Here is a 55,815-nt window from a genome sequence, read left to right on the forward strand (position 1 = left end):
GTATGCTCGCCCACCCACTGCATGAGGCCCGCCGGTGGGAACCGAAACGCCTGCGCTACCGGCTGTTCACGATCCCGGCGACCCTCGCCCGCCATGGCCGCCGCATCACCCTGCACCTCTCGAGCCGGGCGCGCTGGGCCGGCACCATGCTCGCCGCCATCATCGCGCTCCGCGCCCTGCCCGCGCCCGGCGGCTGACGCCGTCGATCCCGCTGACCACCACGAGCCGAGGACCGGAGACCCGCCCCCGCAGCGCCACGCGGCCCGTCGTCGTACCCTCATGCCAGAATCAGCGACACAACCCCGACAACGACGCCGAGCAGCCCCGATCAACAGCCCGATGAAAAATCGAGGCTAGCAACCTCGCGGGTCGAGGCATCCGCCGTCTGTGGCCGCCGCGCGGTTTCAGGCGAGGCCGTGGCTGTGGGCGTAGACGACCGCGGCGACGCGGTCGCGCACGCCGAGCTTCTGCAGCACGTTCGACACGTGCGTCTTCACCGTCGCCTCGCCGATGTAGAGACGTGCGGCGATCTCGGCGTTGCTCATGGCCTGCGCGACCAGGCGCAGCACCTCCATCTCGCGCTCGGTGAGGTCGGGCGCCCCTCGCGGGTCGGTGCGGGATGGCTGGGCGGGGGGCGCGGCGTGCGCGCGGCGACGTACCTGGTCGGGATGGTCAGCACCCGAACTGCGAAACTCCTCCAGATCTGCGGCTGCAGGCCCCGATCCGGGCTGACCCGGCGTCGATGGGCCCGAATCGAAGGAGTTCTGCAGGCCGGGCGCGGCGAAGCGCGCGATCACGCGGCGCGTGACCTCGGGGGCGAGCAGCGCCTCGCCGGCGGCGGCGACGCGCACGGCCGACACGAGCTCCTCGGGGCCGGCGTTCTTCAGCAGGAACCCGGATGCCCCGGCCGACAGCGCCTCGAAGAGGTAGTCGTCGCGGTCGAAGGTCGTCACGATCACGACCGCCGCGGCGACGGACGGGTCGGCGACGATGCGCCGGGTCGCCTCGATGCCGTCCAGATCGGGCATCTGCACGTCCATGCACACGACGTCGGGGTGCAGAGCGGATGCCGCAGCCACCGCCTCCGCACCGGTCGCCGCCTCGCCCACCACCTCGATCCCCGCCGCCTCGAGGATCATGCGGAATCCCGCCCGCATCACGGCGTGGTCGTCGACCAGCAGCACGCGGATCCCACCCGCCCCTCCCGCCCTCACGGGGCCGGCTCCGCGGCGGAACCGCCACCCGCCGCGGCGCCCACGGTTCCGCCGGGGAGGGCGCGTCGCCCGAGCCCGCCACCCGCCGCGACCGTGGCAAGCGGAACCCTCATCCGCACGAGGAACCCGCCGCGCGCCCGCGGACCGATCTCGATGGTGCCGCCCGAGGCCGCGGCGCGCTCGCGCATGCCGACGATCCCCAGTCCCGGCCGCCCGGGCACCCCCGCGCGCCCCGTGTTGGCGATCTCGAGCTCGACCGCGTCGGGGGCGTAGCGCAGGCGCACGTCGGCGGCGGCATCCGGTCCGCCGTGGCGGCGCGCGTTCGTAAGGGCCTCCTGCGCGACGCGGTACAGGTTGACCTGCACGACGTCGGGAAGGCCGACCGGTTCGCCGACCACGGTGAGGGTCGTGGGCAGCCCGTTCTCGGCGGCATGGGCGGCCAGCTGCGGCAGGGCCGCGAGCCGCACGGTGGAGGCGCCGTCGGTGTCGGCGTCGGAGGTGCGCAGGGTGCCGAGCAGCTGGTGCAGCTCGTCGAGGGCGGTGCGGGCGGATGCCTCGACTCCGACGAGCGCGGTGCGCGCGGCATCCGGATCCCGATCCAGCACCGCCCGCGCAGCCCCCGCCTGCACGCCCATCGCCGACACGTGGTGGGCGACGACGTCGTGCAGTTCACGGGCGATGCGCACCCGGTCGAGGGCGACCGCCTGCGCGGCGGTGACCTCGCGTTCGCGCTCGAGCTCGGCGGTGCGCTGGTGCAGGGCCGCGCGTTCGAGCGCCGACGCGTGCGCGCGATCGCCCATGTAGAACGCTCCGCCGAAGAACGCGATGTTCACCAGCAGCTGCGTGAGCATGAACGCGACGAACGGCGAGAACACCCCGACCCGCGAGAGCCCTTCGTCGGTAGGCGCCGTCGCCGCCTGGAACATCGCGATCAGCAGCCACGCGAACATACCGAGGGTGATGAGCGCCCGCGCGAGGTTCGCCCTGCGCCGGTCGTCGATCCACGCGCCCACGGTGTAGAGCGCGATGAACAGGGCGATGTTGCCCACGTAGAACTCGGGGATGCGTGCCGACCCGCCGACGAAGAACGTCAGCGCCACCACGCACGCCACGATCGACGGGTAGCGGCGGCGCACGGCCAGCGGTGCGGTCAGGCCCAGCGCGTACAGCAGCGCCCACTGGATGCCGGGGGCGTCGTCGCCGTAGATGCCGGTCACTTCGCCGAGGCCGGCGCTGAGCACCGCGCCGACGAACAGCGCCGCCGCCAGCCACACGTCGGTGCGCAGCTCTCGCACCGTCACGGGGATGCGGCTGGTGGAAGCCGCGAGCGTCTCAGGCATCCCTCCACGCTACGGCCGACGCGGCGGCGGGGCATCCCCCGCCAGACGGATGCCTTCGGAACACTCTGTACTTGCTATTGACAAGCATGCTTGCTTTTTGCAAGCATGAGCGAAGAAGTCACCGACAAGGCAAGGAGCAAGGCAATGACGCACATCTTCGTCAACGTCCCCACGACCGACCTCGAGCGCTCCAAGGCGTTCTACACGTCGCTCGGCGCGGGCATCAACCCCCTCTTCACCGACGAGAACGCCGCGTGCATCGTGTGGGACGAGAACGTCTTCATGATGGTGCTCACCAAGGAGTACTTCCAGACGTTCACCGACAAGCAGATCGCCGACCCCAAGACCACGGCCCAGGTGCAGATCGCGCTCAGCCGCGAGTCGCGCGAGGCCGTCGACCAGATCGCCGAGGCCGCGCTCGCCAACGGCGGCGCCGAGCCGCGCCCCGCGCAGGACCTCGGCTTCATGTACAGCCGCGACATCGACGACCCCGACGGCAACAGCCTGGGGTTCATCTTCATGGAGCAGCAGGCGGCCGAGCAGGGCCCCGAGGCGTTCCTCGCGGAGCAGGGGCAGCAGGCGTAGGTGGCGTCCCGCACGTACGGGCAGTACTGCGGGGTCACGACCGCCGTCGAGCTGATCGGCGAGCGCTGGGCGCTGCTCATCGTCCGCGATCTGCTCGTCGGTCCCCGCCGCTACACCGACCTCAAGCAGGGACTGCTCCGGATCCCCACGAACATCCTCTCCACGCGGCTCAAAGAGCTGCAGGAGGGCGGTGTCGTGCGCCGCGTGCCCATGATGAACTGCGGCCTCGTGTACGAGCTGACCCCCTACGGGCGCGAGCTCGAACCGGTCGTGCTCGCGCTCGGGCGGTGGGGATTCGCGTCGATGGGCGACCCGTCCCCCGACGACGTCGTGACCGCGGACTCGCTCACGGTCGCGCTGCGAACGGCTTTCCGAGCGGATGCCTCGGCCGCCCTCCCCGCGGCGGACTACGAACTGCACGTCGGCGACGTCGCGCTGCGCGTGCAGGTCGACGGCGCTTCGCTGCGGGTTACGCAGCTCGCCCCGCCGGCACCGCCGGTCGGGGGCCGTCGGCCGGACGGCGAGGCGGACCTCGTGTTCGCGTCGGGTCCGGGCATCCGTCGCGTGATCTCGGGCGAACTGACGCCCGCCGAGGCGATCGACGCGGGCGTGCTCGAGGTCGTGCGGGGTGAGGCGTCGCTGCTGGAGCGCTTCGCGGCGACGTTCCACATCGACCCCGGGAGCCTCGCGGCGGCGTAGTGCTGCGCCGAGCGAAGGAGGATGCCGCGAGGGCAGGAGCGATCGGCGGGAGGCCTCCTTGTTTCGGTGCATGCTCCTGATCTGGAGACGGATGCCCCGTGAGGGGGAGCCGCAGGGCGCGGCGGTGCGCGAGCGAAGGAGGTTGCCGCGAGAGCAGGAGCGATCGGCGGGAAGGCTCCTTGTCTCGGTGCATCCTCCTGATCTGGAGACGGATGCCACGCGAGGGGGCGGCCGCAGCGCGGCGGCGTCGTGCGACCCCGGGCGGTGTGGCGGTGCGCCGAGCGAAGGAGAATGCAGCGAGAACAGGCGCGATCGGTGCGAGGCCTCCTTGTCTCGGTGCATCCTCCTGTTCTGGAGACGGATGCCACGCGAGGGGAGACCGCAGCGCGCGGCGCCGTTCCACATCGAACCCCGGGAGGCTCGCGGCGGCGTAGCGGTGCGCCGAGCGAAGGACGATGCCGCGAGAGCAGGAGCGATCGGCGGGAGGACTCCTTGTTTCGGTGCATGCTCCTGATCTGGAGACGGATGCCCCGCGAGGGGAGGCCGCAGCGCGCGGCGGTGCGCCGAGCGAAGGAGAATGCAGCGAGAACAGGCGCGATCGGCGGGAAGGCTCCTTGTCTCGGTGCATCCTCCTGTTCTGGAGACGGATGCCACGTGAGGGGGAGCCGCAGGGCGCGGCGGCGGCGTGCGGCCCGCGGCGGCGTAGCGGGGCACCGAGCGAAGGAGGATGCCGCGAGGGCAGGAGGGATCGGCGGGAAGGCTCCTTGTTTCGGTGCATGCTCCTGATCTGGAGACGGATGCCACGCAAGGGGAGGCAGCGGCGTGTGAGGCGGGTCGCGGCATCCGCTCGGCGATAGCGTGCGCGTGTGAGCGAGCCGGGGGAGCGCGGGGATCCAGGGGCGACCCCTTCGTCTTTCGATGCGTCGCGCAGCACCCCCGGGCCTGTGGAGGCTGAGTCCGGCGCGCCAGTGCCGGCGCCCGTCGCGGCCGGCGCGCCCGAGCCCGGCGTGGCCGGGAAGCCTGAGCCGGTCGCGGCCGTACCGGCGCCCGCCGGGACGCCTCAGCCCGTCGCGGCCGGCACCCCCGTCCCGGCGCCCGGGGCGGGTAAGCCCGGGGCGGTCGCCGAGGCCCCCGCCCCGTCGCCCGCCCACGCGGACTCCGGCGCGCAGGAGCCCCCCGTCGGGGTGATCATGGTCGGCATGGCGTTGGTCGCCTGGTGGCCGGCGTTCACGCTCGGCGCGTGGGGCGAGGTGTTCTGGGACGACCTGATGGCGCTGTGGGCGGCATCGGTCGCGGCCTTCGTGTTCGTGCTGGTCGAGAAGCGCCGCCCGCTGTGGCGCAAGTTCGCGAGCGCGTTCGTGCTGCTGCTGCCATCGGTGTGGGTTGCGCTGAGCTTCATCGTGCGCACGCACCGAGAAGACGACCTCGCGGCGGTGATCGTCGATCTGAGCGCGTTCGCGGCGGTGATCCTCGGCATCCCGTTCACGCTGGTCGTGCTGGTGCGGGTCATCTGGCCGGACTTCCGATCAGAGACGACCCGCCGCCGCCGCTGGCTCATCGTGAGCGTGGTCGCAGGCGTCGTCGCGATCTCGTTCACGCTCGGCCTGAACCAGTCGCGGTTTCTCAACTGCGAGGACTTCACGCTGAGCGGCAACTCGCTCCCGCCCGACTGCACTCCGCTCGACGCCCCCGCGCCGGATTGACCTCGAGCCCACCGGCGGCGCGGATCGAGCCCCGTGGCGCCCGCGAGCGGCTACGCGCTCACCGCCCGGCCGGAGCGGCGTGCAGCAGCAGCGCGTAGCGGATGGCGAAGAGGCGGGCGGCGACGCGGTCCGCCGCCGACAGCTCGACCTGTTCGATCGGCACGAGCTCGGGCCTCACCCGGTGCTCGCGGCCGTCGACCACGACCGTCGCGGCGCCGGCGGCGCGCACGTTGCGCACCCACTGCGCACCCGGGCCGTACGGCAGCATGACGAAGAATCCGTCATCGACGGCCGTGGCCCCCACGGGGGTCTCGTACGGCTGCCCGCTGCGGCGACCCGTGTGGCGGACGACCGCCCACGGCGAACCGGGCGTCCCCGCCGTGCGGAGTGCCTGCGGGTTCGCGAAGTCGCGCTGGATGACGCGCGCGATCCGCAGCACCGTCGGGTTCTTCCGCCGCACGCCCAGCACGAACGCGCCCACCGCGCAGAGCAGTGTGCCGGCGACGATCCCGGCGACGAGCAGAGCCACGCGGCTGCGAGTCACGCGCCCAGCCTCACGCAATCCCCTCGGCGCGGCAAGAGGACGGATGCCCGGCCCGTCGGCGCGGGCCCGCCCCCGCCACGCGGCCGGGTCAGAAGATCATCGGGCGATCGTCGTCGTCGGGGCCGCCGAGGTCGAGGTCGACGACCACCGGAACGTGGTCGCTCGGGGCTTCGCCCTTGCGCTCGTTGCGGTGGATCTCGGCGCCCGCCACCGCGTCGGCGAACGCGTGCGAGCCGAGGATGAAGTCGATGCGCATGCCCTCGTTGCGAGGGAAGCGCAGCTGCTTGTAGTCCCAGTACGTGAACCCGGTCGGCGCGAGCGGGCGCACCACATCGGTGAGGCCGGCGGCCTCGAGCGCCGCGAACGCCTCGCGCTCGGGCGGCGAGACGTGGGTCGAGAACCCGGGGACCACCGTCGGGTCGCCGTTGTCGGCATCCGTCGGCGCGATGTTGAAGTCGCCGACGAGCGCCAGGGCGAGATCGGGGTTCTCATCGAGCGTGTCGCGCGTGTACGCGGTGAGCGCGGCGAGCCAGTCGAGCTTGTAGTAGTAGTGGGGATCCTGGAGTGTGCGGCCGTTGGGCACGTAGAGGCTCCACACCTCGACCCCGCCGATGGTCGCGCCCAGCGCGCGGGCCTCTTGCGGGGCATCCGGACCGTTGTGGCCCTTCGCGAAGCCCGGCATCGCGGGGAAGGCGGTGCGCACGTTCTCGATCGGCTCGCGGCTCGCGATCGCGACGCCGTTCCACTGCGAGAAGCCGTACGCCTCGACGTGGAAGCCGGCATCTTCGAACCGCTCGAACGGGAACTGCTCGGTCTTGCACTTGATCTCTTGCATCGCGAGCACATCGATGTGCTCGCGCACCGCGAACTCGACGATGCGGTCGACGCGGGCGCGGACCGAGTTGACGTTCCACGTGGCAAGGCGCATGGGCTCCAGCCTATTGCGGGCCGCCGACATCACCCGCGCGGCCACGGGCCGCGTCGCCGCAGCTAGCCTGGAGCCGACCCCGGAAGGAGCCCGATGAGTGTCGTCGTCGTCGGATCGGCGAACCTGGACCACGTCAGCCGGGTCGAACGCATCCCCGCTCCGGGCGAGACCGTGCTGTCGACGTCCTTCGCGCTGCATCCCGGCGGCAAGGGCGCCAACCAGGCGACCGCCGCCGCGCGAGCGGGCGCCGAGACGACGTTCATCGTGGCCCTCGGCGACGATGAGAACGGTCGCCGGCTCGCCGAGGGACTGCGCTCCGACGGCGTCGCCCTCCTCGCGCGAGTGTGCGACGAGGCGACCGGCTCGGCCATGATCTCGGTGTCGGGCGACGGCGAGAACGCCATCGTCGTCAACCCCGGCGCCAACGCGACCCTGCGCGAGCTCGACGAGCGCGAGCGCGCCGCGGTGCGCGCGGCCGACGTGCTGCTCGTCCAGCTCGAGGTGCCGCTCGAGACGGTCGCGGCGGCGCTGCGCGAGGCCCGCGGCGCCGGCACGGTGACGGTGCTCAACGCCGCGCCGGCCGCAGACCTCCCGCCCGGTCTACTCTCCGACGTCGACGTCCTGGTCGTGAACGAGCACGAGGCGGCGCTGATGGCGGCGGCGGCACGCGAGGACGGTGGCGGGGGCCGGGCCGAGGGCGAAGTCGAGCCGGATGCCGCGACCCTCGCCGCCCGCGTCGCCACGGTGCTGGTGACCTGCGGCGCCGACGGGGTGCTCGTCGCCCGTCGCGGCGAGCCGATCGTGCGGATCCCCGCGCATCCGGCGGTCGTCGTCGACACCACCGGCGCCGGCGACGCGTTCTGCGGGGCGCTGGTCGCCGCGCTCGCCCAGGCGGGCGACGGCTGGCCGGATGCCCTCGAGTCCGCGGTCCGCTTCGCCGCGGTCGCCGCCGCGCTTGCCGTCGGCCGCGCGGGGGCGGCGGCGTCGATCCCGTGCCGCGATGAGATCGAGGCGGAGGCCGCGGGACGGGCGGCATCCACCGTCCTAGACTCGGACGCATGACCGTCTCGTCCACGCCTGAGATCGAAGCCGACCGCCAGTACCTGATCGCGCTGATCGAAGACGAAGCGGTGTTCCACGGCGACTTCACGCTCTCGAGCGGCAAGCAGGCGACCTACTACGTCGACATGCGCAAGCTCACCCTCGACCACCGTGCGGCGCCCGCGATCGGCCGGATCATGCTCGACCTCATCAAGGACGTCGACGGCATCGTCGCCGTCGGCGGCCTCACCCTCGGCGCCGACCCGATCGCGAACGCCGTCATGCACGAGTCGGCGCGCACCCACACGCCGCTGGACGCGTTCGTCGTGCGCAAAGAGCCCAAAGACCATGGCCGCGGCCGCCAGATCGAGGGGGCGGAGGTCACGGGCAAGCGCGTCGTGGTCGTCGAAGACACCTCGACCACAGGCCAGTCGGCGCTCAAAGCCGTCGAGGCGCTGCGGCGCGAGGGCGCAGAGCCGGTCGCGGTCGCGGTGATCGTGGATCGCAAGACCGGCGCGCAGGCCGCGGTCGAGGCCGAGGGCCTCACGTGGCTCGCCGCGATCGATCTGGACGACCTGGGCCTGGACCCGCAGTAGGCCGCGCGGGTCAGCCCTTGAAGAAGGGCAGCTGCGAGGCGAGCCCGAGCATGAGCCCGAGCACGGTCAGCAGCACGAGCCCGCGTCCGTTCGAGATCGCGTTGCCCTGCGGGGCGTCGCGCTTGCTGCGCACGAACAGCACGAGCGCAATGGTGAGCACCACCAGTCCTGACACGGCCAGCACGATCGACATCACGACCCGTCACACCCCTGACCCGCCAACGACATTGCCACGAGCGTAGCCGAGGGGCAGGCGGATGCCGCGACTCGGCGTCGACCGGCCGCGGGGGTGGTCGTCTCGGCTGGCCTGCGGCTCGCTCACGCGTGCGGGTCGTCGTCGCGGTCGCGGTTGCGGCGCACGTACGCCACGACCCACACGACGAGCGTCGCGAGGAGGATCAGCGCCGACGCCGACAGCAGCAGGGTCTGCTCGAACTCGTTGATCACGGCCGATCACCCCGGCCTTCGGCCGGCCGCGGCGTCCGCCACGATCTTCGCGATGCGCGCCGCGCGCGTGGCGGGTCGGCGTGCGGAGTCGACCAGTGCGATCGCGCCCTTGCGCGTCGACGGTGGAAAGGCATCCCAGCTTGCGCGCGCGACCGACTCGGCGTCGAGAGCGCCGGCGAGGTCGGCGGGCTCGCGCAGCGCCTCGGCGTTGTCGAGCACGGTCCACGAGCCGTTCGCCTTGGCGACCTCGATGGCCTTGAGCCCTGCGGGTGCGAGCAGCCCCTCGGCCTCGAGCCGTGCCAGGCGCGCCTTGTTCGTCGCCGCCCACCCGCTCGAGGGGCGCCGGGGTGCGAACCAGAGCCCGCCGCGCTCGTGGTCGAACGAGCGCACCGGCCCGTCGATCCAGCCGAAGCAGAGTGCGTGCAGGATCGCGTCTTCGTAGTCCACGAAGACGAGCCCCGAGCCGGGGCGTGCCCGCACCAGCCATGCGCCCTTCGACGTGCCGTGGTTGTCGGCCAGCCAGGCGCGCCAGGCCGCGGCATCCGTCGCCTCGACTCTCTCGCCCTCGTCCAGCGTGCCCATGACCCGACCCTAGCCGGGGTCGCCGACGTCGTTCACACCCCTTCGGGCAGGTCGGTCTCGACCGGCCCGCCCTGGAGGAGGTCGGCGACCGAGTCGAGCACCTCGTCGGGCCGGAACGGGTAGCGCTCGATCTCGGCGCGGTCGCTGATCCCGGTGAGCACGAGCACCGAGTGCAGGCCCGCCTCGATCGCGGCGACGACATCGGTGTCCATGCGGTCGCCGATCATGCCGGTGTTCTCGGAGTGCGCCCCGATGCGGTTCAGCGCCGAGCGGAACATCATCGGGTTCGGCTTGCCGACGACGTAGGGCTCCTTGCCGGTCGCCTTGGTGATGAGCGCCGCGAACGACCCCGTCGCGGGCACGACCCCCGACGGGGTGGGGCCGGTGGCATCGGGATTGGTGACGATGAAGCGCGCGCCGGCGCCTATGAACCGGATCGCCTTGGTGATCGCCTCGAACGAGTACTGCCGCGTCTCGCCCACGACCACGTAGTCGGGCTGCGACTCGGTCATGATGTAGCCGGCCTCGTGCAGTGCCGTCGTCAGCCCCGCCTCGCCGATCACGAACGCGGTGCCGCCGGGAAGCTGCGAGTGCAGGAAGTCCGCCGTCGCGAGAGCGGAGGTCCAGATGCTCTCCTCGGGCACGTCGAGCCCCGATCTGGCAAGCCGCGCGCTCAGGTCGCGCGGGGTGAAGATCGGGTTGTTGGTCAGCACGAGGAAAGGGGTGCCGGTGTCGCGCCATTGGGCGAGAAGCTCGGCCGCCCCGAGGATGGGACGGTTCTCGCGCACGAGCACGCCGTCCATGTCGGTCAGCCAGCATTCGACGTCGGCTCGGGTCCGCATGCGCACAGCCTAACCACCGTGCGGGACCTGTGGTCGTCGGATGCCCCGGCGGGGACATAGTCTGCTCTGGTGAGTCGTGATGACTGGGATCCCCGGGAGCTTCCCGATCTCACCGACCGCGCCTACCTCGTGACCGGCTCCAACGCGGGACTGGGGTACTTCGCCTCGGAGCAGCTCGCGCGCGCGGGGGCCCGCGTGATCATGACCGGCCGCAACCCGAACCGGCTGGCTGCGGCGCGCGCCGCGGTGTACGGACGGGTTCCGGATGCCGCCACCGGCGCCCGCGTCGACACCATGATCCTCGACACCAGCAACCTCGGGTCGGTGCGCTCGGCGGCCGCGACCGTGCGCTCGCGCGCGGGCCTGGACGGCGTGCTGCTCAACGCCGGCATCGTGCACACGCCGAAGCAGCGCCGCACGACGCTCGACGGGCACGAACTGGTGTTCGCGACGAACGCGCTCGGCCACTTCGCGCTCGGCGGCGAACTGCTCACCATGCTCTGCGCGTCGGGAGGCCGCATGGTGTGGGTGGGTAGCATGTCGACGGCGCTCACTCCGTACGACCCGGTCGACCCCGAGCTCACCGAGGGCTACACCCCCTGGCGCGCGTACGTGCAGTCGAAGATCGCGACCGGCGCGCTCGGCTTCGAGGCCGACCGGCGGCTGCGCGAGGCGGGACTGCCGGTGTCGAGCGTCGTCGCGCATCCGGGGTATTCCACGAGCGGGCGCACGCCGGGCATCCCCGGTGTGAACGAGCCGAGCAGGCTCACGCGTTTCGTCGACAACCTGCAGGCCGCGATCGCCCAGTCCAAGGAGCGCGGCGCGTGGCCGCTAGTGCGCGCGCTCGTCGATCCCACGGTCGAGGGCGGCCAGTTCTGGGGTCCGCGGTTCGGAACGCACGGCCAGCCGCGCCGTACGACACCCTCCCGAGTCACGCGCGACCACCGGATCGCAGAGCGCCTGTGGCGCGTCAGCGAAGATGCGACCGGTGTGCGCTGGCCCTTCGAGCGGGCGGCGCGCGCGGCGGTCTGAGTGTCTGAACCGGGCCGGCCTCGCGGTCTGTTCGTCCCACCTGGGCCACGACGAGCGGGGGGCGGATGCCTCGCCCCGCGGCATCCTGATGCCAGAATTGCCGCGGGGAGGTGCCATGGGGCACGACGAGCGGTCGCTGTGGGCGCGAGTGATCGCGCGGATCCGCGAGTCGTCGTGGGCAATCGACGCGAACGACGGGATCATCGCCACCGCGGGTCTGCTGCAGGGCTTCGCGGGTGCGGGCGCCGGCGACCAGCTCCTGCTGTTCGCCGCGGCGTCGGCGATGCTCGCGGGCGGGCTCAGCGCGGGGGGCGCGAAGTGGGCCGAGGTCGCCGCGGAACGTGAAGTGCAGCTCGTCGTCGCGCGCGAGGAGGCCCACCAGATCGCCGCCGACCCCGAGCGCGAGCTCGCCGAACTCGCCGAGCACTGGGAGGGCCGGGGACTCTCGCCCGAGCTCGCGCTCGAGGTGGCCGAGCAGCTGTCGGCCCGCGACCCCCTGGCGGCGCAGCTCGACGCCGAGCACGGACTCGAAGAGATCCTGTCGCAGGCGGCGCCGTGGTGGGCGGGCGTCGAAACGGCGATCGCGTTCATGATCGGGGCGGTGATCCCCGTGCTGATCACCTTCTTCGCGCCGGTCGCCGTCGAGACGGTCGCGATCCTCGTCGCCGTCGTGATCTCGCTCGGTCTCACCTCGCTCGTCGCGGCGGGGGTCGGCCGTTTCTCGGCACTGCGGATGCTGCTGCGCAGTCTCGTGGTCGGGCTCGGCACGATGGCGGTCAGCTACGCCGCCGGCGCGATCTTCTTCTGATGCCTCAGGCGCTGAGCCAGATGACGCCGGCAGCCTCGGCGGGAAGGGTCAGCTCGGTTCCGTCCACCACGAGGGTCGTGGGAGCGGCCGTCCCGCTCATGCCGCTCACGGTGACGATCGCTCCCACGACGACGCCCGCCTCGTCCAGGGTGCGAAGCAGCGCCGGGTCGCGGTCGCTCACCCGCAGCACGCGTCCGGAGTGGCCCGCGGCGGCGTCGGCGAGCAGCACGAAGGGCTCGCGGTGCACGCGGCCCGCGGCATCCGGGATCGCGTCGCCATGGGGATCGAATCGCGGATGCCCCAGCCGCTCGTCGATGCCGTCGAGCAGCCGGTCGCTGACGGCGTGCTCGAGCACCTCGGCCTCGTCGTGCACTTCGTCCCACGTGTAGCCGAACTCGCGCACGAGCCATGTCTCGATCAGGCGGTGCCGGCGGATGACCGCCGCGGCCCGCCGCTCGCCCGCGGGCGAGAGCGACACCGGGCCGTACGGGCGATGGGTGACCAGTCCCTGCGCGGCGAGCTTCTGCACCATCTCGGTCACGCTCGACGGCGCGAGCCCCAGCACGGCCGCGAGCTGCGACGGCGTGATGCGGGCGCTCTGCCACTCGGTGTGGTGGTAGATCGTCTTGAGGTAGTCGTCGACCGCCGGTGATGCCACCCGCTCAGGCTACCGGGGCCCCGCGCGCCTCACGCGCCGGTGAGCACGAGCCACAGCAGCACCCCGTTGAGCGCGATGAGGAAGACGGATGCCGCGACCCCCGCGATCGTCGTCCAGACGCGGTTGCGGTATCGGCCGAGCACATCGGCCTTCGCGGTCAGGGCGACCAGGGGGATGAGCGCGAACGGGATGCCGAACGACAGCGCCACCTGGCTCAGCACGAGAGCGAGCGTCGGGTCGAACCCGAGCGCGAGGATCACGAGCGCGGGCACCAGTGTCACGAGCCGGCGTGCGAGCAGGGGAACGCGCACGTGCAGCAGGCCGTGCATGATCTCGGCCCCCGCGTAGGCGCCGACCGAGGTGCTCGCGAGGCCGCTCGCCAGCAGGCCCACCGCGAACAGGGTCGCCACGACCGGGCCGATGCCGTTGTGCAGCGCCGCATACGCGCCCTCGAGCGAGTCGGTGCCCGGCACGCCCTCGAGGTTGGCGGCGGCCAGCAGCAGGATGCAGAGGTTCACGGTTCCGGCGATGATCATCGCGATCGACACGTCCCACTTCGTGGCGCGCAGCAGCCGCGACGTCGGGATGCCGCGCAGGTCTTCGAGCGCGATGCCGCGGGACGGGGCATCCGTCGTCGCGCCCTTCGCGCGGGGCGTGCCGGCGGCCGGGGCGAAGCGGTCGCGCGCCAGGGCGCTGTGCGCGTAGATCGCGTGGGGCATGATCGTCGCGCCGAGGATCGACGCCGCCAGCAGCACCGAGTCGGCGCCCTCGAAGCGGGGGACGAGCCCCGCCACGATGCCGGCCGGGTCGGGCGGGCCGACGAACACGCCGTAGGTGAAGCCGATCGCGATGATGACGACGAGCCCGATCACGACGAACTCGAACGGCTTCGCGCCGCCGCGCGACTGCACGAGCAGCAGCGCGATCGAGACGGCGCCGGTGATGAGCCCGCCCCACACCAACGGCACGCCGAACAGCAGGTTCAGCGCGACCGCACCGCCGATCACCTCGGCGATGTCGGTCGCCATCGCCACGAGCTCGGCCTGCAGCCAGTACGTCCGCCGTCCCCAGGGGTTGCGGATGCGACGCCCCAGCGTCTCGGGAAGGCTCTGGCCGGTGACGATTCCGAGCTTGGCCGAGAGGTACTGGATCAGCCACGCCATGACGTTGCCGATCACCACCACCCACACCAGCAGGTACCCGTAGCGGGCGCCCGCGGTCATGTTGCTGGCGACGTTGCCGGGGTCGAGGTAGGCGACCCCGGCAACGAGCGCCGGGCCGATCAGCCACGCGAGGCGCGGCAGGCTCGCGCGGCGCCGGGCGGGCGCGGCGTCTGGCGCCGGCGTGCGGCGCGACGCGGGCGCGGGCTGCGAAGCGGTGTCGCGCTCGTCGGCGAGCGGCGGATTTTTCGGCATGCCGAAATACTATGACTGTTTTCGGTTCACCGAAAGATGGGGCGAAACTCCTCCGATTTCGACACCGCAGCCGCGACACGCCGTGCGTCGGCAGGCCGGGCACTCGTTTTGGAGGAGTTGCCGACGACGCGCGGCAGATACCCTGGGCCGGTGACCGAGGACGCGCGAGAGGCCGAGCCGGCGCTTCCCGTCGGCGTCGGGCCGTGGCCGGGCGGGCCGGCGGCATGGCCCGACGACCCGCGCTACGACCGGGACCTGCTCGCGAACGGCGACACCCGCAACGTCGTCGACGCGTACCGCTACTGGAGCATGGACGCCATCGTCGCCGACCTCGACACCCGCCGCCACGGGTTCCACGTCGCGATCGAGAACTGGCAGCACGACATGAACATCGGCTCGATCGTGCGCAGCGCCAACGCGTTCCTCGCCGCCGAGGTGCACATCATCGGCCGGCGCCGCTGGAACCGCCGCGGCGCCATGGTCACCGACCGGTACCAGCACGTGCGGCACCACGAGGATGTCGCGTCGTTCCAGAGATGGGCGGATGCGGCATCCCTCCCGATCATCGCGATCGACAACGTGCCCGGATCGGTGCCGGTCGATCGCGCCGACCTGCCCGAGGCGTGCGTGCTGCTGTTCGGGCAGGAAGGACCAGGGCTGTCGCCGGAGGCGCTGGCGGCGGCATCCGCCGTCGTCGAGATCACCCAGTACGGCTCGACCCGCTCGATCAACGCCAGCGCCGCCGGTGCGATCGTCATGTACGAGTGGTGCCGCCGCTGGGCGTGACCCTGCTGCGGCGAGCGCCGAGGCGGACGTCGGTCGCGGTCGGGGCCCTCACGCCCCCGCGGTCATCCACTCGGGGCGCAGCACCCGCCAGCCGAGGGTCACGAGCCGGGCGAGCATGTACACGTCGAAGAAGGCGATCGCCAGCCACGCGAGACCCCAGGCGCCCGTGGGGGCGAGCAGCCACAGCACCGCGAGCATGGGCAGGAACGGCACGAGGTTGAGTCCTCCGGCGATCGCGAGATAGCGGGCGTCGCCCGCGCCGATCAGCACGCCGTCGAGCACGAACACCACCCCGCACACCGGCTGGGCGAGGGCGAGCACGATGAGCGCAGGCTGCACGATCGCGGCGACGGCGGGATCGCCCGTGAACAGCAGTCCGATCACGCCCGACAGCGCGCCGATCACGACGCCGACGATGACGCCGAACCACGCGCCCCACCCCAGCGTGCGAGCCAGCACGCGCCGCACGAACGGCTCGTCGCCGGCGCCGAGGCCCTTGCCGATGAGCGCCTGCGCGGCGATCGCGAGCGCGTCGAGGGCGAACGCGGCGGTCGAGAAGATCGTGAACGCGACCTGCCACCCGGCCAGTTCCTCGGTGCCGAGCGTCGTGGCGACCGCCACGGTCGCCAGCAGCGCGAGCCGCAGCGACACGGTGCGCAGCAGCAGCCAGCCGCCCGAGCGGGCCGAACCGCGCAGACCCTCGCGATGCGGGCGGACGGATGCCTCGTGCCGACGAGCGAGCCTCCCGACGACCACGACGTAGGCGGCCACCATCGCCCACTGCGCGACGACCGTGCCGAACGCGGACCCCGCGATGCCCCACCCGACGCCGTAGATGAACAGCCAGTTCAGCAGGGCGTTCGCGGCAAAGCCGAGGCCGGCGATCCACAGCGGTGTGACGGTGTCCTGCATGCCGCGCAGGAGCCCGGTGGCGGCGAACACGATCAGCATGGCCGGAAGGCCCCACATCGAGATGCCCAGGTAGGCGGCGGCAGCCGTCGTCACCTCTGGGCTCGCGCCGAACAGGCCCACCAGCGTAGGCGTGGCGAGATACCCGGCCGCGGCGAGCACGGCGCCCAGGCCCAGCGCGAGCCACAGCCCGTCGATGCCCACCGAGACCGCGCGGGACGGATCGCCCGCGCCGAAGCGGCGCGCGACCGCGGGGGTCGTCGAGTACGCCAGGAACACCATCAGCCCGACGATGGTCTGCAGCACCGCCGAGGCGATGCCCAGGGCGGCCAGCGGCACGATCCCCAGGTGCCCGACGAGCGCGGAGTCCACGATGAGAAAGAGCGGCTCGGCGATGAGCGACCCGAGCGCGGGCACCGCGAGTCGCAGGATGTCGCGGTTCAGCGTCGCGGGCGGGCTCGTCACGCCATAGAGCCTAGGGCCGGCCGCCGGCGTCGTCCGGCGCGGATCCGCGCCGGTGACCGCCTCGGACGCTACCGTCGGAGTCAGCGACGAACGGGGGTCGGCGTGTCGGACGAACGGGCAACGAGAAGCGGCGACGGGCGGCGCCTGACCCGGTGGCTCTCGGACCTTCCGCGGTGGCTTCGCATCGTGCTCGGCGCCGCCGCGGTCGCGCTCGGCGCGATCCTCATCGTGCGCCCGACGACATCGCTGGGGGTGCTCGCGATCTTCTTCGGCGTCGGCTTCATCCTCACCGGCGTGCTCGAGCTCATCGGCGGGAGCGAGGGGGATGCGCCGACCCCGCGGTGGCGCGTGTACATGGGGCTGCTGTGGATCGTCGCGGGCGTCGTCGTGCTGGTGTGGCTCGGGCTCACCGTGCGCGTCCTGGCGCTCGTCGTCGCGGTGGGGCTCCTCGTCAACGGCGTGCTGTCGATCGTCTCGGCGTTCCGCAGGTCAGCGACACCGGATGCCCGCATCTCGGCCGCGCTCCTCGGGCTCGCGGGCGTCGCGTTCGGCCTGCTCGCCCTGCTGTGGCCCGATATCACCCTGCTCGTCGTCGCCGTCGTCTTCGGCGCGAGCCTGATCATCGGCGGTCTTCTCGAGGTGTGGCACGCGGTGCGCGGCACGCGGCCGAAGCACAAGACCGGCCCGCCCTCTGCGCTCGCGCGCTGGGCGCGCACCATCGCCGCCGTCGTGGTGCTCGTGCTCGCGATCGGGGCGGGCGCGGTCAGTGCGAGCCTGCGCGAGGGTTCCCCGGTCGTCGACGACTTCTACGCCGCTGCGCGCGACGTTCCCGGCGAGCCCGGTCGCCTGATCCGCGCCGAGCCGTTCGCCCGCGGGATCCCCGGGAACGCGCGAGGCTGGCGCATCCTCTACACCACGACGAACGGCGACGGCAGTCCCGCGGTGGCGAGCGGTCTGGTCGTGGTCCCGGCCGACGGCGGGGGCGACTACCCCGTCATCGACTGGACGCACGGCACGACCGGCTTCGCACAGCAGTGTGCGCCGTCGCTGGCGGAGGAGCCGTTCGAGTCGGGCGCGTTCTTCCTGGTGCCGGACATCGTCGACAGAGGCTGGGCGGTCGTGGCGACGGACTACATCGGCCTGGGCACCGAGGGTCCCCACCCTTACCTCATCGGCGTCCCGGCCGCCCATGCCGGCCTCGACGCGCGACGTGCCGCCGCGGAGCTCTCCGAGGCGCGGCTCGGCGACCAGACCGTCGTGTGGGGGCATTCGCAGGGAGGCGGCGCCGCACTGTGGACCGGAGCGCTCGCCGACCAGTACGCCCCCGAACTCGACATCGCCGGCGTCGCCGCGCTGGCGCCGGCATCCGATCTGCCCGCCCTCGTCGAGAATCTCCCGAACGTGCCGGGCGGCAGCGTGTTCGGCGCGTTCGTCACCGCCGCGTACACGGCGATCTACGACGACGTGGCCTTTCGCGACTACGTGCGCCCCGGTGCCGAGGTGACGCTGCGTCAGATGGCCAGCCGATGCCTCGCCGAGCCCGGCGTGTTCGTGTCGCTGCTCACGCTGCTCGGGCTCTCGCAGGATCCCGACCTGTTGTCGCGCTCGCCGATCGAGGGCGCGTTCGGCAAGCGCCTCGCCGAAAACGTGCCGCCGCCGACGATCAGCGCGCCGCTGCTGCTCGGGCAGGGCGCGGACGACTCGCTCGTCGTGCCGGACGCCCAGGACGCCTACGTCCAGTCGCTGTGCGACGCCGGCCAGCAGGTCGACTACCGCGTGTACGCGGGGCGCAACCACGTGCCCCTCGTCGAGCCCGACTCGCCGCTCGTGCCCGAGCTGTTCGAGTGGACGACAGCGCGCTTCGCGGGCGATCCGGTCGAACCCGGATGCTCCCGCACGGAGCATTGAGGCGCCCGCATCCGCCGTGCATCACGATGTGGTCATTTCTTCGCCCGAGGGTGGAGGGAGGGGCCGGCCGGACGCCTATTCTGTAACTCATGACCGATTCCCCCCGATCGGGTCTCGCACTCGATGAGCTGAGCGCCGACATCCGCCCGCAGGACGACCTGTTCCGCCACGTCAACGGCGCGTGGCTGGAGCGCACCGCGATCCCCGACGACAAGGCTCGTTGGGGATCGTTCCATCTCATCGCCGAGCAGGCCGAAAAGGACGTCCACGCGATCGTCGAGGAGTCCACCTCCGCCGAGCCGGGCACCGAGACCCGCAAGATCGGCGACCTCTACACCAGCTTCATGGACACCGAGCGCATCGCCGCCCTCGGCGCCGAGCCGCTGGCCGCGCAGCTCGCGCAGGTCGACGAGATCACAGACATCCCCTCATTCCTGCGCGCGGTCGGCGGGCTCGAACGCGACGGCGTCGGCGGACTGATCCACCTCTACGTCGAGCCCGACCCGGGCAATCCCGAGCGCTACCTGCCGTTCTTCATCCAGGGCGGGCTGTCGCTGCCTGACGAGAGCTACTTCCGCCTCGACAACTTCCAGGACACCCGCATCGCCTTCCGCGCGCACGTCGAGAAGCTGCTCGAGCTGGCGGGGGTGACCGATGCCGCGGCATCCGCCGACCGGATCACCACGCTCGAGACCGAGTTGGCGACCCACCACTGGGACAACGTGCGCAGCCGCGACGCGGTGGCCACCTACAACCTCAAGACGTGGGCCGAGGTGCAGCAGCTCGTCGGCGTCGACCTTCAGCCGTGGCTCAACGCGCTCGCGCCCGGCCACCGCGACGCGTTCACCGAGGTCGTCGTCTATCAGCCGAGCTTTCTCGAGGGGCTCGGGTCGCTGCTGACCGAGGAGCGCCTCGAGGACTGGAAGGCGTGGCTGCGGTTCGCGATCGTGCACGCCGCCGCCGCGTTCCTGTCGGACGACTTCGTCGAGGAGAACTTCGCGTTCTACGGCACGCAGCTCACCGGGGTTCCGGTCAACCGCGAGCGCTGGAAGCGCGGCGTGAGCCTGGTCGAGGCGGCGATGGGCGAGGCGGTGGGCCGCGTGTACGTCGAGCGGCACTTCCCGCCCGCCGCGAAGGTCGCCATGGACGAGCTCGTCGCGAACCTCGTCGAGGCCTACCGCCAGAGCATCTCGCAGCTGGAGTGGATGAGCCCCGAGACGCGCGAGCGCGCCCTGGCCAAGCTCGCCGCCTTCACGCCGAAGATCGGCTACCCGGTGAAGTGGCGCGACTACTCGGCGCTCGACATCGACGCGGGCGACCTCATCGGCAACGTGCGCCGCGCACACGTGGTCGAGCACGACAGGCAGCTCGACAAGGTCGGGGAGCCCATCGACCGCGACGAGTGGTTCATGACGCCGCAGACCGTCAACGCCTACTACAACCCGCTGATGAACGAGATCGTGTTCCCCGCGGCGATCCTGCAGTACCCGTTCTTCGACGCCGAGCGCGACGCGGCGGCCAACTACGGCGGCATCGGCGCGGTCATCGGCCACGAGATCGGCCACGGCTTCGACGACCAGGGCAGCCGCTTCGACGGCGACGGGTCGCTGCGCGACTGGTGGACCGACGACGACCGCGCGGCCTTCGAGGAGCGCACGAAGAACCTCATCGCCCAGTACGACGCGCTCACGCCCGTCGGGCTGTCCGACGAGTACAAGGTCAACGGCGCCCTCACGATCGGCGAGAACATCGGTGACCTCGGCGGCCTCGGGATCGCGATCAAGGCCTACGAGCTGTCCAGGGCCGGCGCCGAGGCGCCCGAGATCGACGGGCTCACCGGCATCCAGCGACTGCTGCTGAGCTGGGCGCAGATCTGGCAGCAGAAGGGGCGCGATGCCGAGACGATCCGCCTGCTGACGATCGACCCGCATTCGCCCAACGAGTTCCGCTGCAACCAGATCGTCCGCAACGTCGACGCGTTCTACGACGCGTTCGGCGTGACCAGCCAGGACGCCCTCTGGCTCGACGAGGCGGAGCGTGTCACCATCTGGTGACGGCCCATCCGCCTTCCCACCGCCCGACACCCACGGAAGGACCCCGCTCATGGGCACGCCCCCTGAGCCTTTCGACCCGAACGCCTCGCATCCGACACAGGATCACGCCGTCGACGACGCTCTGCCGCGTCGTCGCCGCGAGCCGCCTGTGCGAGAGGCCGAGCCCGCGCGAGGATCGCGGGGCAGTGCCAAGCGCTTTCCGCGTCGGGCGTCGGGCGGCCGTCGCACGAGCTTCGTGGCGACGCTGAAGGCCCTCGACGACCTCGCCGCGCACGGCGCGAAGGTGTCGGTGCGCATCACCGACCTCGACCGCGGCACCGCCGTGCTCGCCGGCGACGACTTCGTGACCCTCCCCATCGCGGGGCTCGGAGTGGTGCCCCTGCTCATCGAGGTCGCGGCCGGGTTCGAGGCGGGCACCCTCGACCCCTACGAGATCATCGAGCGCACCTCGGTGGAGCGGGTCGCGGTCGGCGGCGTGTGGCAGCACCTGATGGCGCCGGCGCTTCCGCTCACAGACCTCGCGGTGCTCACCGCATCGACCGGCGACGCGCTCGCGGCCAACGTCCTGCTCGCGCGCGTGGGGCTTCCGGCCGTGCGCGCGCGCATCGAGCAGCTCGACCTGGCGCGGTCGGCACTGCTGGACCGGTTCCGCGATGAGCGCGGGCCCGACGACGCACCGCATTTCGCCCTCGGATCCGCGGGGGAGCTGGCCGAGGTCTTCGCCGCGCTGGTCAACTCGAACATCGTCTCTCCGGGAGTCAGCGCCCAGGTCGCCGAGTGGCTGAGCCTCAACCACGACCTCTCCCTCGTGGCCGCGGCCACCGGGCTCGACCCCTTCTCGCACGAGAACGACGAGCACGGGCTGCTGTTCATCAACAAGACCGGCCGGGACGCCGGCATCCGTGTCGAATCGGGCGTGCTCGCAGGCCCGCGCGCCGGCGTCTCTTACGCGCTGATCGTGTGCTTCGACGACCTGTCGATCATGCACCGGCTGCGTGCGCACGAGGCGTTCCGCGTGCTGGGCACCGAGCTGATGGAGTACGTGTTCTGAGGCGAGCGGGCGAGCGGATGCCTCAGCTCAGCCGGTCGAGCAGCTGCAGGCCGCGCTTTGCCCATTCGATCTCGATGCGCGCGCGGTCCACGAGACCCTCGTACGCGAAGCGCTTGTAGGCGATCGTGCGTTCGCGCTGGGCGGCCGCCGTGGCCGCGAGGCGGCGGTTGAGCATGGGGCTGGTGCCGTCGTCGATCTGGTCGATCTGGCCCTCGAACTGCTCCAGCTCGCTCTCCCACTGCGCGATGTGATGCTCGAGAAAGTCGCGCGCGGCCTCGGGCGGCGCGGATTCGAGGTAGGCGGCCCGCAGGTGCGCGGGGTCGCGGACGCGCTGGTAGTCCAGCGAAGAGCCCATCCATTCGAGGAAGGCCCGCTCGCCGGCATCCGTCACGTGATACACCCGGCGGGTGCCGCGCTCGCCGCGCGTCTGCTCCTCGCCCTCGATGAGCCCGTCGTTCTGCATCTTGCGCAGCTCGGGATAGATCTGCGAGTCGGGGGCGTGCCAGACATGGCCGACGGAGTGGGCGAACTGCTTCTGCAGGTCGTAACCCGACAGCGGACCGACGCGAAGGATCGCCAGGAGCGCGTAGCGCAGGCTCATCATGCTCCTTTCGCAGGGGCCGGATGTGGTGCGAGGGGGGCCCGCCGTGCGACGGACCCCCCTCGGGTCTATCAGATCAGGCGTTCGCCAGCTCGTAGCCGGTGCGCCATCCGCCCTGATACGTCGAACGGGCGACGGTCGAGTAGGGCACGGGGCTGACGACCGCGCGCACGGGCAGCTGCACGTGCGGCTCGACCGTGGCCTTGGTCGTGTTGGGGTCTTCGCCCCACAGGACGCGCAGCTCGGTGCCCTCGGGGACGTTCGGGTCGATCGTCGCGAGCGACAGCGCGCGGCGCTCGTTCGACGAGTAGCCGGTGAACATCGAGTAGCCGACCACCGTGCCGTCGGCGTCGACGACGGCGTCGTAGTTGGCCGAGCCGTAGTTCGCCAGCGGCAGGTCGAAGAACTTGTAGCTCGGGCCCTCGACGTTGAACAGCGAGCCGAAGATCGACGTGACGTCCTCGGCGTCCCACGCGAGGGTGACCTTCTTGCGCTGCGTCGCCGGGTCGATCTGCTCGAGCGCGTCGCGGCCGATGAAGTCGTGGTCGAACTTCACGAACGAGCCGTAGCCGAGCTCCCACGGGGTGAGGTAGTAGTCCTCGATGTTGTCGGAGGCGAACGAGCCTGCGAGCGTGCCGGTCGCCTCGTAGCTGTCGACGCCGAGCCACTCGCGGTAGGCGCGCTCGGCCTCGCCGGTGTAGATGGCCGGAAGCGGCGAGGGGATCCAGCCGGACTCGAGCGTGTTCGACGGGTAGGCGCGCGAGCCCACCGGAAGCAGGCCGAACTCCTTGCCGGCCTCGACGATCGCGTCGCGGATCAGTCCGTGGTCCTCGTACGGTCCCCAGATCTCGAGTCCGGGGGCTCCGGCCATGCCGTGACGGAGGGTGCGGACATCCTTGCCGGCGATCTTCATCGTCGACATGTTGAAGAAGCCGAGCTTCTCGAGCGGGCCGCCGTTGAGCTTCTCGATCACGGCCCACGCGTTCGGGCCCTGGATCTGGAAGCGGTAGTACTGGCGCGACACGGCCTGGCCGTAGGGGCGCGAGTTCGAGCGACGGTCGACGGTGATGTCGAGGTTCTGGTAGCCGCCGGTCTCGCCGTGGAAGAGCAGCCAGTTCGACGCGGGCGCGCGGCCGACGTAGGTGTACTCGTCCTCGGCTTCGCGGAACAGGATGCCGTCGCCGATGACGTGGCCCGACGCGGTCGTGGGCACGTACTGCTTGGCCTTGTTCACGGCGAAGTTCGCCACGGAGTTGATCGCGGTGTCGCTGATGAGCTTGATCGCGTCGGAACCCTTGAGGAACACGTTGTCCATGTGGTGCGACTGGTCGTACAGCACGGCCGTCTCGCGCCACGCGCGCTGCTCCTTGATCCACGACGTGAAGTCGGCGGGGACCACGGGGTAGATGTACGAGCCGATCTGCGAGTTGCGCAGAAGCTCCACGGGGTTGGTCTGGTCCAGGAGTTCCTGGAGGTTGTTCGCCACGGGAGTGAACCTCTCTGTTCGGACGGGATGCCGCGGGTGCGGCACCTTGGGGGTTTGGCTAGGGCCTGTCGCTGAAGACGATGGTGTGGTTTCCGTGCCGGATGACGCGGTCCTCGGCGTGCCACTGCACGGCGCGGCTCAGCACGGCGCGTTCGACGTAGGCGCCGCGCGCCTGCAGGTCGGCGGCGGTCATGGAGTGGTCGACGCGCGAGACGTCCTGTTCGATGATCGGGCCTTCGTCGAGGTCTTTCGTCACGTAGTGGCTGGTCGCGCCGATCAGCTTCACGCCGCGCTCCTTCGCCTTGCGGTACGGCGCGGCGCCGATGAAGGCGGGCAGGAACGAGTGGTGGATGTTGATCACCGGCACGCCCAGCTTGTCGAGGAAGTCCTCGCTGATGATCTGCATGTACCGCGCGAGCACGACGAAATCGACGTTGCCGTCGAGAAGCTCGAGGATGCGCGCCTCGGCGGCCGACTTGTCGGGCCCCTGCGAGGGCACGTGGAAGAACGGGATGCCGAAGCCGCGGACATCCTCGGCGGTGTTGGTGTGGTTCGAGATCACCATCGGGATCGTGACCGCCAGCTCGCCGCGACGGTGGCGCCACAGCAGTTCGAGCAGGCAGTGGTCGCTCGTGGAGACGAGGATCGCCATGCGCTTGGGGATCGACTGGTCGGTCAGCTGCCACTGCATGCCGTACGGCTTGAGCGTCTTGGCGAGGTCCGCCTCGATCTCGGGGTACGCCGCGGTCAGGTCGGGGCGGTGGAAGACGACCCGCTGGAAGAACGCTCCGCCCTCGGGGTTGTCGGAGTACTGGTCGAGCGTGACGATGTTGCCGCCGTTGCGTGTGACCAGCGCCGTGATGGCGGCGACGAGGCCCTTCTGGTCGGGGCCGTGCACGATCAGGCAGGCGTGGTCGCGCTGGGGTTCGATGTGGGGTGACATTGCGCTCCTGGAGTGGCTGGGGTTCAGGCCTGTGCGGCGAGGTAGTCGTTCGCCCACTCGCTCGTGGCCAGCAGTCCTCCGAAAGTGTAGAAGTGGAGCTTGACGTTGCCATACCCGCCCTCGCGAGCCGGCTCTGCGAGCAGGGCGGCGAGGTCGGTGACGAAGGTGTCCGGCCCTGCGGTGCCCATGAGGTTGGTCAGCGAGAAGCCGTACTTCTTCACGATCATCGCGTTCGCCCCGATGCCGAAGCGGCGTGCGAAGCCGAGCAGTCGCTTGATGCCCGCGGGCCCGGGGGTGCCGATGCGCACCTGCGTGTCGATGCCACGGTCGCGGACGCCGCTGATCCAGGCCAGGACAGGGTCGGTGTCGAAGGCGAACTGGGTCAGGATGACCGCATCCAGCCCCTGCTCCTTGAGGGAAGCCGACTTGTCCTCGAGGTGGCGCCAGAGCACGTCGGCCTCGATGTCGGGGTGACCTTCGGGGTAGCCCGCGATCGAGACCTCGCGCACGCCGTACTTCTGCAGGAGGCCGGTTCGGATCACGCTCAGCGAGTCGGCGTAGGGGCCCTCGGGCTCGGCCGGGTCGCCGCCGACGGCGAACACGTGCTCGGTGGCGCCGACCTCCTGCAGGCGGCCGAGGAACTCCTCGAGCTGGTCCTGCGACTGGAGGCGGCGGGCCGAGATGTGGGGCACGGGCACGAAGCCCAGGTCGCGCACAGCCTTGGCGGCCGAGACGCGCATGTCGAGGTCTTCGTTGCCGAGGAAGGTGACGTTGATCTTGGTTCCGGCGGGGATCGCGTGGCGTGCCGCTTCGAGTCCGGGCACGTCTTTTCCGGTCATCTCCAGCGAGAAGTCGCTGACGAGCTCGCGAGATGCGGCCTTGTTCGGAGCGGGGGTGCTGGTAGCCACTGGAGGTCCATTCCTCTCGGTTCTTGCGCCGCGCCGGTGCGGCCGAGAAGAACTTTACCTATGTCCATAGGGATTGTCCATAGGGATCGGATGTCCAGTCCCGACCAGCGGGACACCAGCGTGCTGGGCCGGCCGGCTACGACTCGGTCACTCGACGGCCAGCAGCCGGTTGAGCTCGTCGCAGGACTGCGCATTCTCGAAGCCCCGCGCGATCCCGAGCACGCGAGCCACGCGATCCGCGCCGATCAGGAGGTCCGCGAGGTCGGCGAACTTCAGCGAGATCGCCTCCAGGTGCGCGTCGAGGTCGGCGTCCTCGACGGGGGCGATCGCGTTGACGTTCGTGTCGATCCGCGTGCCGTCGACGAGCGAGACGCTCACGCGGGTCTCCCCGAAGCTCAGGCCCTCGGCGACCTGCACCTCGACCTTGTCGCGCAGCGCCACGAGGCGCGGATCCTGCGTCTTCTCGTCGGTGAAGCCCTCGCTCGTCGTCGGCTCGTCGGCGAGCGCGAGAGCCGACACGTAGCGGAGGCTGAACTTGCCCTCGAGGCCCGTCACCGGCTCGGGGATGTCGCAGGTGCCCCGCACGATGGGCCGGGCGGTGAGGACGACGGAGACGATCTCGTCGTCGGCGAAGTCCCGCAGAGCCTTCGCCGCCCGGATCGACTCGACGGCGGAGTGCGTGCCGTGGCAGCAGGCGTGCCGCTTGGCGACGACGCCCCAGATGCCGGATCGTCCGGCCAGCTCTCGATCGACCCGCTCGATGTCGAGGCGGTCGCTGTGGGTCCACTGGTACCCGCGAGCCGCTTCGATCCCGTCGTCGGGGGCGGTGAAGCCGTCCTTCGCGGCGAGGGCGGCGAACACCCCGTTCGCCGCTGCGCGTCCTGCGTTGAGATGCTTGCCCATGGTGCCGAAGACCACCTTGAGGCCCGAGGCCTGGGTCGCGGCGAGGCTGAGGGCGCGGCGCAACCCGTCGTCGTCGAGCTGCGCGAGCACCCCGGCGGCGACTGCCGCCCCGAAGACGCCGACGGTGCCGGTGTTGTGGAAGCCTCTCGCGTACGACTGCTCGCCGGTCGCGAGGCCGACGACGGACATCGCGTGCACCCCCGCAGAGAACGCCGCGAGGATGTCCCGACCCGAGCTGCCGAGCGCTTCACCCACCGCGAGCGCGGCGGGCATGATGACAGAGGTCGCGTGGCCGCCGACGAAGATGCTGGTGTCGTCGAAGTCGAGGGCGTGCGCCGCGATCGAGTTCACGAGCGATGCCTGCGACATCGACGTCTTCGTCGTGGTGCCGATCAGCGTCGAGCGCGGGTTGCCGCCCTCGGCCTCGGCGAACGCCCGGGCGATCCTCGTCGACTCCTCCGAGGTGCCCGCGAGGGCGACGCCCAGGTAGTCGATGAGCGCGGCCTTCGCGCGGGTGAGGTCCGCCTCCGACAGGCCGTCGTGTGCGATGGCCTGCACGTCGTCCACGAGCCGGTCGGTGAACGAGGTCTCGATCTGCGTGATTGTCATCTCTGTCCTTCTCATTCGGTCGGGGCATCCGGTTCGGCAGGCGTCGACGGGACGGATGCCGATTCGTCCGTCGCCCCGAGACTCTCGGGCGCCGGCGTCCGGGACCGGGTCGCGCCACGGCGGGGCGCAGGCGAACATCGACGCCTTCACCGACACGCGGTGGATCACGATCCGCCGCGAGCCGGGGCAGTACCCGCTGTAGACCGCCGGCCACGCCGCGCTCGGCTCGTCAGGCGTCGGCCGGCGCGAGCCCCTGTGGCGGCGCTCCTCCCCGGATGCGAGGATGGGCAGAATGGACGCGGCGACATCGGCCTCGCGGACCGGCGGGGCCCGGCGCGGGTCTCCCGTTCGCCAAGTGCTCACCCTCTTCGGCGACTACTGGCTCGACATCTCGGATCCGATGCCCTCCGGCGCGCTTGTGGCGGCCCTGGGCGACATCGGAATGAAGGAGCCCGCGGCGCGCGCGACCCTCTCGCGCATGGTGAGGACGGGCCTGCTCGACCTCGAGCGGGTCGGGCGCCGCACCACCCACTCGCTCACCGAGCGCGCGACCGGCATCGTTCGAGAGGAGGCGGACTGGCTCGATGCGTTCGGATGCCACGAACCCGAGTGGGACGGGATGTGGAGCGTGCTCGCGTTCTCGATCCCCGAGTCCCGGCGCGCGGTGCGGCACAGCGCGCGGTCGCGGTTGAAGTGGCTGGGCTTCGCCCCCCTGTACGACGGGGTGTGGATCTCGCCCCTGCGCGACGACGGCGAGGCGATGTCTCAGCTGCGGACAATCGGGGTGGACGACGTCACCTCCATGAGGGCGACGCTCGAGACCTCGTTCGACGGGCCCGCCCGTGCGTGGGATCTGGCCGCCGTCGTCCGGCAGTACGCCGACTTCGAGGCCGAGTTGACCTCGGCGCCGGATCCCGGCACGCTCCGCGACGCACTGTCGGAGCGGTCGCGCCTGATGCTGGCATGGCAGGCGTTCCGCGGCGTGGACCCCGGGCTGCCGATCACCCTGCTGCCCGACCCCTGGCCGCGAGTGGCCATCCGCGCTCTCTTCGCCGGGCGCTACAACGCGCTGGGGCCCGCTGCCGAGGAGCGCGTGCGCTCGCACATCGCCGCGATCAGCCCTGAGCTCGGCGAGCTCGTGACGGAAAGGCGTCTCGCAATCAGTTGAACTTTCATTGACGGTCGTCACAACAATTTCTAGCATGTGTCGCAAGCGGCACCTGCCGCCCATGACGATGACGTCGAATGAAGGGTTTTCAATGAAGAGACGCAGAAACGCACGCATCCTGGCATCTGCTGTGGCCATCGGCGGCCTCACCCTCGGCCTGCTCGCGGCGCCGAGCGCAGCACTCGCGCGCCCGGACGTGTCGATCGAGGTGCTGTCGGGAAGGGCGGACAGCGTGTCGGGCGGCGACGCTCTGATCGCGGTTTCGGGAACGAAGAAGGACGCGCGGGTGGTCGCCGCCGGCGTCGATGTGACGGCCGCGTTCCACGCGAGTGGCGACGGGCTGGTCGGCCTGGTCGAGGGTCTGCCGCTCGGCGTGAGCGAGGTGCAGGTGCTCGCGCACAACGGCAAGGTCGACGCCACGCTCGAGGTCGAGAACCACCCCATCACGGGCCCCGTGTTCTCGGGGCCGCAGCATCCGATGTACTGCACGGCGTCGGGAGCGCCCTGGAACCTCGGGTCGGTCGATGCGGACTGCCACGTCGCCGCGGCCAAGGTCACGTACCGCTACCGCACCACGGCCGGGCAGTTCGCGAACTACCCGACCGACGGCTCGGTGCCGGCAGGCGTCGCCACCACGACGACGATCGACGGCACGACGGTTCCGTACGTGGTGCGCATCGAGCGCGGCACGATCAACCGCGCCGTGTATGAGATCGCGATCCTGGATGAGCCGGGCGGCGACGAGCCCAGCCCGTTCGCGGACATCGCGGGCTGGAACGGCCGGCTCGCCTACACCTTCGGCGGTGCGTGCGGCGTCGGGTACTGGCAGGGCACGTCCACCGGCGGAGTCGAGAACGACATGCTTCTCAGCCGCGGCTACGCCGTCGCATCGTCGACGCTCAACGTTTTCGCGACGAACTGCAACGACGTCACGAGCGCCGAGACCGCGATGATGGTCAAGGAGCACCTCATCGAGGAGTTCGGTCCGGTCACGTACACGATCGGCTCGGGCGGCTCGGCCGGCACGATGCAGCAGCTGCTGCTCGCGAACGACTACCCCGGCATCCTCGACGGCGTGCTCGGCGAGATCGGCTACCCCGACGAGCGCTCGACGACGATCGCCGGGCACGACTGCCGCGGTCTGCAGAACTACTGGGCAACGCCCGCCGGAGCCGGCTGGACCGACGCGCAGAAGCTGGCCGTGACAGGTCACGCGGCGACGTTCACGTGCATCGGCTTCACGTTCTTCGACGGCGTGGACGACCCGAACCGCGGCTGCGCGGCGGCCATCCCCGTCGCCGACCGCTGGTCGCCGTCCAACCCCGAGGGCCTGCGCTGCACCATCGCCGACATGGTCGAGAACGTCTACGGGACCGACGAGCAGGGCCGCGGTCTGCGCGTCGAGCCCGACAACGTCGGCGTGCAGTACGGCCTGAATGCGCTGAAGGAGGGCTCGATCTCGATCGAGCAGTTCCTGTCGGTCAACGAGAACATCGGCGGCATGGACGTCGACGGCGTCCGCACTGCGGCGCGCTCGGTGGCGAGCGTCGACGCGATCGAGCGGGCGTTCGCGACCGGTCGCGTCAACATGATGACGGGCGGCCTCGCGTCGATCCCTGTCATCGAGATGCGCCCCTACACCGACCCGACGGGCGACTTCCATGAGCGTTACCGTTCGGCCATCATCCGCGAGCGGATGCTGCAGGCCTACGGCAACGCCGACACGCATGTGAACTGGACGAGCCCGAACATCGGGAGCGTCACGAACGCGGTGCGCCTCGCGTCGCTCGTGCAGCTCGAGAAGTGGCTCGACAACATCATGGCGGCCGGTGGCATGGGTGACCGTGCGCGTACGGTGGCGGCGCGTCCGGCGGGCCTCACCGACGGCTGCTACGACGCCTCGGGCGCGTTCATCTCGGAGGTGCTGGACTACGACGCGGACTCGACGTGCAACCAGCTGTACCCGTACCACTCGCAGCCGAGGGCCGAGGCGGGCATGCCGCTGACTGCGGACGTGCTCAAGTGCCAGACGACGGCTCCCGTGCGCGCGGACTACCCCGCGATGACGGATGCCGAGTGGCAGCGCCTGCTCGTCGCCTTCCCGGACGGGGTCTGCGACTGGTCGAAGCCCAGCCAGGGCTACACCGAGCTCGAGGGCACCTGGCTCGAGTTCGGCGAGACCGAGCGGGTCGCGGTGTCCGGGCCGACGATCGCCGGCAACGCCAAGGTGGGCGTGCGGCTGACCGCGGACGCGTCATCCTCGACGCCCGGCGCGCAGCTGTCGTACCAGTGGTTCGCCGACGCTTCGCCGGTCGACGGCGCCACGGACGCGGCGTTCACGCCCGGCGCGGCATTGGCCGGTGCGGCGATCACCGTGAGCGTGACGGCCGTCGCCGATGGCCATGTCACCGTGACGGCCGTGTCGGATCCGACGCACAAGGTCGCCGGCAAGCGATGACGCGGATCCGTCGCGGCTGAAGCGCGGCGGCTGATCGAGGGTGGGGACGACGTCTGTCGTCCCCACCCTTCGTCATTCAACCAATTCATGACGAGCGTCAAAGAAAGCTTGACAATAACCCCGACTCCGCCTGATGATGTGAGGACCGACACAGCGACGTGCGAGAAGGCGTATGCGCCGAGGCAGTGCGCGCGTCGACGGGTCGGATCCCGCCCACCATCACGTTCACCGAGAGGCTTCACCGATGAAGAAAGCTCTTGCCGCCCTTGCGCTCGGCGCCGCGGCCGTCCTCACACTCGCTGGCTGCACCGACTCCGCAGCCCCCACCTCCACGTCGACCGCGACCGAAGACGCCGGCGGCGGCGAGCTGCGCACCGTCCGCGTCGCGGCGCTTCCGATCGCCGAGACCGGGGCCCTGTGGGCCGCGATCGACGAGGGCATCTTCGCCGAGCACGGCCTCGAGCTCGAGGTCGTCCCCGCGCAGGGCGGCGCCCAGGCGATCCCCGCTCTGCTGTCCGGCGACATCGACTTCGCGATCGGTCAGCCCATGGGTCCGATCCGCGCCGACCTTCAGGATCTCGGCGTCGTCATCTTCAGCAACTACGCCTCGAGCAACGCCACCGGTGAGGATGTCAACGCGGTCGTCGCGCTCGGCGACGCGGGCATCGCGGGCCCGGCCGACCTCGCAGGCAAGCGCGTCTCGGTCAACAGCCTGGGCGCAGCGGGCGACCTGACGATCCGCAAGGCGGTCGACGACGCCGGCGGCGACTCGTCGACCATCGAGTTCATCGAGGTGGCGTTCCCCGACGTGAAGGCGCAGCTCGAGGCGGGCAACATCGACGCCGGCTGGGTGCCCGACCCGTTCCGCGGGCAGGTGGTCTCGGGCGGCGGCGTGTCGGTCGTCTCGCCGTACCAGGCCACGATCCCGGGCCTCACGGTGCTCACGAACTTCACCACGCAGGAGAAGATCGACTCCGACCCCGAGCTCGTCGCCGACTACGCGGCCGCGATGGCCGAGGCGCTCGACTTCGCCGCGCAGAACGAGGACGCCGTGCGCGCCGCGATCGCCAAGAACCTCGAGATCCCCGAAGAGGCCGCGGCCGGCATCGTGCTGCCGACCTTCACGGCCGACCTCGGCGACGCCGGCATCGAAGACCTCGCCGGCCTCGCGGTCGAGTACTCCTACATCGACGCCGAGCCCGACTTCGACCGGCTGATCCAGCCTCTGCCGTAAGCACACGCGGAAGAGGATGCCGCGGCCCGGCCGCTCACACCGGGCCGCGGCATCCGTCCCCGTTCCTCCCCACACGGAAGCGCTTCATGACTCTTGCTCCTTCCGCGTCAGTCGCGGCGCCGACGCCCACCGCCGTTGTGCGCGTGAGGCGTCGGCGCTCGCGGCGACTGGTGCGCAAGTCCCTGCTCGGCCTGCTCGGCGTGGTGGGTTTCCTCGCCACATGGCAGCTCATCTCGATCGCGGGCATGGTGGATGCCGCGCAGCTGCCGTCCGCATCCGACACGTTCGCGCAGCTGGGCGCGATGGCCCGCGACCTGGAGTTCTGGCGCAACATCGGTCGCACCATGTCGACGTGGGCAATCGGCCTCGTCGCCGCGACGCTGATGGGCGTCGTGCTCGGCACGATCGTCGGCCTCGTGCCGTTCCTGCGTCGCGCGACGCACACCACCGTCGAGTTCCTGCGGCCGATCCCGTCGGTCGCGCTCATCCCGCTCGCGATCCTCGCGTACGGCATCCAGCCGCAGGCCGCGCTCGTCATCATCATCTATGCGAGCTTCTGGCAGGTGTTCGTGCAGGTGCTCTACGGCGTCGCCGACATCGACACCGTCGCCCGCGACACAGCCCGCAGCTACGGGCTGTCGCGCGGCGAGCAGCTGCGCAGCCTCGTGCTGCCCACGGCGCTGCCGTATCTCATGACGGGGCTGCGGCTCGCGGCATCCGTCGCCCTGATCCTCGCGATCACCGCCGAGATGACGATCGGCAACCCGGGCTTGGGCCAGGTCATCTTCAAGGCATACAACATCGGCAACATCACGACCGTGTACGCGATCGTCATCGTGACCGGCATCTTGGGGCTCGTCATCAACCTCGTGTTCCGCTTCATCGAGCGTCGCGCGCTGTCGTGGCACCAGTCGGTGCGAGGGGAGGAGGTCCTGTGACCCTCTACACGACCACGGTCGTCACGCCGCCCAAGCCGTCACGTGTGTGGGCGAAGATCGGCGAGTCGACGCTCTACGCGATCGGACTGCCCATCGTCCTGCTGGTGCTGTGGGGTGTGTGGGCGACCCTCGCCCCGGCGAAGTTCTTCCCCGGTCCGCTCACGATCCTCGAGGCGTTCGTCGACACGTGGGTCGGCCCGCGATTCGTCACCGACGTGTTGCCCAGCCTGGGGCGCCTCGCGCTCGCGATCATCTTGTCCGTCGTCATCGGCATCGCCGCCGGCACCCTGATCGGCCTGGTGCGGTGGTTGCGCGAGCTGCTCGAGCCGCTGCTGGAGTTCTTCCGCGCGATCCCGCCGCCCGTGCTGATCCCGGTGTTCGTCGCTCTCATGGGCGTGACCGACTCGATGAAGGTCATCGTGATCGTCTTCGGGTCGATGTGGCCGGTGCTGCTGAACACGATCGAGGGCGTGCGTGCGACCGACAGCGTCATGACCGAGACGGCGCGCTCGTACTCGCTGACCCCCGCGCAGCGACTGTTCGAGCTCACCCTGCCGGCGGCGAGCCCGCGCATCATGGCGGGCGTACGGCAGACGCTGTCGGTCGCGCTCATCATGATGGTGATCTCGGAGATGTTCTACTCGTCCAGCGGCCTGGGCTACCAGATCGCATTTTTCCAGCGGAACTACCTCATCGCCGAGATGTGGAGCGGCATCCTGCTGCTCGGCCTCATCGGCGTGCTGCTGGCCGCGATCTTCAGCTTCGTCGAGCGCAGAGTGCTGCGCTGGTACCACGGAATCAAGGAGGTGGAGCGTGCCTGACGCGCTTCAGACAACACCGACGCTCCTCGAGGTGCAGAGCCTCCAGAAGGTCTACGAGTCGTCCACCGGCATCGTCGAGGCGATCGGCGACATCGGCTTCACGATGCGCCGCGGCGAGCTCGTCTGCATCGTCGGGCCCTCCGGCTGCGGCAAGACGACGCTGCTCAAGTGCATCGCGGGCCTGCTCAAGCCGACCGCCGGCACCGTCGTCCTCGACGGCAAGAAGGTCACCGGCCCGCCGCCGAGCATGGCCCTCGTGTTCCAGGAGTACGGCCGGTCGCTGTACCCGTGGCTGACGGTGCGCGGCAACGTCGAGCTGCCCCTCAAGCACAAGAAGCTCTCGCGTGCCGAGCGCGACCGGCTCGTCGACGACGCGCTCACCGCCGTCGGCCTGGACCACGCGTCGAAGAGCTATCCGTGGCAGCTGTCGGGTGGGATGCAGCAGCGTGTCGCGATCGCGCGCGCCGTCGCGTATCAGCCTGAGGTGCTCATCATGGACGAGCCGTTCGCCGCCGTCGACGCGCAGACCCGCGCAGACCTCGAAGACCTGGTGCGGACCCTTCACCGCGAGCGCGGCATGTCGATCCTGTTCGTCACGCACGACATCGACGAGTCGGTGTATCTCGGCGAGCGCGTCGTCGTGCTGTCGAAGTCGCCCACCTGGGTGCAGGAGGACCTCGCGATCGACCTCGCTCCCGAACGGGACCAGATCACCACGCGCGCGCTGCCGCGATTCACCGAGCTGCGCACGCACGTCTACGAGCAGATCCAGCGCGCCAAGCGCGGCGAGGCCGTGCGGCCTGGCGCGTCTGCGGCATGAACGCACCGGCTCCCGCGGTGCTCGCGACGGAGCCCACGATCCTCTCGCGCAAGCCGCGCCAGCTCCTCCTGGCGTTCTTCGGCGAGTACGTCTGCGACCGCTACTTCCTTCCGCTGCGGGCGACCACGCTGATCGGCGTGCTCGAGAGCGCGGGGATCGCCGCACCCGCAGTGCGCACGAACCTCGACCGCATGGTGCACAGCGGCCTTCTCAACCGTCGTCGGCTCGGCCGCGAGATCGGGTTCGTCCTCACGGAGCACGGCAACGAGGTGCTGCGCGAGGCATCCGAGCGCGTCAAGAGCTCGTCGCCCTTCGAGCCGCAGGGCGACGGATGGACCCTCGTGACCTTCACGCTGCCCGAGCACATGCGCGACCTGCGCCATCGCCTGCGCGCCGCACTGACCTGGTCGGGGTTCGGGGTGCTGCGCGACGGGCTGTGGCTCGCCCCGGGCTCGGTCGACCTGACGCACGCGCTCGGCGCGATGGTGCGCGATCTGCCGGCGGGCGCGCTGACTGCGTTCGCCGCGACCGAGGTCGACGGCTTCCCGATCGTCGAGGCCGTGCACCACGCGTGGGACGTCGAGCGGATCCGACGCGCGCACCACGAGTTCATCGAGCACTGGGAGCGGGATGACGCGGCATCCGGTCTGCCCCCGCTCACGGCGCGCACGCTGCTCGTCGCCGACTGGCTCGCGCTGCTGCGCGCCGACCCGCGGCTGCCCCGCCAGTACATGGGCGAGGGCTGGCCGGCCGACAGCTCGGCCGAGCTGTTCACGCGGCGTCACCGCGAGTACTCGTTCCCCGCGATCAGGGACTTCGCCGCGATGGTCAGCTGACCGGGTCGCGGCTCGGCTGACCCATACGCCGTCGAGAGCGCACGATTGACGCTTCCGCGCCGGGCTGCGCCGTCGTTCGCGCGCTCTCGGCGGGTGCCGAGTTCCGGGTTCGCGTTCCGGCTTCCGGACGACCCGACGAGCGACTCAGCCCGCGAAGCGCGCGCGCAGATCGGCCTTGCGCACCTTGCCCGAGGCCGTGCGGGGCAGCTCGTCGACGACGACGACGTTCTTGGGCAGCTTGTAGCGCGCGAGCTTGCCGTCGAGGTGCGCGCGCACCTGGTCGGTGGTGACGGATGCCCCGTCCCGCAGCGTCACGATCGCCCATGGCACCTCGCCCCACTGGTCGTCGGGCACGCCGATCACGGCGACCCCCGAGATGCCGTCGAGATCGCTGATGACGTTCTCGACCTCGGCGGGGTAGATGTTCTCGCCGCCCGAGATGATCATGTCCTTGAGGCGGTCCGAGATGTAGAGGTACCCGTCGGAGTCGAGGTAGCCGAGGTCGCCGGAGCGGAACCAGCCGTCGGCGGTGAAGGCGGCGGCCGTGGCATCCGTCAGCCCGTGATAGCCGGGAAACACGTTCGGGCCCGAGATCTCGATCTCGCCCACGGTGCCGCGCGGCACCATCGCGCCGTGCTCGTCGGCGATGCGCACGTCGGTGAAGAAGTGGGGCAGCCCGACGCTGCCCTGCTTGGTGCGTGTCATCTCGGGCGACAGGGCCGTCGCGCCCGGAGAGGTCTCGGTCATGCCGTAGCCCTGCGAGAACGACAGGCCACGCTGCTCGTACGCGTTGAGGATGCGATTGGGCACGGCCGAGCCGCCGCATGTGAGCTTCGCGAGCGACGAGATGTCGGTCGTCGCCCAGTCCGGGTGGTCGGCGAGGAGCTGGTACGTGGTCGGGACGCCGCTCAGCATCGTCACGCTGTGCCGCTGGATGAGCGCGAGCGCTCGTCCAGCATCGAACCCCTTCTCGAGGACGAGCGTGCCGCCCTTGAGGATCACCGGAAGCGCCCCCATACCGAGCGACGCGACGTGGAACAGCGGCGAGATCATGAGCGCGACATCCGTCGACACCACGTCGTAGTCGACGATGCAGTTGAGTGCCACCCACGTGAGGTTCTGGTGCGAGAGCACCGCCCCCTTCGAGCGGCCCGTCGTGCCCGACGTGTAGACGATCGCGGCGGCGTCGTCGAGCGTGACCTGGGCGTCTGCGTGGCCGGCGGTCGTGGTGCGGACGATGCGCGCGAGTCCGGGTCGCTCGGCCGTGCCCTCGCCCGTCTGGATCACGTGCGGCACGTCGAGGCCTTCGAGGACGGGCTCGAGCCGCGCCGCGAACTCCGGGTCGTGGATGAGCGCGCGCGCCCCCGAGTCGCCCAGCACGTGGGCGATCTCGGGCGGGGCGAGGCGCGTGTTCACCGGCACGAACACCGCGCCCAGCTGCACCGCCCCGAACAGCACTTCGAGGAACTCGGGCGAGTTCTCGCCGAGGTACGCGACCCGGTCGCCCTTGCGGATGCCCCGGCCCCACAGCAGCGCCGACACGCGATCCGCGCCGTCGGCGAGCTGCCGATAGGTCATGACCGAGCCGTCGCCGTAGACGAGGGCGGTCGTATCGGGCGACTTGAGGCGGCGCTTGGCCATCCACGAGCCCAGTCCGTGGTTGTGCATCGGTCCTCTCCTTCGAGGTGGGTGGGCGCGCGGCCGGTTCAGGCGTAGAAGCGGTACAGGCCCCGCGCGACGACGGCGGGCTTGGCGGCGCCCTCGATCTCGATCGTCTGGTCGACGGCGAACTGGTACCCGCCGGGCACCTCGGTGACCTCGGCGATGACCGCGCCGCCGCGCACGCGCGAGCCGACCTTCACCGGCGACACGAAGCGCACCTTGTCGAGTCCGTAGTTGACCTTCGTGGTGACGCCTTCGAGGTCGAACAGCTCCGACCAGAACTTGACCGTGAGCGACAGCGACAGGAAGCCGTGCGCGATCGGGGCGCCGAACGGTCCGTCTGCGGCGCGCTCGGGGTCGACGTGGATCCACTGGTGGTCGTCGGTGGCGTCGGCGAAGAGGTTGACGCGATCCTGCGTGACCTCGAGCCACTCCGACCAGCCGAGGTCGGTTCCGGCGAGGCTCGCGGCGTCGGCGTAGGCGGCGGTGGTGGTCATGGGGTTCTCCTTCGTTGGTTGTCGATGACGGATGCCGCGCTCACACGAACGCGGACGAGCCGGTGAGCGCGCGGCCCACGATGAGGGCGTTGATCTCGTGCGTGCCCTCGTACGAGTAGACGGCCTCCGCGTCGGTGAAGAACCGGGCCGCGGAGTGCTCGAGCAGGATGCCGTTGCCGCCGAGGACCTCGCGGCCGAGCGCCACGGTCTCGCGCGCGTGCAGGGCCGTCCACATCTTGGCGAGCGCGGAGTTCTCGTCGCTGAACTCGCCGGCGTCCTGCCGGATGGACAGCTGCACGACCATGCCGAGCGACGCCGTGAGGTTGCCGAGCATGCGCGCCAGCTTCTCCTGCACGAGCTGGAACCCGCCGATCGGCCGGCCGAACTGCTCGCGCTCGCGCACGTAGGCGACGGCGGCGTCGAGCGCGCCGGCCTGGAGCCCGGTCGCGATCCACGCGACGTCGGAGCGCATCGCGCGCAGCACCCGGGCGACGTCGCGCCACGAGTCGATGCGGGCGAGGCGCGCGTCGTCGCCGACGCGCACGCCGGTGAGCGTGATCTCGGAGTTCTGCATCGGCCGCAGCGCCACCTTGCCGCCGATCGTCTGGAGCGTGACGCCTTCGGCGTCCGCCGGCACGAGGAAGGCCTTGACCTCACCGTCGGCGACATCGCGCGCGAAGACGGCGAGCACGTCGGCCGTCACGGCCCCGCCGATCCAGCGTTTCGCGCCGTCGATCACCCAACCGTCGCCGTCGCGCCGGGCGGTCGTCGAAAGGCCCCCCGCGATGTCGGATCCGTGGCCGGGCTCGGTGAGCGCGAAGACGCCCTTCACGGCGAACGAGCGGATCAGCGGATCGAGCTGGGCGACCTGCTCGGGCGACCCGCCGTGCGCGACGGTCGCGCGGAACAGCCCCGACTGCGCGTTGTAGATCGTCGCGACCGACACGTCGGCCCGCGCGAGCACGTAGTTGCGGAAGCCCGAGAACAGCGTCGAGCGCGCCTCTTCGGCAGACACCCCGTCGGGCTGCATGAGCCCGAGCGGCACGAGCGCGCCGAGCACGGCATCCGGCATCGTCGCCGTCTCCCACGCGTGGGCCATGAGGGGCAGGATGTCGCGGTCGAGCGTCTCACGCAGCCCTTCGAGGGCGATCCGCGCGGGCTCGCTCAGGTGCGTCCGCGCGAAGCCGTACGGATCCAGTCCGATCGCGGTGTCGACGGCGAAGCCGGGCACGGGTCAGGCCCCGAGTCCGAGCAGGCGCGCGGCGTTGTCCTTCACGATGCCGGGGAGCACCTCGGGCTTGAAGAGGGCGCCGGCCTCGGCATCCTTCATCCATCGGTCGGGCGTCAGCAGCGGAAAGTCCGACCCGAACAGGATGCGCGACCGCAGGTACGAGTTCGCGGCGCGCACGAGCGACTCGGGGAAGTACTTCGGGCTCCAGCCCGAGAGGTCGATCCACGTGTTGTGCTTGTGGGTCGCGACCGAGATCGCCTCGTCCTGCCAGGGCACCGAGGGGTGGGCCATGATGATCTGCAGGTCGCCGAAGTCGGCGGCGACCCCGTCGAGCAGCATCGGGTTCGACAGGCCGAGCCGCAGCCCGCGGCCGCCGCGCATGCCGGCGCCGATGCCGGTCTGGCCGGTGTGGAAGAGCGCCACGACGCCCGCACCCTGCAGCGTCTCGTAGATCGGGTAGTACCGCTCGTCGCTCGGATCGAAGCCCTGCACGGTCGGGTGGAACTTGAAGCCCCGCACGCCGTGGTCGTCGATGAGGCGCTTCACGCGGTCGACCGCGTCCGCACGGCGAGGGTCGACCGAGCCGAACGGGATCAGCACGTCGTTGTTGCGCGCGGCGCCCTCGGCGATCTCCTCGCTCGAGACGGGCTCGTGCCCCAGCTGCGTCTCGGCGTCGACCGTGAAGACGACCGCCGCCATCCGGCGCTCGCGGTAGTACGCGGCGACGCTGTCGAGATCGGGCCGCGGGCCGTCGGCGCTGAAGTACTTCGACGCCGCCTCGACGAGGTCGTCGGGCAGTGATGCATGCCCGTGGGCGTCGACCTCGATGTGCACGTGCACGTCGATCGCGGCGATCGCCTCGAGATCGATGGCGGGTTCGTAACGCGTCATGTTCGCTCCGTTGCGGTCGCGGGGGTGGGAGGAAGACGGGTGGATGCCGCGGCACGGCGCGGGCCGGGGCATCCGTCGATCACGCGGTGGGCCGCTGCAGATCTTCCGGCAGCGGGGGGAACTTCTCACCGACGCCCTGCAGCGAACCGCCGGTCGCGGCGGGGAACCGCTCGGTGAGCACGTCGTACGACCAGCCGCCCTCGTGGTACTCGGTGACGACGGCTTCGGGGTGCGACCACAGCTGCAGGCGGTCGCCGCCGATGCCGATCGCCTGGCCGGTGACGCCGGCCGCCTCGTCGGAGGCGAGGTAGGCGATCAGCCCCGCGACGTCGTCGGCGGTGCCGAATCCGAGGTCGTGGCGGAAGAATGCGGGCACCGGCTCTCCGGCGGCGTCGGCTTCGACGGCGGCGGCGAAGTACGGCACGGTCGCGGTCATCGCGGTCGCCGCGACGGGGATCACGGCATTCGCGGTGATGCCCGCGCGCTTGAGCTCGAGCGCCCACGTGCGCACCATGCCCACGATGCCGGCCTTGGCGGCGGCGTAGTTGGTCTGGCCGAAGTTGCCGCGCTGGCCGGTGGGGGAGCCGATCGTGATGATGCGGCCGGGGATCTCGTGCTCGCGCATATAGATCGCCGCCTCGCGCACGCATGTGAACGTGCCGCGCAGATGCACGCCGATCACGGTGTCGAAGTCGTCGTCGCTCATCTTCCACAGCACGGTGTCGCGCAGGACCCCCGCGTTGGTGACGAGGATGTCGAGGCGCCCGAACGTGTCGACCGCGGTCTGCACGAGCTGCTTCGCCGTCTCGGTCGGGCCGACCGGAGCCACCACGGCGACGGCCCTGCCGCCGTCCGCCTCGATAGCGGCGACGGCCGAGGCGGCGATCTGCGCGTCGACGTCGTTGACGACGACGGCCGCGCCCTGACGTGCGAGCTCACGCGCGTAGGACAGGCCGAGGCCGCGCCCCGACCCGGTGACGATGGCGACTTTGCCTTCGAGTGACATGGATGCTCCTTCGCTGGTACTGACATGAAAACCTAAATCATTGAGAAAGTCAATGATTGGAATCTGCTAAGAAACGATTACCATGTGCTCATGCCGAATCCGAAGCAGCCGACCCCCGCGGTGCGTGCGGCCGGCGGCCTCGACCGGCTGTGGCGCACGTCCGTCGGCGAGGACGCCGCGTTCCTGCTCGCCCGCGCGAACGCCCTGTCGCTCGCGGCGGCGAGCGAGGTGCTGAGCCCGCTCGGGCTCAAGGTGCGCTCCTACTCCGTGCTCGCTCTCGCCGTCAGCGCGGAGCGCCCGAACCAGCGCGAGCTCTCGGAGTTCCTGCGCCTCGACCCGAGCCAGCTCGTCGCGCTGATCGACGAGCTCGAGGGCCGGGGCCTCGTGCGCCGCGAGCCGGATGCCGCCGACCGGCGCGTCAACGTCGTCGTCGCGACCGACGCGGGGCGGGCGCTGTGCGCCGACGCGCGCGTCGCGACCGAGCGCGCCGAGGCGGCCGCGTTCGCGGTGCTCGGCGACGACGACATCGCGCGCCTCAAGGAGCACTTGCGCGCGCTGGCAGGGGCGCCCGAGGCCGACTGAACCGCGCGCGGCGCAGCCCGTCAGCGCTTCGCGAGCCGTCAGCGCTTCTCGAGCACGAACCGATCGCGACCGGCGAAGACGCCGACGACCGCCAGCACGACGAGCACGGCGAGCAGGAGCGTGAGCGGCGCCGTCCAGCCGCCGGTGAGGCTGTGCAGGCCGCCGAAGACGATCGGGCCGAACGCGGCGATGAAGTACCCGACCGACTGCGACATGCCCGACAGGGCGGCCGAGGCGTCGTGGTCGCGAGCGCGCTGCGACACGAGCGTGAGCGCCATCGCGAGCGATGCGCCGCCGAACAGCCCGAGGATCGCGCCCCACAGCAGCACGCCCGAGGGGGCCACCATGAGTCCCACCGCGCCGATCATTCCGACGAACGGGATGAGTGCGGGCACGACGCGCTGGACGCGCCCGCGCAGCGTGAGCGGCAGCAGCAGCGAGCCGACGATCGAGAACAGCTGGTAGACCATGACGTCGAACCCGGCGACGACCTCGGAGCGCCCCGTCGACATCGAGATCGCCGCCAGCCACGTCACGAGCATGTAGAACGTCGCCGACTGCAGCCCCATGAACGCGGCGACGAGCCACGCGACCGGGTCGGTCCAGATGCCCGTGCGTCCGTGGTGCTCGGGGGAGCGCACGTGGATGTGGCCTGAGCGGCGATGCGTCCACCACCACACGCCGATGCCGAACGGCAGCAGCACGCCGCCGGTGATCAGCAGCGCGAAGCGCCAGCCCGCCGGGTCGCCGCCGATCTCGAGGTGCGAAATGGGCACCACGACACCCGACGAGATCGCGCCGAAGCCGCCCAGCAGTGCCGAGTACAGCGCCGTGACGCCGGCGATCCGGCCGGGGAACTCGCGCTTGACCACGGCCGGCATGAGCACGTTGACGATCGCCAGGGCCATGCCGATGAGGGCGGTGCCGATCCACAGGCTCGCGACCGGGCCCGGGATCGACCGCACGAGCGTGCCTGCGGCGAGCACGATCAGCGACCCGAGCAGCGCGCGCGGCTGACCGTACCGGCGACTCAGGGTGTGTGCGACGGGCGAGAACAGCGCCCAAGCGGCGAGCGGCACCGCGGCGAGCACGCCCAGGGTCGCGACGGACAGGCCCGTGTCGGCGCCGATCTGGTCGAGCAGCGGACCGAGCGCGGTGATCGTCGGGCGCATGTTCGCCGCGACCAGGCATACGGCCACCAGCAGCAGCGCGATGTTCGTGCGGCGGTCGGCGGCGGTGTCGGTCACGAGGCGTGAGACTATCCGAGCCGCGCGGGATCGCCAAGGCCGCGTCCCGGCATCCGGTGCCCCGGCACCGGTCGGAGCCCCCTCGCCGCGCGCTCTTCGCGAACGCGCGCGGCTCCGGGCGACGAGCTGATCCTGTCGCCTCCGCGCTGCGGCACCCGCCCAACGAGATCGACGATGCCCGCCGCCGGAGGAGCGGACTAGCGTGGGCGCGATGACTCCTTCGACCGGCGGCCCCGCGCGCCGCGGCACGGCGTACTATGCCGCGCTCGTCGCGGTCATCGTGCTCACGGCGGCGATGCTGCGGGCGCCGTTCCTCGCGGTCGCGCCGGTCGCGCGCGAGATGGGCGCCGACCTGGGGGTCACCGCCGCCGTCGTGGGGCTGCTCACCAGCATCCCGGTGCTGTGCTTCGCGGTGTTCGCGCCGGCCGCGGTCGCGCTCGTGCGCCGCGGCGGCGCGAATTTCGCGATGACCGTCACGCTGGTCGGCTCGATCCTCGGATGCCTCGTCCGCGTCGCGGGCGGCATCGAGTGGGCGCTCATCGGCACGACGATCATGGGCCTGTTCCTCACGGTCGGCAACGTCGTGATCCCGGTGATCATCGCTCGCGAGTTCTCGGGCCACCGCGCACACACGATGACGGGCGTCTACACCTCGGCGCTCAACATCGGGACGATGACGGTCACGCTCGCCACGGCCCCCCTCGCCGACGCCGTCGGCTGGCGATGGGCGCTCACGACGTGGTCGTGCTTCGCGATCGCCGCGCTGGTGTGCTGGATCCCGCTGCGGGGGCTTCGAGCGGCGTTCGTCGCGCGCCCCGACGGCGGCGCCGCGTCATCCGATCGCCGCGATCGCGGCTCGGCGTGGAGGCACGGGCCCACGCTGCTGCTCGCCGTCGCGTTCGCGGGTCAGGCGTTCGCGTTCTACGGGGTGACGGCGTGGCTGCCGTCGATGCTCTCGGACCAGGGCTTCTCGGGCGCGGCATCGGGGGCGATCGCGTCGATCTTCCAGGTGTTCGGCATCGCCGGGGCGCTGCTCGTCCCGATCCTCACGATCCGGGCGTCGCTCGCGGCGGGGTTTCTGACGGTGGGCCTGGCGTGGCTCGTCGTGCCGCTCGGGTTCGTCCTTGCCCCGTCGGCGTGGTTGGCGTGGTGCGCGGTGGGCGGCCTCGCGCAAGGCGCCGGCATCACCGTCGTCTTCATCGCGTTCACGTCGCTCGGGCCCGACGCGCACACGATCGCGGGCCGCTCCGGACTCGTGCAGTCGTTCGGCTACGGTGTCGCCGCGATCGGCCCGCTCGCCCTCGGCGGGCTGCACGAGCTCACCGGCTCGTGGGCGGCGCCGCTGCTGGTCGTGCTGGTCGCGGTGCTCGCGCTGCTGGTGTGCGGCACGATCTCGGCGCGGATGCTGCGCACCGAGGTCGCCGCGCGCATCGCCGCCTCACGCTGAGCCGCCGTCTTCGGCGCGTCGCCAAGGCACTGGGGCCCTACGCCAGTCCCTCCAGCGGCCACCCCGTGTAGGCCTCGGCGAGGTAGCGCCTGCCCGCCTCGGACTCGACGACCGAGCGCAGCTCGCCGACCTGGCGAAGCCGGTCGAAGTCCGAGGCATCCGTCGTCGTGTGCAGCATCGAGGTCATCCACCACGAGAAGTGCTGTGCCTTCCAGATGCGGTGCAGGGCCGTGGGGGCGTACGCGTCGATCAGGCGTTCGTCGTTCTCGAGAAGCAGCGCGCGCAGCGCGCGTTCGAGCACGATGACGTCGGCGACGGCGAGGTTCATGCCCTTGGCGCCGGTCGGCGGAACGGTGTGCGCCGCGTCGCCCACGAGCGCCGCGCGCCCGTGGCGCAGCTCGTGCGCGACGAAGCTTCTGAAGCGCAGCACGTCGCGCTGGAAGATCGGGCCCTCGTTGAGGGTCGTGCCGGGCACGCGCGACTGCAGCTCGTGCCACAGCTGCTGCTCGGAGTACGAGGCGGGGTCGACGTCGGGGTCGCACTGGAAGTACATGCGCTGCACGGTGGCGCTGCGCTGGCTGATGAGGGCGAAGCCGTTCGGCGAGTTGGAGTAGATGAGCTCGTGCGCGCTCGGCGGCGCCTCGCACAGGATGCCGAACCACGCGAAGGGGTACTCGCGGAAATACCCGCCCGCAGACGACCCGGTGACGGCGGTGCGCACGACCGAGCGGGATCCGTCGGCGCCGACGACGAACTCCGCGTCGATCTCGAGCGGGTCGCCGTCGGCTGTGGTCGCGAACACGCGCGGACGATCGGAGGCCACGCCCTCGACGCGCAGCGCCGTGACGCCGAACCGCAGATCTTGTCCGGCGGCGAGCCGCGCCGCGATGAGGTCTTTCAGCACTTCGTGCTGCGGGTAGAGCCACACGCCGCGACCGACCAGGCCGGCGAAGTCGATGCGGTGCCCCTCGCCCGCGAACCGCAGTTCGATGCCGTCGTGCCGCTGCCCGACGGTGCGCGCGCGGCTGAACGCGCCGAGTCCGTCGAGCACCTCGACCGTGCCCTGCTCCAGGATGCCCGCCCGGATCGTGTGCTCGATCTGGTCGCGGCTGCGCTGGTCGATCACGACCGACTCGATGCCCGCCGCGGCGAGCAGGTGGCTGAGCAGCAGCCCCGCGGGGCCCGCTCCGACGATGGCCACGCGGGTGCGCACGGTCTCGGTCATGTCGTCTCCTTCGACGGTTCGGATGCTGCGTCCCAGTGTGTATCCGACCGTCGCTGGTTCGACCGGTCTGCCCATTGATCGGGAATCCATTCTGCGCATGCGTCCCGCCCACCCCGTCGAAACCGTGCGTTCTCGCCGAGCAACCACGTCATTCGCGTGGGCAGCGTGGTTGTTCGGCGGGAACACGCGTATTCGACGGTGAACGCATTCGACGGCGAACGTAGTCGACGGCGACCGTAGTCGACGGCGAAGGAGCGGTCGAGCTAGCGCAGGTCGGCTGAGAGCGAAGAGCGGATGCCGCGCGCCGCGCGCACGAGCTCTGTCACCGCCTGCTCGGTCGGGGCGTCCCGGGGCAGCACCACCGAGAGGGCGGCGATGACCTCTCCGCGCGGATCCCGCACCGCCACCGCGATGCCGGTCGACACAGCCTCGATCGACCCGGGCGCGACGGCCACGCCCGTGCGCCGCACCTCGGCGAGCAGGCGGCGCAGGGCTGCGGCATCCGTCACCGTCTCTTTCGCCACCTGCGCCAGCGGCGCCGCCAGCACGCGCTCACGCAGCTCTTCGGGCGCGAAGGCGAGCAGCACGAGCCCCGACGACGAGGCGTGCAGCGGCAGCCGCCCCGCGATGCGGGTGATGTTGGCGCCCGCGTCGGGGTGCGAGAGCCGCTCGAGGAACAGCGCCGAGTCCTGCTCGAGCACCGCCAGCTGCGTGTGCTCGCGGATGCGCGCCTGAACCCGCTCCATGTGCGGCAGCGCCGCCTGCCGCAGTCGCAGGGCGTGCGAGCCGCGCAGGGCGAGCTCCCACAGCCTCATGCCGAGGCGCACGCGGTGCTCGTCGTCGCGCTCGAGCAGTCCGGCCTCGATGAGCCCGTCCACGAGGCGGTGCGCGGTCGACGACGGCAGCCGGGCGCGTCGGCCGATCTCGGAGGCGGTCTGCACCGTGCGGTCGATCGTGAACGTCTCGAGCACGCGCACGACGCGGTCGATCGCGGAGTCCCCCGACGGCGAGTTGGCCATGCCCCAGGATGCCACGCGCGCCGTTCGGGCCCAGCCGACGTTCAGCCGGCTCGAAGAGAGCGGCCCGGGGGACCGGTAGCCTGTTGAGGGAGGAGAATCTGTGGACAGCGGCGAAGGCGTACTGACGCGTGCGATGCGCGTGCTCGAGTGCTTCACCGACGACGACCCGGCACTTTCGGCGACGCAGATCGGCGAGCTCACTGGATTGCCGTCCTCGACTCTGCACCGGCTGCTGTCGCAGCTCACCGCGTTCGGCCTGCTCACCCGCACGCCCGGGCACCGGTACACGATCGGATCGAAGCTGTGGGAGCTCGGCGAGCTGTCGCCGCTGTCGCTGCGGCTGCGCGAGACGGCGCTTCCGCACATGTCGCGGCTGTACGAGGCCACGCGCGAGAACGTGCATCTGGCCGTGCTGGATGCCCCGACTCCCGAGACGGCGACCGCACTGTTCGTCGGGCGGGTGACCGGTCAGGGAGCGATCCCCACGCTGAGCCGCATCGGGGGGCGGCATCCGCTGCACACCACCGGCGTCGGGAAGGCCCTGCTGGCGACGCGCGACGAGGCGTGGCTCGAGCGCTACTTCGCGGTGCCGCTGGAGCGCGAGACCACGCGGTCGATCACATCGGCCGAGGAACTGCGCGCCGACATCGCGCGCTCGCGCAGCCGCGGCTACGCGACCACGCGAGAAGAGATGACCCTCGGCAACATGTCGGTCGCGGCGCCGCTCGCGCGGGTCGAAGGCTTGCCGCCCATCGCGATCGGCGTGGTCGTGCGGCTCGACATCGCCGACGAGAGGCGTCTGAGCGGCCTCGTCCTGCAGTCGGCGAAAGACCTGCGCGCCGCGCTGCGCGACTCCTGATTCCCGCGGAGTGGGAATCAGGCGTCGAATGCGGCGCGGACGCTGACACGATCTTCGTGTTGTGCCACGCGAATCGGCGGGCACGTCGAAGGAGACAGCCATGACCGACACCGACCAGGCGAGCGAGACCTTCTCGTCCTCCGTCGTCCTCGAACAGACCGCGGCGGCTCCCGAGTCGCTGCTCGCCTCGGCCGACATGCCGCCGCAGTCGCAGATCAACCAGGAGATCGCCGACCTGCACGCCCGGTACGAGCGCCGTGAGGCCGCCGGCGAGAAGCTGCGCCAGACGATGTACGACTTCCCGCCGTACCGCTCCAGCATCCTGCGCCACCCCACCAAGAACCCGCGCCTGGTCGACCCCGAGACGATCGAGCTGTGGTCGCCCGCCTACGGCCAGCGCGATGTCGCGGCGATCGAGTCCGACCTCACCCTGCAGCACACCGGCGAGCCGCAGGGCGAGCGCATCACGGTCGAAGGGCGCTTGCTCGACTCGTGGGGGCGGCCCATCCCCAACCAGCTGATCGAGATCTGGCAGGCGAACGCGGCGGGCCGGTACATCCACCAGCGCGACCAGCACCCCGCCCCGCTCGACCCGAACTTCACCGGCGCCGGGCGCATCGTCACCGACGACAGCGGCTTCTGGAAGTTCACGACGATCAAGCCCGGCCCGTACCCGTGGAAGAACCACGTCAACGCGTGGCGTCCCGCGCACATCCACTTCTCGGTCTTCGGCGGCGGTTTCACCCAGCGCATCGTCACGCAGATGTACTTCCCGGGCGACCCGCTGTTCGCGCTCGACCCGATCTACAACACGATCCGCAGCCAGAAGGACCGCGACCGGCTCGTCGGCACGTACGACCACGACCTCACGGTGCCCGAGTTCTCGATGGGCTACCGCTGGGACATCGTCGTCGACGGCCCGGATGCCACGTGGTTCGAGCCCGAGGGAGAGCACTGAGATGGCACGCACACTGACCTCCGACCTGCAGGGCGCCGAGCAGCTCCCGGCGACGCCCGGCCAGACGATCGGGCCGTTCTTCGCCTTCGGGACCGTCTACCCCAAGATGCATGAGGTCGTCTTCCCGCACACGCCGGGCGCGATCCTGCTGGGCGGCACCGTGTTCGACGGCGCCGGCGCGCCGATCCCCGACGCCCTTGTCGAGATCTGGAGCGCAGACGCCGACGGCAACATCTCGCGCGGCCGTGGGTCGCGCCGCCGCGACGACCACACGTTCACGGGCTTCGGCCGCGCGGCGACCACCGACGAGGGCCACTACGAGTTCTGGACGGTCAACCCCGGCTCGGTCTCGGGCGAGGCGCCGTTCTACGCCGTCGCCGTCTTCGCCCGCGGTCTTCCCGACAAGCTCGTCACGCGCATCTACCTTCCCGAGAACCAGGCGGCGCTCGATGCCGACCCGCTGCTGTCGCAGCTCACGCCGGACGAGCGCGCCACTCTGGTCGCCACGCGCCTCGCCGACGGCAGTCTGCGGCACGACATCCGGCTGCAGGGCGAGAACGAGACGGTCTTCATCGCCTTCTGACGCGGGCGGGCCCCGCCGCGTGCGGCGAAACCTGCAGAGGAAGAGAATGTGCCCATGACGTTCGACGAGGGCCTGATGGCCCCGGTGACCGTGGGTCACGATGACACGGTGACGGATGCCGCCTGCCTCGACGCGCTCGTGACGGCCGAGGTGGCTCTCGCCCGCGCGTACGCTGCGGTCGGCGCCGCCCCCGCAGAGAAGGTCGACGCCCTGGCGTCGGCGCTCGGTTGGGCGGACCGCGGAGCCCTGTGCCGCGGTCACGGGATCGACGTGCGCGCGCTGGCGGAGGCATCCGTCGCGGGCGGCAACCCCGTGATCCCGCTCGTCGGGCTGCTGGCCGAGCGCGTGCCGGAGTCCGCCCGGGCGTGGGTGCACCGAGGCGCCACCAGCCAGGACGTCGTCGACACGGCGCTCATGCTCGTCGCCCGTGAGGCCTCGGCGCGCGTGCTCGCGTCGCTGCGCGAGGCCGACACGGCGCTTGCCGCGTTCGCCGCCGCGCACCGCGACGAGGTCGCCGCGGCCCGCACGCTCACCCAGCACGCGGTGCCGACCACCGTCGGCCTGCGCGCGGCGACCTGGCGGCGCGGCGTGCGACGCGCGATCGCGCGACTGTCGGCCGTCGAGCTGCCGGCGCAGCTCGGCGGGGCCGGCGGCACGCTCGCCTCGTTCGTCGAGATCGCGGGGGCGTCGGCGGCCGCGGCCCTTCCTGCGGCCTTCGCCGCCGAGCTGGGCCTTTCGACGCCGGATGCCCCGTGGCACACGACCCGGTGGCCGGTGACCGAGCTCGGCGACGCGCTCGTGCAGACGATCGACGCGCTCGGCGTGATCGCCGCGGACGTCGCGACCCTCAGTCGCACCGAGATCGGCGAGCTCGCCGAGGGCTCGGGCGGCGGCTCGTCGGCGATGCCGCAGAAACAGAACCCCGCGGCATCCGTGCTGGTGCGCTCGGCGGCGCTGCGGGCGCCGCAGCTGGGCGCGACCCTGCACCTGGCAGCCGCGCTCGCCGTCGACGAGCGCCCCGACGGCGCGTGGCACGCGGAGTGGCCGACCCTGCGGGAACTGCTGCGCCTCGCGCTCGGCGCGTCCGCGAACGCGGCGTCTCTCGTCGCGGGCCTGCGGGTCGACACCGACGCCGTGGCCGCCAACCTCGCCCTCACGAACGGCCTGATCGTGGCCGAGCGGCTGTCGATCGTGCTCGCGCCGCTGCTCGGCAAAGCGCGGGTGAGCGCGATCGTCGCGGCCGCCGGTCGCGGCGAGCCGCTCGACGGCCTCGTGCGCGCCGCGGTCGCCGAGGCGGGCGCCGACCTCGACATCGACGCCCTGCTCGACCCCGCGAACTACACGGGCCTGGCCGCCAGGCTCACCGCAACCCCCACGAAAGACGCAGAATGACCGTTCCATCCCTGTCCTTCACCGCCCCCGCGGGCCCGGCCGGCGCACCGCTGGTCGTGCTCGGTCCGTCGCTCGGCACCTCGACGATCCTGTGGGAGAAGGTCGTGCCGCTGCTCGCCGAGCGATACCGGGTCGTCGCGTGGGACCTCCCCGGGCACGGGGCATCCGCTCCCGCCGCCGCGCCGTTCACCGTCGCCGACCTCGCCGACGCGGTCGCCGAGGCGGTGCGCGCGCAGGGCGACGAGCGTGTGCTCTACGCCGGGATCTCGCTCGGCGGAGCCGTCGGTCTCGAGCTCGCGCTGCGGCATCCGTCGCTCGTCGCGGCGGCCGCGATCGTGTGCTCGGGCGCGACCGTCGGCACACCGGCCGGGTGGCAGGAACGCGCCGCGCAGGTGCGCGCGCAGAGCACGTCGACGCTCATCATCGGCTCCGCGCAGCGCTGGTTCGCGCCGGGCTCGATCGAGCGCGAGCCCGAGATCACCGGGCGTCTGCTGCACGCGCTGCAGGACGCGCACGACGAGAGCTACGCGCTGTGCTGCGAGGCGCTCGCCGCGTACGACGTGACCGCGCGCCTGGGCGAGATCGAGGCGCCGCTGCTCGCGGCGTGGGGCGAGCACGACGGCGTGACCCCCGAGGCTTCGTCGGTCGAGGTCGCGTCGGGTGTGCGGCAGGGCCGTGTCGAGATGATCCCGGATGCTTCGCACCTGCCGGCCGCGGAGCAGCCCGCCGCGCTGGGCGCATTGCTGCTGGACTTCTTCGGCTCCGTGGCAGGAAGGTAGAGCATGACCACCAACGAAGGACTCTCAGACGCGGAGCGCTGGGAGCAGGGAATGCTGGTGCGGCGCTCGGTGCTCGGCGACGAGCACGTCGACCGCTCGATCGCGAACACGACCGAGCTGACCGCGGACTTCCAGGACTTCATCACGCGCGTGGCGTGGGGCGATGTCTGGTCGCGGCCCGGCCTCGACAGGCGTTCGCGCTCGATCGCCGTGCTCACCTCGCTCATCGCCCACGGCCACCACGAAGAGCTCGCGATGCACCTGAGGGCGGCGCTGCGCAACGGTCTCGAGGTCTCTGAGATCAAGGAGATCATCCTGCAGTCGGCGGTGTACTCGGGTGTTCCCGCCGCCAACACGGCGTTCCGCATCGCGAACGACGTGCTCGCCGACGAGTTCTGACAGCTCTCTGGGCTTGCTTGGCTAAGTCTGGCTAAGCTAGCCTGGCGCCATGACCCAGGTGAACGTCCACGAGGCGAAGTCCCAGCTCTCGGCTCTGATCGCGCGCGTGCTCGACGGCGAAGAGGTCACGATCGCCCGGGCCGGCGTGCCGGTCGTCGATCTCGTCCGGCACCGCGAGTTGAGCGTCGTGTATGGGCTCGGTCGCGGTGAGCCAGAGCACGATCCCGCGGTGTTCGATGGGATGGACGACGAGATCGAGCGCATGTTCTACGGCTCGGGCGAATGATCCTCCTCGACACGAACGCGCTGATCTGGCTGTACCGCGACAGCCCCAACCTCGGTCCGCGCGCTCGGGCGACGATCTCCGAGGCTGACAGAGTCCACTTCTCGGCAGTCTCTGTCACTGAGATCGTGATGAAGCACATGCTCGGCCGGATCGACCTGCCTGGTGGCGCCGCCTTTCCTGCGGTGTTCACGGACTCCGGCCTCGTCGAGTTGCCTTTCACCGTGGCTCACGCCGCGGCGCTGCTCGAGATTCCCGCGCTGGCGCGGCACGACCCGTTCGACCGAATGCTCGTCGCGCAGGCGAGAGCAGAGGCGATCCCACTGCTGACATCTGACCCGACGCTGCTCGCTCTCGGCGAGGAACGAGTCCGCGACGCACGCCTGTGATCGCGGCGCGGCATCTTCGACTCCCGCTCACCGGGTGGCCGACGACGGACCGCTCCTTGGCCCTGCGTGACGGGCGACATACGATTGGTTCGTAATCCGCACGTGCGTTCGCACAGCGAACACGCGTACCGAACCACTGGAGGTCCCGTGATCGACAAGACGGTTCCGGATGCCGCGGCCGCCGTCGCCGACATCCCCGACGGATCGACGGTGATGATCGGCGGGTTCGGGCGCGCCGGGCAGCCGGTCGAGCTCATCGACGCGCTCATCGCGCACGGGGCATCCGATCTGACCATCGTCAACAACAACGCCGGCAACGGCGACACGGGCCTGGCGGCGCTGCTGGCCGCCGGGCAGGTGCGCAAGATCATCTGCTCGTTCCCGCGGCAGTCCGACTCCTGGGTGTTCGACGGCCTGTACCGCGACGGCAGGATCGAGCTCGAACTCGTGCCGCAGGGCAACCTCGCCGAGCGCATCCGCGCGGCGGGGGCCGGCATCGGGGCGTTCTTCAGCCCGACCGGCGTGGGCACGCAGCTCGCCGAGGGCAAAGAGGCGCGCGAGATCGACGGGCGGCAGTACGTGCTGGAGTACCCCATCAAGGCGGACTATGCGCTGGTCAGCGGGCTGAAGGCCGACCGCTGGGGCAACGTGGTGTACCGCGAGACCGCGCGAAACTTCGGTCCGATCATGGCCACCGCCGCGACCACGACGATCGTGCAGGTCGACGAGATCGTGCCGCTCGGCTCCCTCGACCCCGAGGCGGTCGTCACCCCCGGCATCTTCGTGAACCGCGTCGTCGCGGTGGGGGAGCGTGCCTGGCTCGACGGGGGGTCGTTCGTCGGCGGCGTCGACCTCGAAGGCCGCCCGATCACCGCAGGGACCGAGACGGAGGACGCCCGATGACCACGACCATCAGCCGCGACGAGCTCGCCCGGCGCATCGCCGCCGACATCCCCGAGGGGTCGTATGTGAACCTCGGCATCGGGGCTCCGACGCTCGTGGCGAACTATCTGCCCGAGGATCAGGAGATCATCCTGCACACCGAGAACGGCATGCTCGGCATGGGCCCCGCCCCCGCGGCCGGCGCGGTCGACCCTGATCTCATCAACGCGGGAAAGCAGGCGGTCACGGCTCTTGCCGGGGCGGCGTTCTTCCACCACGCGGACTCGTTCGGCATGATGCGCGGCGGGCACCTCGACGTGTGCGTGCTCGGCGCGTTCCAGGTGTCGCAGACCGGCGACCTCGCCAACTGGTCCACCGGCGCGCCGGGTGCGATCCCCGCCGTCGGCGGCGCAATGGACCTCGCGATCGGCGCGAAGTCCGTCTACGTGATGACCGACCTGCTCACCAAGTCCGGCGAGTCCAAGCTCGTCGAGGCCTGCGCGTACCCGCTCACCGGCGTCGGGTGCGTCACCCGCGTCTACACCGACCACGCCGTCTTCGACGTGACACCCGACGGCTTCGCGGTGCGCGAGGCGTTCGGAGACAACACGATCGCGTCGCTGTCGGCGCTGACCGGGCTGGCACTGCGAGAAGCGGATGCCGCGGCCGAGGCATCCGCGAATCCCGCTCGTTGAGCGAGCCGAGGGCGAGACGAAACACACCGACAACGAGCGACTGGAGAACTGAAATGCCCGCGACCTATGTCTACGACGCCGTCCGCACCCCGTTCGGCCGCGCCGGCGGAGCCCTGGCGGGCATCCGGCCCGACGACCTCGCCGCGATCGTCATGAAGGCGGCCGTCGAGCGCACCGGCCTCGACCCCGCCCGCATCGACGACGTCATCTTCGGCGACGCGAACCAGGCCGGCGAAGACAACCGCAACGTCGCGCGCTTCGGCGCGCTGCTCGCCGGCTTTCCCACAACGGTCACCGGGGTCACCGTCAACCGCCTGTGCGCCTCGTCGGTCGAGGCCGTGATCCAGGGCTCGCGCGCGATCGAGGCGGGCGACGCCGACGTGATCCTCGCGGGCGGTGTGGAGTCGATGAGCCGCGCGCCGTTCGTCGTCGAGAAGTCGTCGCGCCCGTGGCCGTCGGTGGGCAACCAGACCCTCTGGAACACGGCGATCGGGTGGCGCATGACCAACCCGAAGCTGCCTGCGCATTGGACGATCTCCAACGGCGAGTCCGCCGAGAAGATCGCCCGCGAGTGGGGCATCTCACGCGACGCGCAGGATGAGTTCGCGGTGCGCTCGCACCGGCTGGCGGCCGATGCCTGGGCCGCGGGCGTCTACGACGGCGAGACCGTGCAGGTGCCCGGCGCCGCGCTGGCGCGCGACGAGGGCATCCGCGACGACACATCCATCGAGAAGCTCGCCGGGCTCAAGGCTCTGTTCGCCTCTGACGGGGCGGGCACGGTCACCGCCGGCAACTCGTCGTCGATCAACGACGGGGCTTCGGCCGTGCTGCTCGCCCGCGAGGGCGCCGTCGACGGGGAGCCGCTCGCCCGCATCACCGCGCGCGCCGCGCACGGCGTCGACCCCGACCAGTTCCCCATCGCGCCGATCGAGGCCGCGAACAAGGCGCTCGCCCGGGCCGGCCGCACGTGGGCCGATGTCGACCTCGTCGAGCTGAACGAGGCGTTCGCGTCGCAGTCGCTCGCGTGCCTGGCCGGGTGGCCCGACCTCGACCCCGCCAAGCTCAACATCCACGGCGGTGCCCTGGCCATCGGGCATCCGCTCGGCGCGTCCGGCGGCCGCATCATCGGCCACGCCGCCCACGAACTCGCCCGCCGCGGCGGCGGAGTCGCGCTGGCCGCGATCTGCATCGGCGTCGGCCAGGGTCTCGCGGTCGTGCTGGAGCGCTGACGGTGCGCGACGCGCCGACCCGCCGACCTGCCCCGTGCACAACGCAGGACTTCTGCCCCGAGGCAGGCCCTGCCGGGGCCGGGCGAGCGTGGTCGGTGCCGGAATTCCTGCGTTGTGCACGCGGCGGCATCGAGGTGCCCGATGAATGAGCCGGAAGAGTTCGTGCAGTCGCTCGCGCGCGGGCTCGAGGTGATTCGGGCGTTCGACGCCGACCACGCCGAGCTGTCGCTGAGCGACGTCGCGCGGCGCGCGGGCATCCCGCGTGCGGCGGCGCGGCGATTCCTGCTCACGCTTCAGACCCTCGGCTACGTGCGCGCCACCGGCGACGGCACCGCGCGCGTGTTCGCCCTCACGCCGCGTGTGCTCGAACTCGGCTTCAGCTACCTGTCGGCGCTGTCGCTGCCCGAAGTGGCGCAGCCCCACCTCGAGCGACTCTCGCGCGAGGTCGACGAGAGCGTCTCGGCCGCGGTGCTCGACGGCACCGACATCGTCTACGTCGCTCGCGTGCCCACCCGCCGCATCATGAGCGTGCGCATCACGATCGGCACGCGATTCCCGGCGTGGGCGACGAGCATGGGGCGCGTGCTGCTGGCGGGACTGACCGAGGAAGAGGCGGATGCTGCGGCCCCGGCATCCGCTCTGTCATCGCTCACCGAGCGCACCGTCACCGACACCGCGGCGCTGCGGGCCGAGCTCGCCCGCGTGCGCGAGCAGGGCTGGGCGCTCGTGGACGGCGAGCTCGAGTCGGGCCTTCGCTCGGTCGCGGCGCCTCTGCACGGCCGCGACGGATCGGTCGTCGCCGCCGTGAACGTCTCGACCAGCGCAACGCGCGACACGGTCGAGCACGTGCTCGAGGCCCACCTGCCGCGCCTGCTCGGCACGGCCGCCGCGATCGACGCGGAACTGCGCCTGGTCTGACCGTCCGCGGGTCAGCGCCGCCCGCGGGTCAGCGCCGCCCGGCGAGCGAGTGGAACGCCGCGGGGGAGAGCACATGGTCCAGAGCCAGCATGCTCGCCCCGATGATGCCCGCCTTTCCGGCGGCGGTGGACTGCACGATCGACAGGTGCCCGGTCGCGAGCGGCATCGACCGCGTGTACACGACCTCGCGCACCCCCGCGATGAGGTGCTCGCCGACGCGCGCCATCGAGCCGCCGAGGGCGATCACCTCGGGGTTCATGAGGCTCACGCACGCGGTGAGCACCTCGCCGATGTCGCGTCCGGCCTGGCG

The 55,815-nt window shown here is 71.2% G+C and carries 57 protein-coding genes and 1 pseudogene (1 of these 58 only partly in view); 33 read left to right on the plus strand and 25 right to left on the minus strand.

The window, feature by feature from the left end; genetic code table 11:
* Positions 1-197 (plus strand): annotated as a pseudogene (locus tag AB1K54_RS13495) (IS1380 family transposase); the annotation flags it as partial.
* Between the two features lie 207 nt (positions 198-404).
* Here AB1K54_RS13495 and AB1K54_RS13500 read toward each other — a convergent pair.
* Positions 405-1,157: a response regulator gene (locus AB1K54_RS13500; RefSeq protein WP_371203356.1), complete on the minus strand. Its 753-nt coding sequence runs from the start codon at positions 1,155-1,157 to the stop codon at positions 405-407.
* A 53-nt stretch (positions 1,158-1,210) separates the two neighbouring features.
* A complete protein-coding gene (locus AB1K54_RS13505) occupies positions 1,211-2,554 on the minus strand; it encodes a sensor histidine kinase (protein WP_371203282.1) in 1,344 nt (447 codons plus the stop codon).
* A 144-nt stretch (positions 2,555-2,698) separates the two neighbouring features.
* Here AB1K54_RS13505 and AB1K54_RS13510 point away from each other — a divergent pair, with 144 nt between their 5' ends.
* The 3 genes from AB1K54_RS13510 to AB1K54_RS13520 all read left to right on the plus strand — a co-directional run bounded on the left by AB1K54_RS13510 (position 2,699) and on the right by AB1K54_RS13520 (position 5,541).
* Positions 2,699-3,139: a VOC family protein gene (locus tag AB1K54_RS13510; RefSeq protein ID WP_371203283.1), complete on the plus strand. Its 441-nt coding sequence runs from the start codon at positions 2,699-2,701 to the stop codon at positions 3,137-3,139.
* Positions 3,140-3,838 (plus strand): winged helix-turn-helix transcriptional regulator, encoded by a 699-nt coding sequence (locus AB1K54_RS13515; protein WP_371203284.1) that lies wholly within the window; start codon positions 3,140-3,142, stop codon positions 3,836-3,838.
* 968 nt (positions 3,839-4,806) lie between these two features.
* Complete coding sequence (locus AB1K54_RS13520) at positions 4,807-5,541, plus strand: hypothetical protein (protein WP_371203285.1); 735 nt, start codon at positions 4,807-4,809, stop codon at positions 5,539-5,541.
* Between the two features lie 58 nt (positions 5,542-5,599).
* Here the strand turns inward: AB1K54_RS13520 and AB1K54_RS13525 are convergent, their stop codons facing one another.
* Positions 5,600-6,085, minus strand: a complete 486-nt coding sequence (locus AB1K54_RS13525) for a nitroreductase family deazaflavin-dependent oxidoreductase (protein ID WP_371203286.1) — start codon at positions 6,083-6,085, stop codon at positions 5,600-5,602.
* Positions 6,086-6,173: 88 nt separating this feature from the next.
* On the minus strand, positions 6,174-7,013 hold the full coding sequence (locus AB1K54_RS13530) for an exodeoxyribonuclease III (protein WP_371203287.1): 840 nt from the start codon (positions 7,011-7,013) through the stop codon (positions 6,174-6,176).
* Between the two features lie 93 nt (positions 7,014-7,106).
* Here AB1K54_RS13530 and AB1K54_RS13535 point away from each other — a divergent pair, with 93 nt between their 5' ends.
* Positions 7,107-8,075: a ribokinase gene (locus AB1K54_RS13535; protein WP_371203288.1), complete on the plus strand. Its 969-nt coding sequence runs from the start codon at positions 7,107-7,109 to the stop codon at positions 8,073-8,075.
* On the plus strand, positions 8,072-8,650 hold the full coding sequence (gene pyrE, locus AB1K54_RS13540; RefSeq protein ID WP_371203289.1) for an orotate phosphoribosyltransferase: 579 nt from the start codon (positions 8,072-8,074) through the stop codon (positions 8,648-8,650). The genes AB1K54_RS13535 and pyrE overlap by 4 nt, the downstream gene beginning before the upstream one ends.
* Positions 8,651-8,660: 10 nt before the next feature.
* On the opposite strand, the gene AB1K54_RS13545 is transcribed toward pyrE, so the two are convergent.
* From AB1K54_RS13545 to AB1K54_RS13560, 4 genes are all read right to left on the minus strand, one after another.
* Positions 8,661-8,843, minus strand: a complete 183-nt coding sequence (locus AB1K54_RS13545; protein ID WP_371203290.1) for a hypothetical protein — start codon at positions 8,841-8,843, stop codon at positions 8,661-8,663.
* A 125-nt stretch (positions 8,844-8,968) separates the two neighbouring features.
* The gene (locus AB1K54_RS13550) at positions 8,969-9,097 is read right to left on the minus strand and encodes a hypothetical protein (RefSeq protein WP_371203291.1); all 129 of its coding nucleotides are present in this window, start codon (positions 9,095-9,097) and stop codon (positions 8,969-8,971) included.
* 6 nt (positions 9,098-9,103) lie between these two features.
* Positions 9,104-9,679 (minus strand): YdeI family protein, encoded by a 576-nt coding sequence (locus AB1K54_RS13555; protein WP_371203292.1) that lies wholly within the window; start codon positions 9,677-9,679, stop codon positions 9,104-9,106.
* 32 nt (positions 9,680-9,711) lie between these two features.
* Positions 9,712-10,521: an HAD-IIA family hydrolase gene (locus AB1K54_RS13560; RefSeq protein ID WP_371203293.1), complete on the minus strand. Its 810-nt coding sequence runs from the start codon at positions 10,519-10,521 to the stop codon at positions 9,712-9,714.
* A 69-nt stretch (positions 10,522-10,590) separates the two neighbouring features.
* Here AB1K54_RS13560 and AB1K54_RS13565 point away from each other — a divergent pair, with 69 nt between their 5' ends.
* Positions 10,591-11,553 (plus strand): SDR family NAD(P)-dependent oxidoreductase, encoded by a 963-nt coding sequence (locus AB1K54_RS13565; RefSeq protein ID WP_371203294.1) that lies wholly within the window; start codon positions 10,591-10,593, stop codon positions 11,551-11,553.
* Positions 11,554-11,668: 115 nt separating this feature from the next.
* On the plus strand, positions 11,669-12,361 hold the full coding sequence (locus AB1K54_RS13570; protein ID WP_371203295.1) for a VIT1/CCC1 transporter family protein: 693 nt from the start codon (positions 11,669-11,671) through the stop codon (positions 12,359-12,361).
* Positions 12,362-12,365: 4 nt separating this feature from the next.
* Here AB1K54_RS13570 and AB1K54_RS13575 read toward each other — a convergent pair whose 3' ends face one another.
* Both AB1K54_RS13575 and AB1K54_RS13580 read right to left on the minus strand, forming a co-directional pair.
* Complete coding sequence (locus AB1K54_RS13575) at positions 12,366-13,019, minus strand: metal-dependent transcriptional regulator (protein WP_371203296.1); 654 nt, start codon at positions 13,017-13,019, stop codon at positions 12,366-12,368.
* A gap of 29 nt (positions 13,020-13,048) precedes the next feature.
* Positions 13,049-14,434 carry an Nramp family divalent metal transporter gene (locus tag AB1K54_RS13580; RefSeq protein WP_371203297.1) on the minus strand — a complete coding sequence of 462 codons (1,386 nt, stop codon included), beginning with the start codon at positions 14,432-14,434 and terminating at the stop codon, positions 13,049-13,051.
* A gap of 150 nt (positions 14,435-14,584) precedes the next feature.
* Between AB1K54_RS13580 and AB1K54_RS13585 the strand changes: the two genes are divergently transcribed.
* The gene (locus AB1K54_RS13585) at positions 14,585-15,220 is read left to right on the plus strand and encodes a TrmH family RNA methyltransferase (protein WP_371203298.1); all 636 of its coding nucleotides are present in this window, start codon (positions 14,585-14,587) and stop codon (positions 15,218-15,220) included.
* 48 nt (positions 15,221-15,268) lie between these two features.
* Here AB1K54_RS13585 and AB1K54_RS13590 read toward each other — a convergent pair whose 3' ends face one another.
* A complete protein-coding gene (locus AB1K54_RS13590; RefSeq protein ID WP_371203299.1) occupies positions 15,269-16,594 on the minus strand; it encodes an MATE family efflux transporter in 1,326 nt (441 codons plus the stop codon).
* A 102-nt stretch (positions 16,595-16,696) separates the two neighbouring features.
* Here AB1K54_RS13590 and AB1K54_RS13595 point away from each other — a divergent pair, with 102 nt between their 5' ends.
* From AB1K54_RS13595 to AB1K54_RS13605, 3 genes are all read left to right on the plus strand, one after another.
* Positions 16,697-18,502, plus strand: coding sequence for a lipase family protein (locus AB1K54_RS13595; protein ID WP_371203300.1), 1,806 nt, complete (start codon positions 16,697-16,699; stop codon positions 18,500-18,502).
* An 89-nt stretch (positions 18,503-18,591) separates the two neighbouring features.
* Positions 18,592-20,556: a M13 family metallopeptidase gene (locus tag AB1K54_RS13600; RefSeq protein ID WP_371203301.1), complete on the plus strand. Its 1,965-nt coding sequence runs from the start codon at positions 18,592-18,594 to the stop codon at positions 20,554-20,556.
* A gap of 49 nt (positions 20,557-20,605) precedes the next feature.
* Complete coding sequence (locus AB1K54_RS13605; protein ID WP_371203302.1) at positions 20,606-21,607, plus strand: serine hydrolase; 1,002 nt, start codon at positions 20,606-20,608, stop codon at positions 21,605-21,607.
* 22 nt (positions 21,608-21,629) lie between these two features.
* Here AB1K54_RS13605 and AB1K54_RS13610 read toward each other — a convergent pair whose 3' ends face one another.
* The 5 genes from AB1K54_RS13610 to AB1K54_RS13630 form a co-directional block, all read right to left on the minus strand.
* Positions 21,630-22,208 (minus strand): PadR family transcriptional regulator, encoded by a 579-nt coding sequence (locus tag AB1K54_RS13610; protein WP_371203303.1) that lies wholly within the window; start codon positions 22,206-22,208, stop codon positions 21,630-21,632.
* 76 nt (positions 22,209-22,284) lie between these two features.
* Positions 22,285-23,694 carry an aminomethyl transferase family protein gene (locus AB1K54_RS13615; RefSeq protein ID WP_371203304.1) on the minus strand — a complete coding sequence of 470 codons (1,410 nt, stop codon included), beginning with the start codon at positions 23,692-23,694 and terminating at the stop codon, positions 22,285-22,287.
* Positions 23,695-23,752: 58 nt separating this feature from the next.
* Positions 23,753-24,637: a formyltetrahydrofolate deformylase gene (gene purU / locus AB1K54_RS13620; RefSeq protein WP_371203305.1), complete on the minus strand. Its 885-nt coding sequence runs from the start codon at positions 24,635-24,637 to the stop codon at positions 23,753-23,755.
* A 23-nt stretch (positions 24,638-24,660) separates the two neighbouring features.
* Positions 24,661-25,476, minus strand: a complete 816-nt coding sequence (locus AB1K54_RS13625) for a methylenetetrahydrofolate reductase (RefSeq protein ID WP_371203357.1) — start codon at positions 25,474-25,476, stop codon at positions 24,661-24,663.
* A 216-nt stretch (positions 25,477-25,692) separates the two neighbouring features.
* Positions 25,693-27,057: an MmgE/PrpD family protein gene (locus AB1K54_RS13630; RefSeq protein ID WP_371203306.1), complete on the minus strand. Its 1,365-nt coding sequence runs from the start codon at positions 27,055-27,057 to the stop codon at positions 25,693-25,695.
* Positions 27,058-27,412: 355 nt separating this feature from the next.
* Here AB1K54_RS13630 and AB1K54_RS13635 point away from each other — a divergent pair, with 355 nt between their 5' ends.
* The 7 genes from AB1K54_RS13635 (at position 27,413) to AB1K54_RS13665 (ending at position 35,332) form a co-directional block, all read left to right on the plus strand.
* Positions 27,413-28,225, plus strand: coding sequence for a PaaX family transcriptional regulator C-terminal domain-containing protein (locus tag AB1K54_RS13635; RefSeq protein WP_371203307.1), 813 nt, complete (start codon positions 27,413-27,415; stop codon positions 28,223-28,225).
* A 91-nt stretch (positions 28,226-28,316) separates the two neighbouring features.
* Positions 28,317-30,683 (plus strand): DUF6351 family protein, encoded by a 2,367-nt coding sequence (locus AB1K54_RS13640; RefSeq protein WP_371203308.1) that lies wholly within the window; start codon positions 28,317-28,319, stop codon positions 30,681-30,683.
* A 244-nt stretch (positions 30,684-30,927) separates the two neighbouring features.
* A complete protein-coding gene (locus AB1K54_RS13645; RefSeq protein WP_371203309.1) occupies positions 30,928-31,917 on the plus strand; it encodes an ABC transporter substrate-binding protein in 990 nt (329 codons plus the stop codon).
* Between the two features lie 86 nt (positions 31,918-32,003).
* Positions 32,004-32,855, plus strand: a complete 852-nt coding sequence (locus AB1K54_RS13650; protein ID WP_371203310.1) for an ABC transporter permease — start codon at positions 32,004-32,006, stop codon at positions 32,853-32,855.
* A complete protein-coding gene (locus AB1K54_RS13655; RefSeq protein ID WP_371203311.1) occupies positions 32,852-33,676 on the plus strand; it encodes an ABC transporter permease in 825 nt (274 codons plus the stop codon). The genes AB1K54_RS13650 and AB1K54_RS13655 overlap by 4 nt, the downstream gene beginning before the upstream one ends.
* The gene (locus AB1K54_RS13660) at positions 33,669-34,496 is read left to right on the plus strand and encodes an ABC transporter ATP-binding protein (RefSeq protein ID WP_371203312.1); all 828 of its coding nucleotides are present in this window, start codon (positions 33,669-33,671) and stop codon (positions 34,494-34,496) included. Before AB1K54_RS13655 ends, AB1K54_RS13660 begins: the two co-directional genes overlap by 8 nt.
* Positions 34,493-35,332: a PaaX family transcriptional regulator C-terminal domain-containing protein gene (locus AB1K54_RS13665; RefSeq protein WP_371203313.1), complete on the plus strand. Its 840-nt coding sequence runs from the start codon at positions 34,493-34,495 to the stop codon at positions 35,330-35,332. The genes AB1K54_RS13660 and AB1K54_RS13665 overlap by 4 nt, the downstream gene beginning before the upstream one ends.
* Before the next feature lie 144 nt (positions 35,333-35,476).
* Here AB1K54_RS13665 and menE read toward each other — a convergent pair whose 3' ends face one another.
* From menE to AB1K54_RS13690, 5 genes are all read right to left on the minus strand, one after another.
* Positions 35,477-37,000, minus strand: a complete 1,524-nt coding sequence (gene menE, locus AB1K54_RS13670; RefSeq protein WP_371203314.1) for an o-succinylbenzoate--CoA ligase — start codon at positions 36,998-37,000, stop codon at positions 35,477-35,479.
* A gap of 38 nt (positions 37,001-37,038) precedes the next feature.
* Positions 37,039-37,491 carry a MaoC family dehydratase gene (locus AB1K54_RS13675; protein WP_371203315.1) on the minus strand — a complete coding sequence of 151 codons (453 nt, stop codon included), beginning with the start codon at positions 37,489-37,491 and terminating at the stop codon, positions 37,039-37,041.
* A 40-nt stretch (positions 37,492-37,531) separates the two neighbouring features.
* Entirely contained in the window at positions 37,532-38,722 is a 1,191-nt protein-coding gene (locus tag AB1K54_RS13680; RefSeq protein ID WP_371203316.1) for an acyl-CoA dehydrogenase family protein, read from the minus strand.
* Positions 38,723-38,725: 3 nt separating this feature from the next.
* Positions 38,726-39,613 (minus strand): amidohydrolase family protein, encoded by an 888-nt coding sequence (locus AB1K54_RS13685; RefSeq protein WP_371203317.1) that lies wholly within the window; start codon positions 39,611-39,613, stop codon positions 38,726-38,728.
* Between the two features lie 79 nt (positions 39,614-39,692).
* Positions 39,693-40,619 carry an SDR family oxidoreductase gene (locus tag AB1K54_RS13690; RefSeq protein WP_371203318.1) on the minus strand — a complete coding sequence of 309 codons (927 nt, stop codon included), beginning with the start codon at positions 40,617-40,619 and terminating at the stop codon, positions 39,693-39,695.
* Positions 40,620-40,709: 90 nt separating this feature from the next.
* On the opposite strand from AB1K54_RS13690, the gene AB1K54_RS13695 reads away from it, so the two are divergent.
* Positions 40,710-41,201, plus strand: a complete 492-nt coding sequence (locus AB1K54_RS13695) for a MarR family winged helix-turn-helix transcriptional regulator (protein WP_371203319.1) — start codon at positions 40,710-40,712, stop codon at positions 41,199-41,201.
* Positions 41,202-41,239: 38 nt separating this feature from the next.
* Here AB1K54_RS13695 and AB1K54_RS13700 read toward each other — a convergent pair whose 3' ends face one another.
* The gene (locus tag AB1K54_RS13700) at positions 41,240-42,448 is read right to left on the minus strand and encodes a CynX/NimT family MFS transporter (RefSeq protein WP_371203320.1); all 1,209 of its coding nucleotides are present in this window, start codon (positions 42,446-42,448) and stop codon (positions 41,240-41,242) included.
* Between the two features lie 211 nt (positions 42,449-42,659).
* Between AB1K54_RS13700 and AB1K54_RS13705 the strand changes: the two genes are divergently transcribed.
* Entirely contained in the window at positions 42,660-43,895 is a 1,236-nt protein-coding gene (locus AB1K54_RS13705) for a CynX/NimT family MFS transporter (RefSeq protein WP_371203321.1), read from the plus strand.
* 37 nt (positions 43,896-43,932) lie between these two features.
* Here AB1K54_RS13705 and AB1K54_RS13710 read toward each other — a convergent pair whose 3' ends face one another.
* The gene (locus tag AB1K54_RS13710; RefSeq protein ID WP_371203322.1) at positions 43,933-45,120 is read right to left on the minus strand and encodes a 4-hydroxybenzoate 3-monooxygenase; all 1,188 of its coding nucleotides are present in this window, start codon (positions 45,118-45,120) and stop codon (positions 43,933-43,935) included.
* Positions 45,121-45,383: 263 nt separating this feature from the next.
* The gene (locus AB1K54_RS13715) at positions 45,384-46,139 is read right to left on the minus strand and encodes an IclR family transcriptional regulator (RefSeq protein ID WP_371203323.1); all 756 of its coding nucleotides are present in this window, start codon (positions 46,137-46,139) and stop codon (positions 45,384-45,386) included.
* A gap of 100 nt (positions 46,140-46,239) precedes the next feature.
* Between AB1K54_RS13715 and AB1K54_RS13720 the strand changes: the two genes are divergently transcribed.
* From AB1K54_RS13720 to AB1K54_RS13775, 12 genes are all read left to right on the plus strand, one after another.
* Positions 46,240-46,998 (plus strand): IclR family transcriptional regulator, encoded by a 759-nt coding sequence (locus AB1K54_RS13720; protein ID WP_371203324.1) that lies wholly within the window; start codon positions 46,240-46,242, stop codon positions 46,996-46,998.
* Between the two features lie 100 nt (positions 46,999-47,098).
* Entirely contained in the window at positions 47,099-47,956 is an 858-nt protein-coding gene (pcaH, locus tag AB1K54_RS13725) for a protocatechuate 3,4-dioxygenase subunit beta (RefSeq protein ID WP_371203325.1), read from the plus strand.
* A 1-nt stretch (position 47,957) separates the two neighbouring features.
* Positions 47,958-48,539: a protocatechuate 3,4-dioxygenase subunit alpha gene (gene pcaG / locus AB1K54_RS13730; RefSeq protein ID WP_371203326.1), complete on the plus strand. Its 582-nt coding sequence runs from the start codon at positions 47,958-47,960 to the stop codon at positions 48,537-48,539.
* Between the two features lie 54 nt (positions 48,540-48,593).
* Positions 48,594-49,931, plus strand: a complete 1,338-nt coding sequence (locus AB1K54_RS13735) for a lyase family protein (RefSeq protein WP_371203327.1) — start codon at positions 48,594-48,596, stop codon at positions 49,929-49,931.
* On the plus strand, positions 49,928-50,710 hold the full coding sequence (locus AB1K54_RS13740; protein ID WP_371203328.1) for an alpha/beta fold hydrolase: 783 nt from the start codon (positions 49,928-49,930) through the stop codon (positions 50,708-50,710). Before AB1K54_RS13735 ends, AB1K54_RS13740 begins: the two co-directional genes overlap by 4 nt.
* Positions 50,711-50,713: 3 nt before the next feature.
* A complete protein-coding gene (gene pcaC / locus AB1K54_RS13745; protein ID WP_371203329.1) occupies positions 50,714-51,109 on the plus strand; it encodes a 4-carboxymuconolactone decarboxylase in 396 nt (131 codons plus the stop codon).
* Positions 51,110-51,158: 49 nt separating this feature from the next.
* Positions 51,159-51,395: a type II toxin-antitoxin system Phd/YefM family antitoxin gene (locus AB1K54_RS13750; RefSeq protein WP_371203330.1), complete on the plus strand. Its 237-nt coding sequence runs from the start codon at positions 51,159-51,161 to the stop codon at positions 51,393-51,395.
* Positions 51,392-51,781 carry a type II toxin-antitoxin system VapC family toxin gene (locus tag AB1K54_RS13755; protein ID WP_371203331.1) on the plus strand — a complete coding sequence of 130 codons (390 nt, stop codon included), beginning with the start codon at positions 51,392-51,394 and terminating at the stop codon, positions 51,779-51,781. Before AB1K54_RS13750 ends, AB1K54_RS13755 begins: the two co-directional genes overlap by 4 nt.
* Positions 51,782-51,928: 147 nt before the next feature.
* Positions 51,929-52,684, plus strand: coding sequence for a 3-oxoacid CoA-transferase subunit A (locus tag AB1K54_RS13760; protein ID WP_371203332.1), 756 nt, complete (start codon positions 51,929-51,931; stop codon positions 52,682-52,684).
* Positions 52,681-53,358 carry a 3-oxoacid CoA-transferase subunit B gene (locus AB1K54_RS13765; RefSeq protein ID WP_371203333.1) on the plus strand — a complete coding sequence of 226 codons (678 nt, stop codon included), beginning with the start codon at positions 52,681-52,683 and terminating at the stop codon, positions 53,356-53,358. Before AB1K54_RS13760 ends, AB1K54_RS13765 begins: the two co-directional genes overlap by 4 nt.
* 53 nt (positions 53,359-53,411) lie before the next feature.
* On the plus strand, positions 53,412-54,587 hold the full coding sequence (locus tag AB1K54_RS13770) for an acetyl-CoA C-acyltransferase (RefSeq protein WP_371203334.1): 1,176 nt from the start codon (positions 53,412-53,414) through the stop codon (positions 54,585-54,587).
* Positions 54,588-54,728: 141 nt separating this feature from the next.
* Positions 54,729-55,505 (plus strand): IclR family transcriptional regulator C-terminal domain-containing protein, encoded by a 777-nt coding sequence (locus tag AB1K54_RS13775; RefSeq protein ID WP_371203335.1) that lies wholly within the window; start codon positions 54,729-54,731, stop codon positions 55,503-55,505.
* A gap of 28 nt (positions 55,506-55,533) precedes the next feature.
* Here the strand turns inward: AB1K54_RS13775 and AB1K54_RS13780 are convergent, their stop codons facing one another.
* Positions 55,534-55,815 carry the 3' portion of an ROK family transcriptional regulator gene (locus AB1K54_RS13780; protein ID WP_371203336.1) on the minus strand. Its footprint extends 903 nt past the window's final position, so the window shows 282 of its 1,185 coding nt (coding positions 904-1,185); its start codon lies beyond the right edge, outside the window — the gene reads right to left on this strand; its stop codon occupies positions 55,534-55,536.

The organism is Microbacterium sp. BWT-B31 (assembly GCF_041379855.1).
Taxonomy (GTDB): Bacteria; Actinomycetota; Actinomycetes; order Actinomycetales; family Microbacteriaceae; genus Microbacterium.

Excerpts from the sequence above, each read along its gene's own strand:
- AB1K54_RS13500 (WP_371203356.1), bottom strand. The coding sequence starts at position 1,157 with ATGCGGGCGGGATTCCGCATGATCCTCGAGGCGGCGGGGATCGAGGTG.
- AB1K54_RS13505 (WP_371203282.1), bottom strand. The coding sequence starts at position 2,554 with ATGCCTGAGACGCTCGCGGCTTCCACCAGCCGCATCCCCGTGACGGTG.
- AB1K54_RS13510 (WP_371203283.1), top strand. The coding sequence starts at position 2,699 with ATGACGCACATCTTCGTCAACGTCCCCACGACCGACCTCGAGCGCTCC.
- AB1K54_RS13530 (WP_371203287.1), bottom strand. The coding sequence starts at position 7,013 with ATGCGCCTTGCCACGTGGAACGTCAACTCGGTCCGCGCCCGCGTCGAC.
- AB1K54_RS13535 (WP_371203288.1), top strand. The coding sequence starts at position 7,107 with ATGAGTGTCGTCGTCGTCGGATCGGCGAACCTGGACCACGTCAGCCGG.
- pyrE (WP_371203289.1), top strand. The coding sequence starts at position 8,072 with ATGACCGTCTCGTCCACGCCTGAGATCGAAGCCGACCGCCAGTACCTG.
- AB1K54_RS13545 (WP_371203290.1), bottom strand. The coding sequence starts at position 8,843 with ATGTCGATCGTGCTGGCCGTGTCAGGACTGGTGGTGCTCACCATTGCG.
- AB1K54_RS13555 (WP_371203292.1), bottom strand. The coding sequence starts at position 9,679 with ATGGGCACGCTGGACGAGGGCGAGAGAGTCGAGGCGACGGATGCCGCG.
- AB1K54_RS13560 (WP_371203293.1), bottom strand. The coding sequence starts at position 10,521 with ATGCGGACCCGAGCCGACGTCGAATGCTGGCTGACCGACATGGACGGC.
- AB1K54_RS13570 (WP_371203295.1), top strand. The coding sequence starts at position 11,669 with ATGGGGCACGACGAGCGGTCGCTGTGGGCGCGAGTGATCGCGCGGATC.
- AB1K54_RS13580 (WP_371203297.1), bottom strand. The coding sequence starts at position 14,434 with ATGCCGAAAAATCCGCCGCTCGCCGACGAGCGCGACACCGCTTCGCAG.
- AB1K54_RS13600 (WP_371203301.1), top strand. The coding sequence starts at position 18,592 with ATGACCGATTCCCCCCGATCGGGTCTCGCACTCGATGAGCTGAGCGCC.
- AB1K54_RS13605 (WP_371203302.1), top strand. The coding sequence starts at position 20,606 with ATGGGCACGCCCCCTGAGCCTTTCGACCCGAACGCCTCGCATCCGACA.
- AB1K54_RS13610 (WP_371203303.1), bottom strand. The coding sequence starts at position 22,208 with ATGAGCCTGCGCTACGCGCTCCTGGCGATCCTTCGCGTCGGTCCGCTG.
- purU (WP_371203305.1), bottom strand. The coding sequence starts at position 24,637 with ATGTCACCCCACATCGAACCCCAGCGCGACCACGCCTGCCTGATCGTG.
- AB1K54_RS13625 (WP_371203357.1), bottom strand. The coding sequence starts at position 25,476 with ATGACCGGAAAAGACGTGCCCGGACTCGAAGCGGCACGCCACGCGATC.
- AB1K54_RS13630 (WP_371203306.1), bottom strand. The coding sequence starts at position 27,057 with ATGACAATCACGCAGATCGAGACCTCGTTCACCGACCGGCTCGTGGAC.
- AB1K54_RS13640 (WP_371203308.1), top strand. The coding sequence starts at position 28,317 with ATGAAGAGACGCAGAAACGCACGCATCCTGGCATCTGCTGTGGCCATC.
- AB1K54_RS13645 (WP_371203309.1), top strand. The coding sequence starts at position 30,928 with ATGAAGAAAGCTCTTGCCGCCCTTGCGCTCGGCGCCGCGGCCGTCCTC.
- AB1K54_RS13650 (WP_371203310.1), top strand. The coding sequence starts at position 32,004 with ATGACTCTTGCTCCTTCCGCGTCAGTCGCGGCGCCGACGCCCACCGCC.
- AB1K54_RS13665 (WP_371203313.1), top strand. The coding sequence starts at position 34,493 with ATGAACGCACCGGCTCCCGCGGTGCTCGCGACGGAGCCCACGATCCTC.
- menE (WP_371203314.1), bottom strand. The coding sequence starts at position 37,000 with ATGCACAACCACGGACTGGGCTCGTGGATGGCCAAGCGCCGCCTCAAG.
- AB1K54_RS13675 (WP_371203315.1), bottom strand. The coding sequence starts at position 37,491 with ATGACCACCACCGCCGCCTACGCCGACGCCGCGAGCCTCGCCGGAACC.
- AB1K54_RS13685 (WP_371203317.1), bottom strand. The coding sequence starts at position 39,613 with ATGACGCGTTACGAACCCGCCATCGATCTCGAGGCGATCGCCGCGATC.
- AB1K54_RS13690 (WP_371203318.1), bottom strand. The coding sequence starts at position 40,619 with ATGTCACTCGAAGGCAAAGTCGCCATCGTCACCGGGTCGGGGCGCGGC.
- AB1K54_RS13695 (WP_371203319.1), top strand. The coding sequence starts at position 40,710 with ATGCCGAATCCGAAGCAGCCGACCCCCGCGGTGCGTGCGGCCGGCGGC.
- AB1K54_RS13705 (WP_371203321.1), top strand. The coding sequence starts at position 42,660 with ATGACTCCTTCGACCGGCGGCCCCGCGCGCCGCGGCACGGCGTACTAT.
- AB1K54_RS13710 (WP_371203322.1), bottom strand. The coding sequence starts at position 45,120 with ATGACCGAGACCGTGCGCACCCGCGTGGCCATCGTCGGAGCGGGCCCC.
- AB1K54_RS13715 (WP_371203323.1), bottom strand. The coding sequence starts at position 46,139 with ATGGCCAACTCGCCGTCGGGGGACTCCGCGATCGACCGCGTCGTGCGC.
- pcaH (WP_371203325.1), top strand. The coding sequence starts at position 47,099 with ATGACCGACACCGACCAGGCGAGCGAGACCTTCTCGTCCTCCGTCGTC.
- pcaG (WP_371203326.1), top strand. The coding sequence starts at position 47,958 with ATGGCACGCACACTGACCTCCGACCTGCAGGGCGCCGAGCAGCTCCCG.
- AB1K54_RS13735 (WP_371203327.1), top strand. The coding sequence starts at position 48,594 with ATGACGTTCGACGAGGGCCTGATGGCCCCGGTGACCGTGGGTCACGAT.
- AB1K54_RS13740 (WP_371203328.1), top strand. The coding sequence starts at position 49,928 with ATGACCGTTCCATCCCTGTCCTTCACCGCCCCCGCGGGCCCGGCCGGC.
- pcaC (WP_371203329.1), top strand. The coding sequence starts at position 50,714 with ATGACCACCAACGAAGGACTCTCAGACGCGGAGCGCTGGGAGCAGGGA.
- AB1K54_RS13750 (WP_371203330.1), top strand. The coding sequence starts at position 51,159 with ATGACCCAGGTGAACGTCCACGAGGCGAAGTCCCAGCTCTCGGCTCTG.
- AB1K54_RS13755 (WP_371203331.1), top strand. The coding sequence starts at position 51,392 with ATGATCCTCCTCGACACGAACGCGCTGATCTGGCTGTACCGCGACAGC.
- AB1K54_RS13765 (WP_371203333.1), top strand. The coding sequence starts at position 52,681 with ATGACCACGACCATCAGCCGCGACGAGCTCGCCCGGCGCATCGCCGCC.
- AB1K54_RS13770 (WP_371203334.1), top strand. The coding sequence starts at position 53,412 with ATGCCCGCGACCTATGTCTACGACGCCGTCCGCACCCCGTTCGGCCGC.
- AB1K54_RS13775 (WP_371203335.1), top strand. The coding sequence starts at position 54,729 with ATGAATGAGCCGGAAGAGTTCGTGCAGTCGCTCGCGCGCGGGCTCGAG.